Genomic DNA, 57,671 nt, shown 5'->3' on the forward strand with positions numbered 1-57,671 from the left:
CACCACAGCACGGAAAGAGCTTATCTATCACTAAAACGTTTGGTGCTTACTACTTGCTAACACACCCAGAAGCAAGAGTTATGGAGACAGCTTACGCTTTCGGCTTATCTGGTCAATTTGCTACAGATAATCGGCGTAAGTATATCAAATGGGCTCATGTTTTTGGATTAGATATAGGCAAGAATACTGCCAATGAGTTTACGGTAAAAGATCATCGTGGGAGTTTTGTGGCTACATCTATGTTAGGTGGTGCATCAGGTATGTCAGCAGACTTGCTAATTATTGATGATCCTGTAAAAAACTCGGAAGAAGCAAGCTCACAGACCATCAAAGATAAAATATGGAACGAATGGAACTTAACCTTCTATCCACGGCTCCAAAAAGGCGGGTCTGTTATAGTCATCATGACTAGATGGCAGCAAGATGACCTAGCAGGACGATTATTAAAAAAGATGTCTTTACCATGGGAAGAGATTAAATTACCTGCTATCGCAGAATTAGCTCCAGGTGAAGTAGATATTATAGGACGACATAATGGTGAAGCCTTGTGCCCTGAATTACACAGCTTAAAAGAGCTGAAAATCCACAAGCACGACATGGGGACACAAAAATTTACAGCCCTATATCAACAAAGCCCCACTATTCAAGGTGGTAATATCTTTAAGCGCGAGTGGACTAAGTTTTATGTCCCTGATAAAGAAACAATGTACAAGCTTGGTCTGACTGAAAAAGAAGTAAAAATATTACCGCGTCACTTAGATGGATGGTGTCAAAGTTGGGATGCTACTTTTAAGAGTGGCGAAAATGATGACTTCGTAGCAGGTCAAGTATGGACTAGAAAGGATGCAGACTACTTTTTTATGCCTAATTCGGTGCACGAAAGATTATCTTTCACTGAAACACTAGATAAAATTAGGTATTTAACGAGACTTTATCCACAAGCAAGAAGCAAATACATTGAAGACAAGGCTAATGGTTCTGCCATTATAGATACTTTAAAAAGTGAAATTGGTGGAATTATACCTATTGAACCTGATGGAGGTAAAATTGTCCGTGCTAGTGCAGTATCACCTTTATGGGAGTCTGGCAACGTCTATGTACCGCACCCACTTTGGAAACCTGAAATTGAAGATTGGCTAGAAGAAGTATATTCCTTCCCTAATGCACCACATGATGACCGTGTGGACGCAATGACACAGGCTTTAAACAACATGAAAATTAGAAAATATCATGGTCCACGGTTTATTTAAAGGAGGTGAAACATGGGACTATTTGATGTATTCAAGCCTAAAAAAGAGTTCAAGGTTGACTTTATGGACTATGACAGTCGAGGGCGTACGTTTGCTAAGTTTGGTAGCATTCGACCGCAGCCGTTTCATGGTCAAGAAATGGATTATGATACGCTAGATAATCTGTATAAGCGTAATGGTATAGCTCACACCATAGTAGCTAAGCCAGCTCAAGATGCGACTAGAAACGGCTGGCGCTTAATCATTCCTGATAATCCTACTAAGCAGGCAGAATATCAAAAAGCATTAGATGCACTTGATTTAAAAAAAGTACTTGCACAAGAGGTTATATATCAGAGAAAACATGGTGATGGTTATATTACTTTTGGCGTTAAGGAAAATATACCAACATCGTTAAATCAGCCGCTAGATCCTCAAAATATACGCAGTATCTCTTTCATTCATGCCTTTGGAGAAAATCATGTAAGGAAAAATCTTACTAATGATGATCCAACAGGAGAAGATTATGGTAAAGAAAGCGCCGTTGTATTAGATCCTCATCAAAGCGGAGATGAGATAGACAATCAAGGTAATGTAATACCGAAAACAACGGTTTTAAAGCCAGTAGTCATCGATAGTAGTCGATACTTCCACTTGTCGCTAGATAAGATGGAGGATGACTGGCACGGCACATCCGTGCTTGAAAAGTGTCTAGATCCACTAAAAACACTAGACACTGCTTTATATTCAACTGGCAAGATTTTGTATGAGTATACATTAAAAGTTTTAAATAGCCGTTCTATGGCAGAAGAAAATGCTGCTGATTTTGAGAGAGACAAAACCAAGCTAGAACAAGGAATGTCTACAGAAAGTGTTGTCGTTTTAAATGATGTTGACAGACTGAGTAAATTATCAACACAAACGTCCGGAATTAGCGAATTGTACAATTTTGCTTGGCAAAACATATGTACTTCAGCCGAAATTCCTAAATCCGTATTGACTGGCGAACAAGCTGGTACCTTGGCGGGGGCTAGTCAAGATGTGGTCAACTACTATGACTCAATTAAGGCTTTTCAAGAAGAATATTTGAGACCACAAATCGAATATATTATTAAATTGCTTATGTGGGCTAGTGATGTTGCCGGAGGTAGTGAAGATCCTGAAAAATTGCATTGGAAGCTTGAATTTAATCCGCTATATAGCCCAGATGATAAGACTCAAAGCGAGACATTAGTTAATTATGCTAATGCTGCAGCGACCTTAGTCAACGCTGGTATTAAAGCCCCAGATGAAGCGGCTAAGCTCATAGATGGTCAAGATAATAACCAGATTAGCGGAATGCAAGCCACTAAAGAAGATAGTCTAGATATAAGTGATAGCGATGTTGAAAGATTTAAATCTGATATCATTAAAAAGATTGAAAAATTTAAAAAATGAATAAAAAACTAAATGATAAAGAAATCAAAAAGATCACTAGAAATGTACCGCCTACCAGGTATCCATTAAAAATAGAACAATGGTACGAAAGGCAATTAAAAAAGCTAGTTAAATCATGGCAAACTATAGCTCAAAGTATTGTAGATGTTTATATTTCTAAGAATATCAAGGGCGGTAATGTATTTCTGAAAGATGATAATTTTACTGGCTACCCTAGTTGGATCGAAAGCCTATCTTTATATTTTGCAATTATGAAGTCGACCATAGAACATAGTCAAAGCGATGTATATTTAGATAATTTAACTAAGCAATTTGTTAAATCTGTTGATAGCTTTAGCTTTAATAATGTAAAAGTACAAGCGAAAATAGCTGGTATTGATCCTATTAAGAGCAATAAAGAAACGGCAGCTTATGTTAAGACTCGTATACAGGAAAATACATCTCTCATCAAATCTATGAGAAATGATTACATTGATAAACTACAAAATGATATATATGAAAGTATTACTAGTGGAGATGGTGTAACTGGTCTGACTAAAAACATTGTTAAGCGTACAAATATGAGTTTAAAGCACGCCTCGCTGATAGCTAATGACCAAACGGGCTCAATTATCAGTGACTTAGACTCGTACAGGGCAAAAACAGCTGGTGCAAAGTCTTATATATGGCAATCCGTAGAAGATCAAAGAGTTAGACCGAAACACCAAGAATTAAATCAAACAGAGCAACAATATGATGATCCTAATGGTGGAGATAATGGTCAAAGACCCGGTCAACCAATTAGGTGTCGTTGTGTTGCACTACCAATCTTTTAGCGCTCAATAGAGTGCTTTTTTGTACACAAAATAGGAGGTTTTACATGGAAGATACTAAAAATGTGGTCAAAACTGACCAAGTAAGTAATGTAGATGAAACAGAAACTAAACCTTTAGATACTCCAATTAAGCCATTGGTTACTCCAAAGGTAACCGCACCAATTGAAGTTAAACCACCATTGAAGGGAGGTGAAGCTGTGGATAACTCAGTGCATAAAGTAGCTAAAGGTGAAACATTGTTAGATATTGCTAACAAGTACCACATTGGTTATGAACAATTGCGGTATTTTAATGGCTTAGATAAGCTCAACCCACGAATTAAAGAAGGGCAAGAACTTAAAATTCCAACTAAGCCCGTTGCAGTTCCAGTAGGCAAATAAAATGCTTACTAGGTACGATTCTGCACCTATCAATAATTTAAGGCTAGACCAACAAACTGGCTACTTACATGCTGATAATGTACCTATTGCTAGGGTTGGTGTCTTCCCTTACATAAATGCTAAAGGGCAGGTAACGATGGAAGCTAAACTTCCGGATGATTTACTTACGGATAGCACCATCGAAACAGCTAATAGCAAGCCTATAACAGAAGATCACCCCAAAGAGGCTGTAAATTCCCGAAATTCTGAAAAGTACATGAAAGGATTTACAGCCGACAATGCACATGCTGAAAATGGGATGATTAAAGTTGATATGACTATTACCAATAAGGACTTAATAGATAGAGTACTTAAAGGTGATAAACAAGAACTATCTATTGGATTTTCTACTAATAATTACCCAGTAAAAGGGAATTATAAAGGGATGACATATGACAGTATTCAAAAAAATATTCAAATTAATCACATTGCCGTAGTAAAGCGGGGGCGTGCAGGGCATTCTGTTCGTTTAACTGGTGATAGTGCAGAAATGCTGATAGAAGATGAAAGCGAGGAACAAAAATTAATGGAAACTACTAAAGTACATGTTAACGGTACTGATATTACCGTTGCATCACAAGACGTAGATAAGCTTATGAAGCTTGACTCTGACAATTCTGACTCTAATAAAAAAATTGCAGAATATGAAGCTAAAATCAAAGAGTATAAGTCTAAAGTTGCTGCTTTACAAGCCAATGCGGATGAAGCGCAAGCTAGCGCAGATAAATCACAAGCTAAGGCTGATTCTCTTGACAAGGAATTAGCAACTTATAAGTCTAAATTTGAAGGCGATGCCTTAGACAAGGCTGTTGAAGAACGAATGAATTTAATTAAGGTCGTTAAGAGCTATGTTGGAGATTCATACGATTTTAAAGGTAAATCCTTAGAAGACATGAAAAAGGCAGCAATTAAGACTGTTAATGATTCGATCGACCTTGATAATAAGTCAAATGAATATGTTAATGCCTACTTTGATTCTATGGTAGCTAACCGTAAGCCTAGCTCAGTAGTTGGCTATACTGGTGCAGAAATTAAGGGCGATTCATTGAGTGACTTAGAATCTAAGGCTATGGAAGCTCGCAACTCTATTTACAATTATTAAGGAGATGATATAAATGGCTATTTTAGATGACCCAGAATTATATTCTGATGGTAATTTGAGTGCTGGTAAGATTGCAACCCTTGAAAATTACAGTATTAACACTGTTACAGCTGGTGCAGATTTAAAGTTTGGTCAAGCAGTTGTTATTAAAGACGGTCTAGCAGTACCAGCTACTAAGGCGCCTATCTTTGGCGTTGTATTGAAGCGTCAATGGACAGAAAGTATCGACTTTGTACCTGAAGAAATGGAAAATGACCACTGGTATAAAGGCAATGCTGTTGATGTGCTGCGTGATGGAACAATTGCAGTACCAATCAGTGAAGATGTTAACGAAAACGAAAATGCCACCGTTGATGCAGATGGTAACTTTAAGGCGGCAAGTGCTGGCGATAAGATCGTAGGTGTCTTTTTAAGCTCTGGTGATAAGGGCAACACAGCTATCTTACAAACTCGTGTTGTCTTTGATTCTGCTAATGCTGACAATAACTCAGGTAACACTAATCTAACCGCACCAGACGTAAAACAAGACCCTTCAAATAAACAAGCTGCACCAAGTGGAACACAAGAAACAGGTAAGTAGAAAGGAAGTAAGTATTAATGCCTTATAATATGAGTTTAATTAGTAAACGTGATTTAATTGCATTAGATACTCATATCTATCAACAAGCAAAAATTCAATTAGCTGGGCGTTCCTTATTTAAGTCATTCCCAGTACCAAGAACCGCATCATCATATGGTTATGATGTAATCAAAACTACTGGTAAGGCACGCCGTGCAAGTGAAACTGGTAGAAATACCGATACGCCAGTAGGTGACGAAACAAGGGTACGACAATATATGCCAATGACCGAATGGGAATACGGAATTGAATATACTGACATAGAATTAGAAGAAGCTAATGCAGCTGGTGATACTCAATTTTTAACTCGTCGTGGTAATCAAGCTATGCGAGCAATGGCTGAATATGAAGATAAAGTTATCTTTAATGGCGTAAAGGATGACAATATTAACGGTATTACCAGTTCAAAGGATAAAACTGGTTTTCAAGAGTTAAAGCCGGAAAAAATTCTTGAAGAAATGAGTGGCGAACAGATGCTAAATTACTTCAAGAAAGCATCTCACTTAATAACTGACCTCGGATATTCTAATGATAAGCCTGTACTTTTAGTTACCGCTGGTATAGAAACATTGCTTGATACTTTTTACAACGAATATAGAGACAACAGTGTTGAAGACTATGTAAAGAAATACTTTAAGGAAGTTAGAGTTATCAAAGAACTTGAAGCTAAGTATACAGGTAGAAAACAAGATATGGCTTTAGCTTATCTTGATGATGCTGACACTGCAGGTATTCCTACAGCTATTCCATTGGAAAGAGTATATCAAGAACACTTTAAGGCACGCACTGAAATCAAATATCACGAAAAATTTGGCGGTGTTGTAGTGCGTTATCCAAAGCATTTTGTACAAATGCCAGGTTTAACTAAAGCCTAGAGGTTAAAAAATGAATCCACTAACAACTTTAGAAGAGGTCAAGGCAACCGCACCAGAGTTAACAAGCGATAAGTCTGATGAAACTTTAACAGCACTTATTAATGATGCAACAATTCAGGTTTTAGCAGATGGATTCCCAGAATATGTTAATCAGGGTCGTGTAAGAGTTCCGATTCAAGAACTAGCTACTAGGTATATGACACTACATCTTGCTTCGATGGACTCAGAAGCGAGTGCTAAAGGTATAGCCAGTGAAAAGGTTAGCGTTATTGAAAGAACTTATAGATCAAAAATTAATGTACAAGGGTGGCTAAATACTTCAACTTGGGGACAAATGTACTTACGCTTGTACAAACAGTTTGCTAATGGCGGACGCGCACATGTGGCGGTGATCCAGCATTGATTAAAAGAGAAGGTTATAACAACTGGGATAAGGTTTTTGAAGAGTTAAAAAAACTTAATGAATATCAAGTAGCTGTTGGTTTCTTTGGAGAAAGAAACAGTCGATTATTAACAATTGTGAGAGCTAATGAATATGGCGCTCATATCGTCCCTAAAAAAGGTAATTGGCTAACTATTCCTACCAGATATGCCAGGGGCGATGATGGGTTACCTAAAAAGCCAAGTGAAATAGAGGGCTTACGTAGATCAAATAAAAAGAATGTACTTTACACTAAAAGTAAAAATGGCAAAATAAAAGTTTATTTTTACTTAGTAAAAGAAGTTACTATACCATCAAGACCTTTTATGAGAACTGCCTTGCTTGAAAATGGGGCAACTTTTAAAAGATTAATTGAAAAAGGTGTTAATAATATTACTTTTGAAGGCGGTACAGCTGATAAATTACTAAATCAGTTAGGTACTACAGCAGTAGCTTTAATGAGGCAGTCTGCGATTAGACTATCTAAGCCAGTTAATGCTCCTGCAACTGTTGACTATAAGCGGTCTAATAATCCTTTAGTAGATACTGGTAACCTACAACGCTCAATCACTTATAAAATTATTCCAATTTAAGGAGGGTAAAATGAGTTTTTACATTGATGTTAAAGGGATGCTTAAAGACTATGGTACTGATATCAAGGTATATAAGCCGAATGATACTAATGACAATCATAATTTTCATTTTGTAGCTGGTATAAGAGATTCATCAGAAAATGAAGATTATGAAGCCCCTGAACTCAGACATGAACCATTTTTACCTAATAGTAATAGTTCGGCCCAGTTAGCCCAACTTTTAAGTGGTGGGGCTAGCATTCAAGGCGATTATATCTGGCTTTCAAGTGACAAATATCCTATTGGAACAATTGTAGAAAGTGAAACACAGGGCGGTAAGTATAGAGTTATTAGCTATTCTAATTATCAAGATTATTCGAACTTAATAGTTTATGAACTGAAAGGGGATAAACAACACCCAGATGGTATATAAACAACCAGAGCTAAAAGACCAGTATCTTTTAGCTTTTATTTTGGGCAAGCTTGTGAATGTGGTTTGTGATTGTGACCTTATTTATCAAAATCAGGTTAATGAAAGAGAGCAATATCCTTATGTAACCTACAATTTTATTTCTCCGATGCAGGAAGTTACATCTGATTGGTTAGGTAAGGTAAGACCCTTTACTTGCTTGTTACAAATAGATTGCCACGCTCACGAACCATTTGAAGCCAATCAAATGGCTACTAAGCTGAATGACGCCTTACACGATGAAATGTATAGGCATTTTTTTAATCAAGCTAAAATTGTCCCTCAGATAGTAACCAATACACAAGATAGAACTTCTTTAGCAGGAATTAACTATGACTGTGACTTTGGCTTTGATTGTTCTTTCGAGGTTTTAGGTGGCATTACATATAAAAAAGAAGAATTAGATTTTAATCCAATTCCTAATACAACAATAAAAACTATAGATACTACAGAAGAAAATTAGGAGGTATATATGTCAGATACAGTAACAGCAGTTTCGCCTTTTAAGCGGAATTCAGACATTGATGTGTTACTTACTATTGTTAAGCCACGTCCATTAATTGGATTGGGCAATATTTTAATTTTGACTCAGACACCAACACCAAGCGCCTCAGCTGGCGAAAATTCCACACCTAATAAGGCAACTAAAGTAGCTGGTTTGTTGATGTCAAAAACTGATGCTGAAAGTGGCGCAGTTTATAAGGAATACGCTAATGCGGACGCAGTTGAAGAAGACTATGAAAAAGATGCTAACGTAGCAAAGAAAGCACATACTTACTTTGCACAAAAAAATGCATCTGATAGAGTAGCAGTTTTAAGCTACCCAGCTGGTAAACTTGATGTCGCATTAAAGAACTTTTGGTATAACAATTGGACGTTTGCGATTTTTGCAGACAATATCTTTAACGATGATGTAACCAATGCATCTAATATTTTCGAAGTTAATAAGGATCACTTCTTGGTACTTCAGTCAAAGAATGTTGCAGACTATGAAAGCATTGTCGGGCAAGATTATACTATTGGTCTTGTACACGATACTAAAGAAGCAATGGACGCAGCTTTTATTGGAGCTATTGCCTCTAAGACTGTTGGTTCAGTAACTTGGAAGTTTGCAGAGCTTGAAGAAATTACACCAGATGATTTAACCGTATCTGAAAGAGCAACCATTGATACAGCTCACGCAATTTCTTACATTTCTATCAATGGTAGAGGACAAACTACAGAGGGCTGGACTTTATCAGGTGAATATATTGATAATCTGCACGGTGATATTTGGATTAAATCCAACATTGAAGCTGAGTTACAAAACTTGCTCCAAACCAACGATAAGATATCATACGACGCAACTGGTATTAGCTTAGTTGCATCTGTCGTAACCAGGGTTCTACAAACAGCATGGGAACATGGAATCATTTTAACTGATGAAACTACTGGTAAAGGTGATTACACAGTTACTACTACTCCACGTTCTGCTCAATCAATTTCTGACATTTCTAAGCGTCATTATGCTGGATTATCATTTAGATACCACAGAGCGGGCGCAATTCACACTGTAACTGTAAACGGTACTATTCAATCAGATACAATTACTGCTTAATAAGGAGGTTTTAAATACATATGGCAAACGCAAATTCCCCACAAACTGGGTTAATGGCAACCTTTAATGGTGCAGATTCTACTATCGTTGTTGATGGTAATGTAATGGTCGGATATGCTGCTAGTGGTGATATTGTACAAGTTACATGGGACAACGATCGTGTTTCTGTAGATACTGATGTTATGGGTACTTCTGTAGCATCACAAAACAATAAGACTAGTGCGACTATGACACTTAACCTTAATCAAATGTCACCATCTAACAAAGTGTTAATTGACTTATATAATCGTGGTGTTAATGGTCAAAACTTCGCAGTGGATGTAAGAAACAGTGCAGAACATGTATATGGTACACACTGTTACATTGCTAAAATGCCAGAAGTAAATAGCGGTGAAAAGGCTGGAACTAGAGCATGGCAAATTCACTTGCTTAACGCAGAAATTGAAAGCATTTTAGATTAAATATTTAGTCAAATTTTAGGAATAATTAAGGGAGATTATATAAATGGCAGTAGCAAAGAAAAATGCAACTCAAAAGTTAGCAGATCAATTAGCAGAACAAAAAAAGAAGGCTGAAGCGGCTGCAATTCCTTCAAAATTGGGTAATACACGTATCATTAAGATTCATAAAGGAAAAGAAGATGAATATGAACTAATGCTTCGTTATCCTGGTACACAGATTGCGATGGAAATTTTAGACGACTGTATGAAGCCCGGCGAACAAGGTTACTTCCGATCAGTATTTATGAATGATGTCATTTCTAATAATGTAATCGTACAACCAGTAATTAAAAGCGTTGCATTTTTCGATGAACACCCTGGATTAATTGAAGCGTGCGATGAGATTATGGATTTTATCGCTCAATTTCTCAACGATTAACTTAGATAGAAATCAGATTAATAAAGTTGCTGATAAAGTTGAAACTCAATTAAGACTAGCTATACATGGAGTACCATGGGAGCTTTTAGAAAATGCAAGCCAAGATCAGTTAGCTGTTATAAGTGAAGTGGTAAGCAGAAACATTACAGACGATGTAAAAGCTAGTGCTAATTCTGTTAGTTACGGCATTGGGCAGCTCTTTAGTCAAAATAATTAACAAAAGAGCATCACTAATCTAAGTGGTGCTCTTTTTTGGTAGAAAGGAGGTTATAAATGGAATCTACAGCACATGAGGGATGGAATTTAAGTGCGCATGTTGATTTTAGCGAAATTGAAAAAGCTAATCGACAAATTGGGGGCTTATTTAAAAAATTAGGTCAAGCGGACAAAATGTTTAGTGGCATGCATGCCCCTACTAAAATACCTACTACAATCCATCAAATGGATACGGCTACCGCATCACTTATTAAGCGCTTAGATGCAGAGGGGAAGACCTATGAAGCTAATAAGCAAAGAGTTTTAGGCTATTCGACTGCAATAGAGCGGCTTAATAAAAAGCAAGAAAATCTAGAAAAAAACCTAGAAAAAATTGCCACCTCATCTGGTGAAGTAAGTGCAGCGTATAAGCGTCAGCAAGTAAGGATTAATGAAAACGCAACAGCTATAGCTAAATATAGAGGTGGAATTAAAGAAGCTCAGTCTGCCATGGATAAGATAAGGCCTACACCTTTTCAAGTCTTGAAATCCAAGCTGGCTGAAACAAATAAAGAAGCGGGAAAAACTCACTCTATTTTTAAATCTGTATTTTCTGCTAATGTTTTGAGTACTGCCGCAACATCATTATTTGGAAAATTAAAAAACGGTATTACGTCAGCTTTCAATGCTGGTAAAGAGTTCAATGAACAACAGCAGACTATGAATGCTACTTGGCTTACATTAACAGGAAATGCAAGTAAAGGGCAAGCCATGGTTAAACAAATCAATGACATGGCTTTAGCTGCTCAAAACTCTACAGAAATGGTTGATGGGCTGTCCCAGAAGTTTTACGCCATCAATAAGAGTGCTAGTCAAACAGGCAGGCTGACCAAAGATGTTTTAACTTTGCAAGATGCGTTCGGCAAATCTGATGATGCTGTAATGAATTTCGGTACTCAGTTTAGTCAGATGTTGGCTAATCAAAAGGTAAGCGCACAGGACATGCTGTCCTTCGTTAACGTATTCCCCGAGTATCGTAGTCAATTATTAAAGACTTATAACCAGCAAAATCATACCAAGCTATCTATGAAGCAATTTAACGATGAAATGTCTAAAGGTAAGGTATCATCTAAAATTGCTGTAACAGCGTTAAATACGCTATCTGATAGCTATAAGAATGCAACGGGTAACTTTACTAAAACTTTACCCGGTATGCGAAGGGTTATCCAAGCTAACGGCAAACGAATTGCAGGCGAACTAACTAAGCCGTTTACAAATATGAAAAGCCCGTTTGCCTCTGCAGTATCAAAGTGGGTCTCTGATAAATCCACAATGAAACGCTTTAGCACATTAGGTAACACATGGGCTACTGGACTTAATAACTCAATATCTAAGGCACTAGGTGGACATAATGTTGCCACTAATACTACAAAGTTCCTTAATAAAACTTTAGATGCTTTAAACAGCAAATCAAAAAAGTTTTTTGGCTGGCTTGGTAAACACGCAAAAGACATTGGAACTTTGACAAGTAGCTTAATTACCATAACTGGTGAAGTTGGCAAAGCAGCTTGGAAAGATTTCAGTACTATTATTGTATCTATTGGTAAAGCTACAGGTTTAATAAGCAAAAATTCTAAAGGCGATACGCTGCACCAACTAGCAGAAGGGGCTAAATCTTTATCTAAGAATAAGACAGCTATTAAATTAATTGCTGATTCTATTGTCACAATTGCTACTGTAAAAGGAATTAAGGCGGCTACTAATCCGTTAATTAGTCTTGGTTCTGGTGCTCTAAAAGGTTATAAGAACATCATAAAACTTAAAGATGCAATTCTTGGAGTAGGTAAAGCAATTAAAGCTGTTAAAAACGGGGAATCTATTCTTAGTGTCCTTGGCGAAGGATTGAGTAAAAAAGGTGGGTTGACTGGCTCTATTGGCAACTATATGTCAGATATCGCCAGTGGTGCAAAACTTAGTCCATTAGCTAAATTCAAGAGCATGAAAGCTAGCGGCAAAGTTTTAGGCGGCACTGCCGGTAAGGCATTTGGGATAGCAGGTACAGCCCTAGAAGCTGGAACATCTATTTATCAAGCCTTTAAAGATAGACACTCTGCAACAAAAAGAAGTCGTGATATTGGTGGTGGAGTAGGTTCAATCGCTGTCGGTGCTTTAACGAGTTTAATTCCCGTTGTTGGTCCTATGCTAGCCCCAGTAGGTGCATTTGTTGGCAAAAAGGCTGGCGAAATTGGTGGTAGCTGGGTAAATAGCTTTACTAAAGGTATTCAACGAAAGAAGCCACCCAAAAAATTCTGGTCAATGGAAAACTTTGGGTATTCTACAAAGACATTCTTTGCTGATTTTGCTTCTGATTGGAATTCATTTTGGGGCAAACGTGGCGATGATATGAAAGCCTTTGGTAAGTCATCAAAGAAATGGTTTAGCAATGTTGGAACCAGCTTTAACACTGGTGTAAAGGACATTAAAAAGTGGTTTAATGACCTTCCATCAAATATAGGTAAAACTAACAGTTCCATAAAAGAATGGGCTAAGCAAACTGGTGACAATATCCATAAGGGCTGGAATAAGGGTATTAAGGCTAGTCATAACTTTTTTAAAAATCTTCCATCTAACACTCGTAAAACCTTAGCAAAAATGAAATCTAGCTGGAGTGGTTTCTGGAACTCAATGCCAAGAAAATGGAACTCTTTTAAGAGTAAGTTTGGTAAAGGCTGGAATTCATTCTGGAATAAATCCAATAGGCAGGCTAAGAGCTCATGGAATAGGACTAAACGCAATTGGAATAGTTTTTGGGGCTCGATGCCTAAAAAATGGAATACCTTTAAGTCAAGTTTTGGTAAAAGTTGGAATTCATTTTGGAAGAATACTAAAAAATGGGCGTCTGATTCCTGGAATGGAACTAAGAGAAACTGGAATAATTTTTGGAATACTTTACCTAAAAAATGGAATACCTTTAAAAAGGATTTTGGCAAAGGTTGGAACTCATTTTGGGGCGGCGTTAAGGTCGGCTTCGATGATACTTTTGGCAAAATTTCTAGCGCTTGGAATAATTTTTGGAATGGTGCAGGTAAACATTTAGGAGATTTTGCTAAATGGGTAGGTAACTCTTGGACTGGCACTAAAAACAACGTTAAAGCATTTTTGAATGATGTTAACTACGCACGTGGTGGTAGTCAACACAAGTACAAGTACGATAAAATGCCATCTCACGCCAAGGGTGGCAAAATACTTGCCACACATGGGGCGCTTGTCGGCGAAGAAGGTCCAGAACTTGCGTATAGACCAATGGGCAACGCTCGCTTACTCGGTGTTAATGGTCCAGAGATTGCAAAAGTACATTCTGGTGAACGCATTCTCAACGCGCGTGACACTTTAAAAGTTATGAACGGCGGTTTGGGTAGAGGATTAATCTTAAAGGGCTATGCTAAAGGAACTGATAAGCCTGCGCAAGCTGTAAATGCAGACTATAAGACCTTATCTAATAAATCTTCTCAAACGCTGGTTAAATTGGCACGTAAGAGCTTAAATGTTTGGCAAGGTATAACCAAGCACACTAAGGGGCAATCTTCTAAGACTCGTCAAGAAGCCGTGTCTAACTTTAGTAAGATGACACGTTCAATTGACAAGCAGACAAATAAAACTAATAAGAATACAGTTTCAGACTTTACTTCAATGCGTAAGGGCGTTAACTCACAAATGAATAAACTTCATGATGGAGTTATAAGCCTTGGCAATTCCACTTCAAAAGGTTTTGGTAAAGCCTTAAACAAGATGCACGACTATGCTAGAAGTGCAATGAGTGACACTATCGACCAGATAAATAAGGGTATATCTGGGATTGATAAAGTTTTAGGTCAATTCGGTGGTAATACTTCAGTTATTAAACCTGTAAAGTTTGCTACTGGTACTGATGCCAATGGGCGCTTAACTGAAAATACCCTAGCTATGCTTAATGATGCAGAAACTGGTCCGCGTCAAGAAGCTGTAGTTACCGAAAAGAATGAAATTTTCTTGCCACAAGGTAGAAATACAGTAATGCCTTTGAAAAAAGGCTGGGGTGTCTTAAATGGTACTCAAACTCAGCAATTAGGATTAAAACATTTTGCTAAAGGCTCTGGCGTAAGTCATGAAGAGCTGAAGAAAATTGCAGCTAAAAATGGCGAAAATCCAGCTAAAAGCTTTAAGCAGATGTTTAGCTCATTGCTTACACCCGGCAAGACTGTACTATCAAAAGGAACAAACAACTTAGTACAAAGCTCATCCGCTCAGTATGGTGTTCCTTGGAATAATGCAATGTGGACAGTAATTAATAATGCTATTGGTGGTGCTACTGGCAAGGGTGGCACTAGAGAAGCATTTTTAAAGTATGCTGAAAGTACTTTTGCTGGTGTGCCTTATGTAATGGGAGCTATGAGTAAAGTTGCATCTGACTGTTCTGGTATGGTTGCACAAGCGTTAAGCCATTTTGGTATTAATGCCGGTCGATCAACTGTTGATATGCAAAACTCCAGTGCTTTAGAGTATCTTGGTAAAAATATCAGTAAGACTATACCAGGTGACTTAGTAATTTTTGGTCATGGTACAGGCGCAGCAGGACACGTAGGAATTATCAAAAATCCTGAAACAGGTACTATGTTCAATGAAACTCCGCCAAGGGCTAGAGTAACTAATGTTTCTGACGATATGAGTATGGGTTATGGCTTTTACAGAGTAAGAGGGTTGCACAATGCAACTTCTAAGTCTAAGACTATGAAGGCTGATAACCACTTGATTACTTTAGCTAAAAATCAACTTGGTAGGTCTGCTATTAGTTGGATCAAGAAAAATCTGGGTGATGAAGGCTCACTAGGCGGCAATATTAACGGTGATGGTGTACAGCGTTGGGCAGGAACTGTTAAAAAGATTCTTGGCATGCTGCATCTGTCAACGTCTAATGACATGGTTAATAGGGTCTTACGTCAAATTCAGACTGAATCTGGTGGTAACCCTTATGCAAGACAGCCAGGAGCAGACCCGGACGGTGATGGTTCTGGTCCAGCACTTGGATTAATGCAAACTAAGAGAGCTACTTACGAGGCTTTTAAGCGTAAAGGTGATACAAGCGGTATATTTAATGGCCCGTCTAATATTTATGCCGGTTTAAACTATGCTAAGCATAGGTATGGCAGTAGCCTTAGTTATTTAGGACAAGGGCACGGCTATGCAAAGGGAGGTAACCCACCACTTCATCAAAAAGTATTAGTTGGTGAAAAAGGCCCAGAAATTGCTGAATTTAAGCAACCCGTACACATTTATGATTCTAATGAATCTAAAAAGCAGCTTGGAATTGATAATTTAGCTAGGCAAGTACCTAAAGTTATTAAATCTAAGCCGCAACAGCCAGTCGTTAATATAAACATTAATGGCAATATTTCATCTGAAAGCGACGCTAATAATGTTGCTCAAATTATAGCAGACAAGATTACTGATTTATTCACTCGGATTGGAGACGAATTTGGTACAGATCCATCAATTATTTAAGCTAGGAGGTAAAAATGTCAGGCGTACAAGTAGGGGTCCCTAAAAATGGACCTCATGACAGCACTATCTTTGGATATCGTTTAGAAAATCCTAAACCTTCTAAGGCTGTAAGGGATGCACAAAAAAAGTACGATAAGGTAAAGCAACAATACGATAAAGCTGTATCTAATAGCAAGAAAAAGCAAAATTTAGTTGATAAGCTTGCTAAACAAAGATCAAAAGCGAAAAGCCCAACAGAAAGAAGTAGAATCCAAAGGAAAATAAACCAAGCGGTTAAGGCAAGAGATGGCTATGATAAACGCTCTAATATTTTGAAAAATGCTAAAAATGCGGCTAAGAAAAAGTTAGATAGGGTTAAGAAAGACGATAATCGTGCGTACACTTTAAAGCAGGTTACTAATAAGGTTAGCGAACATGCTAAATCATTCAGAAATGAAGGTACAGCAGCAATTTATCAGAGTAGTGGTGACGATGATACTGTTATTTACATTGCGCCTACAGAAAATGAATCAGATGATACAGCTTCTAATATCACAAGTTGGCCAGTAGATCAGGGCTCGCCAAGATCAGATCATGCTCGTATAAGTTCAAAAACAATTACAGTTTCAGGACTTATTAAAGGCGAGACTATGAGTGATTCTTTAGCTAAGTTTGATACTTTGAGGACTTGGAACTCACGACACTATGAATTGACTTATAAAGGCAATATTTACTATAAGCATTTAATTATTTCAGACCTACAGCGATCATATAAGAGCTATGAAACAGACATAGCATGTTCCATAACTTTTCAGTTCGTCTATGCAGCTGAAATCACTACATCATCAAAAAAGACTAAAAAGAAATCATCTAAGTCATCTAAGACGGTTAGTGGTAATCGTAATAAGAATTACACCGCAATTACTGTAAAAGGTGGGGATACTCTTTGGGGGTTATCTCAAAAATACGGCAAACCAGTGTCATGGTTGCAGAAAGTAAACAAAATTAAGAATGCTAATTTAATTTATGTTGGTCAAAAGTTACGTGTGAGGTAGGTGGTTACGTGAGAAATTATGTACCAGTAGATGTTAATAATTTACCTGATATTTTTGATATACAGCTAGCAGGTGAAATATATACATTTAGGATTGATTACAACCAGGTGGCAAACTATTACACCGTGACGATATTAAAAGATGATGTTACCTTACTTAGCCAAGAACCGCTTTTGTTAAATCAATTAGTGGGTATTGACTTACAGAATTCAAATCTTCCAAGTATTGATTTAAGAGTAATGGATGAAACGGGAAAAGCACAGGATGCTGGGCTAGGTGAATTAGGTGAAGGTAATGTTCAAATCTATTTAGATGTTATTGATCCTAATGGGTCAGAAACAGACGACCCGACAATTAAGCCTTTAGGCTATGACCCTGATGAAACAAGCGATGAATTAACAGATGAGGAGGTATCATTATGAGTATTATTACTAAAGACCCACATACATGGTTTGTTACCACTAATTCTAAGGGCAAGACTCAAACGGTCTATAACAATGAACGTATGAACCATAATTATCCTATGGGGTTCGAAGTCAACTTTAGTGATACTGCCACACCACCAGTTAACTCAATCACTTTATATAACATGTCAAAAGAACATAGAGATTTTTACCGTAAAAAACAAAAATGCTATGTAGCCTTTAACTGGGGCAAAGAAAAGAAAATAATATCAGAAGGGTATATCACTAAAACAAGTGTAAATCAGTCTGATGGCACTACGGATACGTTTGGGATTACCTTTACAGAAGGTACAGACTATAGCAATATCCAAGCTAGAGCCTTAAAAATCAATAATAAGAAATCTAAAAATACTAAAAAAGTTAAAGATTCTAAAGGTAAGAATAAGAATGTAAAGACTCGATCGACTAAAACTTCACTCGTTAACAAAACTTACAAGGCTGGTACAAGCTATAAAAAGCTTATACAAGGGATTGCAAGCCAATCAGGTATAAAGATAGCTAAAATAGATTTGGCAAAAAATCCAAAATTAAAAAAGGCTTACACCGCAAAAGGTAAGCCTTTAACTTTGCTCAAACAGTTGGTAAAAAAGACTAATTCTAAGATGACATATGTACGTGGAAAACTTGAAATCGTAAATCCTAAAAGCAATAAACGTACTTGGTATGTAATAGATGATAAAGACCTATTACAGCCACCTACATACAGCGAAGCCAGCGATGATGGGGAAAAGGGAACATGGGAGATAACACTGCCTTTAGTGCCCGAAATCACTGTTAATGTGGGTATCAAAATGGAAAGCAAGTACTTAAAGGGTAAGTTTTTTGTTAAAGCTGGCAAACATTCATCTGATGGCGATAATTTTCAGACGCAATGTTCGCTTGAAGCACTTTAGGGGGGGAATAATGGCATCACAGCATGAAATCCAAAGCGGCTGGTATAAAGGTATTGAAAAGCTATTACATGGCATATATGCAGGCATCAAAGTTGCTTATTTAGCTACAGTAGTAAAATACAATCCAAAAAAACATGTAGCGGACATTTTACCGCTGGTAATTGGATCAGATGGACAAAAATCTGCCCAATTTTTAGATATTCCTGTTGCGAAAAGTTGCTATTACCTCGATGAATGGTTTGATAAGGTATCAGGTGAGTTTGCAAAAATAGACGCTAAAACTGGATCAAATTTAAGCAAAAAGATACCACCTGAAAGTCCCAAAAAGCCTATTATGCATAAAGGTGCGGTAGTTGTTGTGGTTGTATTAGACCGTGATAGTGATAACTGGGACGGTGCTAAGCCGTTCAAACTAAACAGCTCACGATTGCACGATAGTAACGACAGCATCATTGTAGGAGTAATGTAATGGTAAAAGATTTAAAAGTAGACGAAAATGGAGACTTAATCATTGATCCATTAACTCACGACTTGGTTATGATTGATGGCGATGATGAAATATTACAGCGAATAAAAGCGACACTTGATATTAGATACGGTGAAATGAAAAATTTAGCGCCTGAAATTGGTGCAGACTATCAAAACTTTTTAGGTAAGAACTTTAACGAAGAGGGTGCGTCTGCAGATATGAGAGCGGCGATTACTGCACAAGTACCAGAAGTAGAAAATGTAACCAGTATCAAGTTTAAGAAGTTGCCTAATCGCCGTTTAGAAGTTGATTTTACAGCAACAATTAAGCATGAAGATAATTCGACTAGTAAAGTAGAAGGAGGGTATGAAGTTGGCACTTAAATTCGGAATCACTGAAAATGGTTTCGTTGCTCCTACTTACGAAGAAATATTAGATAGCGTTGAAGATGATTTTCAATCAAAATTCGGTTCAGATATTGTGTTAACTAGTAATTCTAATCTAGGTATCATTGCTAGACTAATTGCTTGGCGCGAAACTTCAATGATCCAAGAATTGCAGCAAGTTTATTACTCTGCCTTTATTTCTACAGCAACAGAAAGTGCGTTAGATAGGTTGGGTAGTAATGCGGGTATTCCTAGAAAGGTAGCTAGTCCATCGTTTGCTGAAATAGTGATTACTACAGAAGAAGAATACTTAATTCAAGCGGGAGAACAATTCGAAACAGAAGACGGAATCGTATTTAACCTTTTGACTGATGTTTTAACAACTAAACAAAAAGATGGAACGTGGCAAGGAATCGGGCAAGTACAATCTGATGAAACGGGTGACTTTAACAACGTTGAAGCTAACAAGATTACTATCATATCTAATCCAGATGATGAAGTTATCAATGTAACTAATCCTGCACCAGCTACAGGAGGACAAGAAACCGAAACAGACAGTACTTACAGAAATAGGCTAATTCTTGAAAATTCAGCCAAGCCAGGACCTACAGCCAGTGGAATTAAGTCAGCATTGCTCAATTTACCAGGCGTGCGTGAAGTTGGAATCGTTGAAAATTCTGAAAATAAGGTAGATGAGTATGGTAACCCACCATATACGGTGCATATTTACGTATTAGGTGGTAAAGGGCAAGAAATAGCGGACACATTGTCTAAGCATATAGCTGCTGGTGTTACTCTCACAGGATCAAAAAATTACACTGTCGTTGATGACAGTGGCAATAAAAAAGGTATTTCATTTGATTTTGCTCAAAATAAACCAATATATGTTAAAGTTGAGATTTCAGCTAATGCTAAATGGAATACAGACAGTAGCAGCGATGAAATTAAAAAAGCCATTGCTGAAAATATTAACAGTTTAGAAATGGGTCAAACTGTGCATTTAACTAAGCTATATCCTGCAATTTACGGAATTGAAGGCGTTGAAGAAGCATCGGTTACGCTCGGTATTGATAGTAATTCTTTAGGTAGTACGGATATAACTTGCAAGAAGTTTGAAGCGCCTAGTTGTGATGAAGATAACGTTGAGGTGGTGATTAAGTAATGGCTTATGTAACTACTGGTCAGCTTTTAGCCGAAATATCAGATCATTGGCGTAAAGATCCTGATAGTAATATTTATAAATTGCTAGATGGATTTAATGCACCATTTGAAGCGGTCAGTGATAACAGCTCAATTGTTAAAAACTGGCGCGATATATCTCTAGCTAAAGGGACAACTCTAGATTTACTTGGTAAAGATAGAAAGACTTACAGAGTAGGGCAAGACGATGACTTTTACAAATTCCTAATTTATATGAAAAACTTATTAGCTAAGTCACAAGGAACCAATACCAGTATTGCCAATATCTCAAAAACAGCCCTAAACGCTAATGCGAACATAAAAATCTGGCAAACAGGTACTAGGCACATTGCGGTCACTATTCCAATTAGTCAGGCAGGTACAGTAGAGCGTGAGAAAATTATTTTAAACAGCTTACAGCAACTAGTGGCGTTAGGTATATGGCTAGATAAGTTAATTTGGCAAGCAGAAACAAGTTCACAAAATTACTATGCGGCTATTATTACAACGAATGAACATTATGAATTGTCAACTACAGTATAGAAATAGAAAAGGAGGTTTACATGGAAAAATTTAATAAAACAGTCGTCACTAATGTGGGACGACAACAACTTGCAAGTATAGCAGGTGGTCAAGGTAAGTTAACTTATACTAAAGCCGCTCTTTTCACACAAAATGTTAACGATTTAAGCCAGGACGAAATACTAAATCTAACATCATTATCTGGTAATCAGTTAGAAACAAATATTCAAGTCATTAAGGTTAATACTAACAACATTACTGTATCAGCATCTTTTAACAACTCTACTTTGAGTCAAGATATTAATTTTGATTCGATTGGATGGTATGCATCAACTACTGTAGATAGCGACGAAAAGCTGTTTGCTATAACTCCATCATTTACTGCGCAAACATTAGTTGCTGGGTCTAATAGTAAATCAACAGCATCTTTTGACATAAATTTAAACATTGGATTATCTCAAAGTGTAGATGTGGTAATACAACCACAAGAAGCGGGTTTTATTGACCAGTCTAAGTTACAAGCTGCATTAAGCGAATTAAAGAGTAGCGGATTAATAAACAATGGAGATGAAGCAGTTGACAAGGAAGATTTAGCTAAGCGTTTTACAACTTCAATTCTTTATATTAATGGAGAAAATACTTTAAATGTGCCTAGCGGATTTAGTAACCACGGTCAATTATTAAGCATAGGTAGTAATGATACAGCTCATGATGCGGTTCACATTTTATACGACACTCAAAATAATAAAGAATATATTCAAACTTTTGATAGCGCAGCTAATAAATGGAGTAAATGGACTACCAGTACTGACATCTTTTACACTAAAGACGAAATAAATAAAAAGTTTGACAGTATTAATGATATTGTAGGACCACAATTAGACACTACAAAGGCGGAGATAAACAAATCAATTATTAATACTAATCAAAAAATTGATAATCTTGCTAATATAGATATCAAAGCTATTAAAGATAAGTTAAGTAAGCTGGATGGTGATATAGATTACGAAGGTATAAATGCTGACTTAATCACAGATACGGGCGTATATTATGTAAATCCTAAAGGCGCACAACATTATGCCTCAGATTCATCGTCTGTATTGGTGGTGCAAAGCACTAATAATGGTAAAAATGTCGTACAGTGGCAGATTGACGGCGGATTCCATGTAAGATATAAGTCTGATGGTGCTTGGACTGATTGGGCACAGTTTACGACTTATGACCAGTTTGACTATCTAAATAGTGCGATAAGCGGTCTTGAAGATAAGGTACAAGGTAACAAGACCGACATTGAATCAAAATTAGAAAATGCTAAGCAAGCCTTACAAAAGGCAATTGCGTTAAAGCCTGATAGTTCTAACACTTACACCAAGGGTGAGGTTGATAATTTAGTTAATCCTAAAGTTATTGATGCCCCTACTGATATTAATAAGTTCACTACTAATGGTACGTATAAAATGCGTAACCCAAATAACACTAATACTCCGCCGTGGATCCACGATCATAGAGGGCAGCTGATAAATTATAACTATGATGGTAACGCTAAAACACAAATATGGCTTCCAGTGGGTACAGGTGCAACAGGTGGCGACTTAGCCTATAGATATTGGGAAGGTAGTAATGCGCCCGACTGGATAAGACTATCAACTTATCAAGAGTTGCAAACAGTACAAAGAGATTTACAGTCTAAGATTGATATTCGCCGACCTATTTATTACGGGAATAACGGTGAAGATATATTATCATTCAATAGCCCACAGATTAGAATTTATACCAATGCTACAAACATAAAAAATTTACCTCCAATGAATAGATCTAATTACTTTTACGTTGAGTATTTTATAAGTGCTTGGGGACAAGTAGTGCTTCACGATCAAGATAGCTATCTTTGGATAAATTCTAAAAATGGTGATTATTGGACTGGCTGGCGTAAGGTAGTGGTATCGAACGATTTAGGAAATCTTAATGGAGATAACACTTATAACAATCCTAACTTTAACAATCTGACTACTAGTGGAAATTACTATATTTCTAATCCAACGACTGCAAATAATGCACCAACTACTAATTGGGGTAATTTAATTGTAGCTAAAGGGCAATTACAAAGAATCCAGCAGATTTATTTTGAAGATGGTACTAATAATAGTATGTTCATCCGTATGTACTACAATAATAGCCATACAGCGTGGTCACCGTGGCATCGAGTTTTAGCGGATTATGATTTTAATAATCTGCAAAACCAAATTAACGGTAAAGCATCAAATCAGGCCGTAACTAATGCGCAAAATACTGCTAACAATGCCAACGCTAATGCTAATAATAGATTATCCAAAATAGGCACAGATAATATGGCGCCTACTGCCTTTATTAATTGGATTAGCAACATCGCTAATGGTAATCGAGGAAATCTAGGCGGAATAGGTTGGTACGGTGCTACAGATTGGGTAAAAATATATGGTGCACAGACTGGTCCAGATAACCTGGACTTAGTCTTTGAACTTGGCGATGATAACTCGAATAGTATTGTTTATCGTTGGAATGGTGCAGAGAAAGCGCGGATTACCTCATCTGGGCAATTCACTGGAACGATTGACTGGAACCATGTTAATGGGCGACCAGGTAATATTGCTAACACAGGTCAAATTAGTGATTTACAAAATCAAATAAATCAGATTAGGTCCACTATGCCAGTAGTGCAAAAGTTTAGTGATATTAATCAAGCTAAGAACTGGTCTAATGCTGGTGGTAGTCAGCTCAGAATAGCACTTATTAACTAGAGAAAGAAAGGTACTGTTTTATGCTAGATAAAAATATCAAAAAAGTAGCAATAGGTGGGACTATTTTTGATAGGTCTTATGCTGGTTTGAAGTGCAGATTACACTATGTAGATAATACGGTGTATATATATCCTATTATGTTTGATAGTGATTGGCACGATTGGGATATCTCTACTAGCGAAATTTACACTATATTAGGTAGATGTGAATTTAATGGATCAACGTGGTATTTAGTACAAGGTTACTTTTCTTATACTATTAATAACGGTGCTAATACAGCATTCCCTGATGATGCTTTATCTTTAGTTAGAAGCGATTCAGTAAACATAATCTGGGGGGGTAAATTCCTACAGTATCAACCTTTATGTATTACTCTGTGCATGTTATGCATCCCTAAAAAGGTGGTGCTAGCATGAATTGGGGAATAACTATAAATGGTGAACTATATATTAGATATAGCGAAAAAATAAGTAATACCCAACAACTTTATGAAACTGTATTAAAGCTAAATCCTACTCTACTAAAAAATAAAGAATTTGTTTTACCAATGACGTTAACAGATACCAGTTACATTGAAAGTTCATCTACACCGACATTTAACCCAGATGGTAGTGTAACTTGGACAGGTCACAATTATACTTACTATAAAACAATCAATTCAGGCACTAGGATTACACTAGTAGGATATAATAAAAATGATAATAACGGCTTCTGGATTGGTGTCAAAATTCCAGGTGACAACACTGTATACGGTAAAGATATTTCAACGAGTGATTTTTTAAGAATCATCGGAAAATAAATAGCTCATAGGGCGTTCCTATGGGTTATTTTTATGCAGAAAGGAAAAATTAAATGACTGAAATAACACAAGTAACGGACAACCGTCCAGAATGGGAAAAAATCGAAGCAGACGCACAAAAATTAGTTAACGAAAGTAGCTACTACAATCAAGTAGCTTACATATCAGATAACAAACACGACTGTATGCCAGTGGCTGTTGATGTGCTTATGGGTGATGATTATCCATATGTAGTAGATAGACCAACAGGCTTAATTAATCCAAAATTTAACTGGGATACACATGAGTGGATTGAAAATAATGCGGCTGGGCAAGCTAAGCAACTAGCTTCACTTCAAGAAACGATTAAAAACTTAAGTTTAAAAAGTGAAGAAATCGATAAAAAGAATAAAGAAGTTACCTATGCTTTACAAAATGTACAAGAAGTGCAGGTGCTAACTTCCAAGCAAAATGCGGAATTTATGAAACAGTTTATGACGCAAACTCAAAATACCAACGAAATGATGAAAACTGTACAGTCCACTTTAACTACTTTGACTAAGAGCGTCGAAGCATTGCAACCAGCCCAAGATACTAGTACAGATACAAAAACAGAAGCTAATTAGGAGGTAATAAAATGACAAACTTTTTAGAACTTATCCATGAAAATAACGTGGTTTTTTACACATGCGGTTATGCAATCGGCATGTATAGCAAACAAGAAATTGCAGATTTAATTAAGCGAGATATTCTTTATCAAGATGATTATAAAAAGATCGTCGGTGAGGATTACCCAGCAACAGCGTAGGAACTAGGCGGTATATATGAAGCAGGAAGATAGATTGCTATTTGATAAGCTGCTGCACTTATGTGAGGTTTTAATATCTGGAGTGGTCACAGCAACTGGATTAGGTCTTTTGTTTGACCGTAGTTACTTCTTCTATCCGCCAAGTATGAGAGTCATCGAAAATGACATCCGAATTGATGCTTTGATCATCATTATCGGTTTGTCATTTTTTATGTATCTTATATGGGGACAGAAGAAAAAACTGGTTACAAAAGGATTTTTAATTGCTTGTGGTTGTATCTTTATGGCACTGGCATTTGTCCAATTCTGGCACTTGTCGGGTATGCCTATGGTAGATGCAGCAGTTAAGATGTCACACTCAACGATAGGTAATATCGGCTTCTTTTTGCTAGTCAATATTTGTGCTTATTTTGAGTGAGGTGGTTCGGTTGCAGTACATAGGCGCTATTATAGGCGCAATAGGGGGTGTCATTGGTGCTATAGGTACTACATGGCTTGCCTTTGGCAAAAACAAAAGGGACAGTTATGCCCAAATAGCAGATAATTATCAAGACATTATCAAATCTTTACGCAAAGAGATAGCGAGAAAAGATAAAGAGCTGCAAGAGAAATCACGAGAAATTAACAAACTGATAAGAGAAAATCGTAAATTGAAGGAGAAAAAATAATGTCATTAACTTTGATTAAAGAAATTACTGATATAGTTATGATTGTAGTAGGTGTTGCTGTAGCAGGATTAGGCGCTTACTACGTAAAAAACAAAGTATCTATTGATAAAAAGGCACAAGAAGGTGATAACTTCGCTAAGGCTACTAAGTATATTGCTACTCATGCCCAATCACTTGTATATCAAGCAGAGAAGAATGGAGGTAGCGGAGATGAAAAGCTTAGTTTTGTGGTCAATGCGATTACTACAGCCTTGTCACTAGCTCACTTACCTAATCCAGGGGAAGCCTTTATCAAAGGTGAAATCGAAAAGAGTGTAAAGGTCATGAAATCCACCTCTGATACTATTAGCGTAGCGAGTGAAGAAGTACCAGAAGAAGAAAAGAAATTAGCGCCTACTACTGTTGAAGTGGAAAATAACAATCAGGAGGGCAAGTAATGGCTAGGACATATGGTGTAGATGTATCTGTTTATCAGGATGCTAGGCTAAATTATCCAGGCGCACAGTTTGCTATTGTTAAACTCACAGAAGGTACAGGCTATCAAAACCCTGTAGCGTACGATCAAATTACAAGTGCTAAAAAGCAAGGCATTGCTCCAATGGGGTATCATTTTGCTACTTTTGGAGCTAATAGCCTTGCAGCAGTAAGCGAAGCTAACTGTGCTATAGCTAAAGCTAAGAGTGTAGGACTTCCAAAGGGATCAGCACTTGCGTGCGACTGGGAAACTGGCGACGGTAACAAGGTCGATGGCGGTGTTAATGTCAGTGCAAGTGCTGTGTTAGCATTTATGGATACTGTAGCTAAGGCTGGCTATAAACCCTTGCTTTATTCTGGCGCATCTTTACTTAGAAACAACATCAATACTAAGCTAATTTTAGCTAAGTATCCTAACTCACTATGGGTTGCTGCCTATCCGAGTGGTAATGGTACAAAAGTAGATATTCCTAATTTTAATTACTTCCCGTCTATGGACGGTGTAGCAATCTGGCAATTTACCGACAATTGGAAGGGTATGCACGTAGACGGCAATGTTATGTTAATTGACGTCACTAAATCTAATCCAAGTGCTAAAGTAGCAGAGCAGGTTAAGCTACCCGAAAAGATGGAAGTCACCGTTCACCCAGTAGTAAAGTGGGACGTACCAAGAGTATTTGTCGTAACTAATAAGGCTGGTGCTACCTTATATGATGATTATGATTTAAAAAAATCAATTGGTAGCAGACCACAGAACTCCAGCTTTATCGTGCTTGATGAAAAGAATGGCGCTATTAAAGTTGGTAAAAATCAATGGTTTGACGGACGCGCAGGGATTACGAAGTCTAACCCTATAGCTTATGATGATTATAAGAGCGGTACTTTAAAAGTTATGCTAGATAATACACATGCACTTGATGCACCTAAAGCAGATGCAGGCAAGGTGTATAAGCTTGTAAAGGGCGCAAAATATAAGTTTGAAGGACGCAAGGGACGCTTCTTAGCATTAAAAGACAAATACAAAGATAAGACGGTTTACGTAACTGGTAATAGGGCGTTTATCGTGCTATAAACGTATAAAATATTAAAGACCATCAGGGATTAAGTTTGATACAATTTCACTAAAGTGGGATTGCATCAGTTCCTTGATGGTCTTTTTTTGTATATTTCATTAGATTTTTTGCCAATCATATTTACATTTAGTAACTTATATGTTACTATAATAATGAAGATTAACGAAAGGAGGAAAATCCAATGCTTAATACAGTTCTTTCAATTGCAACGCTTGTTGGTTCAATTCTTGGCTCTGTAATCATGGTACAAAAGATTTATATGAACCATTTAAATACCAAAAAGCTGAAAAAAGAACTCAAAAAGATGGACAAAGAAGACTCTTCTTAGAGCCTTTCTTTGGCAACTTGTATTATACAACATTGGAAAGGTTTATCATGTTAACAAAAATTTCAGCTGTATGTGTAATTATCTTCGCTTTACTTTGCGTTATTGCAGCATTTTCTACTTGGAAAACTAGAAAATTAGAAAAGAAAGTAGAACAAAAAAAGGAATTATCAGAAAATGAACGTATTACAAAAATATCTAGACAAAAATAAAATAAGCAAATACAGGGTGTACAAAGAAACAGGTATATCTAAAATGACTCTATCACATGCAACGGCTGAGGGTAAAAAACTTGAGGGTCAAACGGTGAAAGTACTTAGTGCGGTTGCAAAAACTTTAGGTAAAACACCAGGTCAAGTATTAGATGATTTAATTGCGCTAGAAAAAATAATTTAGTTCAAAAAAATTAAAAAAGTTGGCGATATACATATATTCATAAATATAATGTGTATTTATAAAATAATTTATTTGGCCAAGAAATTAAGAAGAGTACTATCCTATATCCTTATAAATATTTGTCAAAAGAAAATTATTTTGCAGTGAAAACTAAGTCTGGCAAAACGGTATATATTAATGGTAAAAAAGTAAAAATTATTCTAGGCTAGATTCAAAAAAGGCTATCTGGGGTGTAATTCCCTGGATAGCCTTTTTTGCGTATTTTTTTTGATTTCTTTACTAGATTCTGTTGACTTTTACAACGATATATCGTATTATAATAAATGTAAGGAATAAGAGAGGAGGTAATTAAATCATGGAATGGAAAAGAGGTGAAAATATTGAAGCTTTGGGCTTGGATAAAATCCAAAATAAAAAAGCCGGTAGAAATAGAGATTCAATTGAACCTGACTCTATTTGTAATACCGACTTTGACAATCCACTTCAAGTGGAAGCTATAGCAAGATGGGGAGGATAACTCCTCTACTTGTTATACCCAATTTTAGCAAGCCCGTTTCAAGAAGTAAATATGAAAAGATACAGATTCACAAAAATGATTAATGGAATCAAATTTAAATTCGATTTAGATTTAAGACCAAGAGTTTTTATTCTTGCAATACTTGAATTAGGCATTTTAGGATGGATAATTTCAAAGATATTTTAATAAGAGAAATAAGAAGAAAATTATGAAAAACGTTTTACAACAGTATTTAGATCAAAATGGTGTGACTAGATACCAGATTCACAAAGCTACAGGAATTGCACAAACTACTTTGCAAAGTGCAGTAGCACCAACCAAGCCTTTGTCAGGGCAAACAGTAAAAGTGATTAGTGCAGTTGCAGATACTTTAGGCAGAACGCCAGGTCAGGTACTAGATGATTTAATTGCATTAGAAAAAATAATAGATTAGCACTTAAGGCAAATGAGTGCTATAGTTTTTTTATACAGTATTTATGGAGCAAAAAAAAGCCTTCTGAAATTCAGTAGGCTTTTAATTTGTTCGAAAAAAGTTCGAAAACTTTAACACAACTATAATCGAATATCTACAAAAAATATTGGTATAAAAGCACATACCACGCTTAAAAACAGTTAAAAACCGGGCTAGCTAACTGGCTAGACTGGGCTGCACCGCATGATTCAATTAACTTGGCTACAACAATTGTCTTAGTTTTGGTTAATGTTGGGTGTGCAATTTCACCAATGGTTATCAACGCAATTACTCCAGATCCTAAACAAGCATTGATCATTTCGATGATTTTCTTCGTTTGCTTTACCATTTATGCCGTTGGCCATTATGTTCATGTACATAAGCAAGCAGCAGTTAAGGCATAGCCTTATGGTATATACAGAGTTAAGTTATATATAATTTTGATTTAGTCGGTTCATTAATTTGAACTGGCTTTTTTTATTTAAAATCAAGTATTATCAATGATTTTCTGATTGCTTAAAGCGTAACCTAGGACTTCAGTTGTTTTTGCTTTTTTGAAAATGATATAATTCAAGTGAAAATACACTTAATATTAGAAAAAGAAGAGCTATGTTTAAAAGAATTAAAAAAATAAAAAAGCTAGCAATGACTATTTCAATGGTCTTTGCAGCAGTAAAAGCGGTAGAATCTTATGGTAAAAAAGTTCAAGATAAAAATAAGCAAAAGCAAGTTGTAGAAAATAGTCGTATCCTGCAAGCCAAGAAATTACGGGAAAAGTTCAATCTAGTTAACGTAGGTGATCTAACAGATGACGGTCATGGTGGCAGCAATGAGTCTGAAATATTAGAATTATTTGGCGAACCTGATGTAATAACTGATTCTAAGATTCAAGATATTGATGTTAAGGTTTATACTTGGCGTCGCAATATGATTATCTTGACTATTCAACTAACTTCAGACCATGTCATTTCTAAAAATATTACTGGCTTTAGGTGGGGTGAGCGTCCTGAGAAGCTGACGTTAGAAGTATTTGATAACTTGGAAACTAATAGTTCATATTCTAGCATTATTGGACTTATTGATGAACCAGATGGTTATAATGAAAGCAGAATTAACGACCATAGCTTAATTACTGCAACATGGAGAACTGGTTTAAATGGTAGGCGTGGAGCTAATGCTATCTTGCTATTTAGGGATGACCAATTAATTGATAAGTCGCAAGTTCATTTAGCATAATAAACTTAAGGGGATGTTTCTTAATTGAAACCCTCTTTTTTGTTTTTGGATAAAGTGCTTAAATAGTGGTAGAATTCTGTAGTTTACATAACATAACGACTAACTTATCTCAAGCTGTGTTAATTTTGTTATACTAAGATTGATAATTTTTAAAAGAAATGGGAATAATTATGGGAAATTTTATAACGACTGACAAAAATTATTTGCCATATGCAAAGTTAGCTGATAGTGCAGAAAGCCTAGTTTATTCTGATCCGCGTAGTAGCTTAACTATCTTTGGAACATTTGCAGAGCAGCTTACTCAAGAAATTTTTCGCTTAGATGGATTGAATGGTCTAACTAATTACAATACCTCTCAAAGAGAACGTATTGATATTATGAGATATTCGAATAATGAATATCCCGATATTGTTTTGCAAGATTTAGACATAATTAGAAAAAAGCGTAATCGAGCAACGCATCAAACTGCAGTTGAATTTCAGCCTGTACAAGCTGATGCTTTAGAAATTGATAAATTGGCATATGTGGTTTGGACTTGGTTTTTACAAATTTTTTCACAAGATAAAATTCAGCCATATCAGTTGCCTGTAGATATGAAGCAAATATTAGCTGATAAAGAAGATGAAGTTGCTAGACTAAAGGCTCAAATAGCTAAATTACAAGCTCAACCTAATGTAAATCCAGAGCCAACCCCAGCGCAAAAAGAAAAGCGACATAAAATTACTATTCAATATGCCAAGTTATATAAAATTACTGAAGAGCAGACCCGCGAATTAATTGATGACCAATTAAAAAATGCTGGCTGGGAAGCGGATACTGAGAAACTCAATAATTTTAAAAATAATACGCTCCCTAAAAAGGGTCATAATATGGCAATTGCTGAGTGGGTTCTTCCTAATAAAAAGCGTGCCGACTACGCCCTTTTCATTGGAAAAGAGCTAGTAGGTGTAATTGAAGCTAAAGCGTGGGGATCTGATATTTCTGGACAACTGCCTCAAGCCAAAGAATACTCACGTTTATTCTCAGAGTCTGATGAGTATCAATTAATTGTACAAAATACGGATCATTATAAAGCACCTTTTATTTATGTTGCTAATGGTCGACCTTATACTAAGCAATATGAAGAAAAATCTGGTATTTGGTTTTGGGATGCTAGAAATGCATTAGATAGCAGCTATGCTCTAGAGGAATTTCATAGTCCAAACGATTTAAAATTAAAACTTACTGCTGTAAAGAAAATTATTGCTAACCAATCACTCACAAAAGATGATGAATTCCCTGAATTTGCTGGTCGCTACTATCAAAAAGAAGCAGTGCAAGCTTTAGAAGATGGAATTAAACATGGTAAAAAGAAACTCCTCTTAGCAATGGCAACTGGTACTGGTAAAACTAGAACTGCTATGGCTTTAATGTATCGCTTATTAAAGCACAAGCGTGCACGTAGAATTCTTTATCTTGTAGATAGAAATTCACTTGGTCATCAAGCCGCTGATGCTATTAAAGATAATAAGGTAGGCAATTATCCACTTGCTTCTATCTATGGAATGAAGGAATTAGCTAATAAATTGCCTGAATCATCAACTAAAATTCAAATTGCGACTGTACAAGGGATGATTAAACGGATATTTTATAATGATAATAAAATGAAAAAACCATCTGTAGGGATGTATGACTTTATTATCGTTGATGAAGCCCACCGTGGGTATGCTGAAGATAGGCAAATGTCTGAAAAAGAATATCATGCATATAATGAGCAAGATTATATTAGTCAGTATCGGCGTGTAATTGACTATTTTGATGCAGTAGTGATCGGCATGACAGCTACACCAGCTTTACAGACAATTAATATTTTTGGTAGACCAATTTATTCATATAGTTATATGCAAGGTGTACTTGATGGAGTATTAGTTGATCATAATGCACCACACATTATCCAAACCAAACTTTCTCAAGAAGGTATTAAGTTAAAGAAGGGTAAAGTTTCCGTTTATGATGAATTAAGTAAGTCTGTAAGTAAGGAAGAATTACCTGATAATATGGATTTTGATCTTAAAGACTTCAATAAGCGGGTCATTACTCGCTCCTTTAATGAAGTAGTCTGCGATTACTTGGCTAGTCAACTTGATCCTAACGATCCTAACATGGGTAAGACACTAATTTTTGCAGCAAATGATGCACATGCAGATATGATTGTAGATTTACTAAAAAAATCTTTCAAAAAAATTGGTAATGGTGTTAACGACGACGCCATTGAGAAGATTACAGGCTATTTACGTCATCCTGATGAAGAAATACGCCGCTATAAAAATGAGGAATTCCCTAATATAGCAGTTACTGTTGATTTGTTAACTACGGGTATTGATGTACCGACTATTTCAAATTTAGTCTTTTTAAGACAAATAAAATCACGTATACTCTATGAGCAAATGCTGGGACGAGCAACTCGCTTGTGTCCAGCAATTAATAAGGATCATTTTGAAATTTATGATGCAGTGGGAATTTATGACGCAATGAGTAAGGTTACTGATATGAAACCGGTAGTTAAGGATCCTAAGCACGATGTCAGCTACTATGTAAGTAAAAAGCATGATTTCTTTGAAGTTGCTGATCATAAGTTAGTTAAACAGTACCAAACAGACATGTCAGCAGCGATTGAACGGAAGATTAAGCGTTTACCAGATTCCTCTAAAAAAGATTTTGAGCGGTTAAATGAATTAAAATCAATTGATCAATGGGCAGCTTCACTTTCTAAAATGAGTGAAGATGAGTTCGTCAGTCAGTGGGATAAATTTGAAAAATTATCATATCTTAAATCTGTAAGACCCAAGCAATATATTTCTAGTGAAAAGGATGAATTGCTAGACGTTAAACGTGGTTATGGCAATGGTAATTTAGAACCTGGTGATTATATAGATAGCTTTAATAATTTTGTAAAACAAAATATTAATGTTATTCCCGCACTTAATATTATTGCTACACGCCCGAAGGACTTAACTTTGAACGAATTGAAGCAGATTAAGCTGCATTTAGAACAAAATGGCTTTAAAGAAAATAGCCTGCAAACCGCTTGGAAGAACGCTAATCATGTGCAAACTACCGCTGACATTATTAGCTTTATTCGTCAGGCTGCAATCGGGTCACCACTAACCGATCATGAAACTAGAATACGTAATGCGATGCAAAAGATCTATGGTATGGCAGATTGGACAGTAATTCAAAAGAAGTGGCTTGCTAGAATTGAAAAGCAATTAAAAGAAACTACAGTTTTGGGACCTGATGCAGAACATGCATTTGATGACAATGAATTGTTTAGAATGCATGGCGGCTACAAGAGCATGAAAAAGGTATTCCCTAAGCAGATTGATAATATTGTAAAGACATTAAATGATAATTTATATGCATAATTAAGGAGAGTGCGCGTGAATAACCAAGAAATTGTTCAAAAATTATGGAATGAATGTAATGTATTGCGTGATGACGGAGTTAGCTATCAAGATTACATTACTGAATTAACTTACTTGTTATTCTTAAAGATGAGTAAAGAACAAGGTCAAGAAGATGATATTCCCCAAGATTTACGCTGGGATGCATTAGTGGCTCATGAGGGAACGGAACTAATGAGCTTTTATCGGCAATTACTATTAGACTTGGGTAATCCGGATAAGGTACACAGCGCTAAAATTAATGTTATTTATAGAAATGCTTCTACTACTATTGATGAGCCAGCCAATTTAGAAAAAATTATCAAAGATATTGATGCTTTAGATTGGTTCACTGCTCGCCAAGAGGGATTAGGTGATATGTATGAAGGCTTAATGCAAAAAAACGCCGAAGAAGTTAAGTCTGGTGCAGGTCAATACTTCACTCCCCGTCCCTTAATTAACATGATGGTTAGGATGACTAGACCAAAAATTGGCGAAAGATTGAATGACCCTGCAGCTGGTACTTTTGGCTTTATGGTGGCAGCAGATGAATATTTGAAAGAAAAGAATGATGATTACTTTGACCTTAGTCCTAAAGAAGCTAAATTCCAAAAAGAAGATGCTTTCTCGGGTATGGAATTAGTTCCGGGTACTCACCGTTTGGCCATGATGAATGAATATCTTCATAAAATGAACGGGCGACTAGAGCAAGGCGATTCCTTGTCTAGTGCAGGTAAGTGGATGAAGGACTTCGACGTGGTCTTGACCAATCCACCATTCGGCACTAAGCGAGGTGGCGAGCGAGTAAGTCGTGATGACTTAACTTATGACACTTCTAACAAGCAGCTTAACTTCTTACAGATTATCTATAATTCATTGAAGAAGAATGGTAAGGCTCGCGCAGCTGTGGTTGTACCTGATAATGTCTTATTTGACTCTGGTAAGGGTGAAGATATTCGCAAGGACTTAATGAATAAGTGCAATCTTCATACTATCTTGAGATTACCAACGGGTATCTTCTATGCCCAAGGTGTGCAGACTAATGTCTTATTCTTCACACGTGGTGAAAGTGACTATGATAATACCAAGGATGTCTGGATCTATGATATGCGTCATCAGATGAGATCATTCGGTAAGAGAAATCCGTTGAATAAGCAGGATTTTGAAGAATTTGAAAAAGTATTCTGTGCTGACGACCGCACAAAGCGTCAAGAAACTTGGGATAAGGAAAAGAATCCTAATGGTCGCTGGCGCAAGTTTTCAATTGATGAGATTATGAAGCGCCCTAATACTAGTCTTGATATTTCATGGATGAGTGATGAAGAAGAGAAGCAGCAGAAGTCACTTAAAGAAATTATGTCTGACATGAATGAAAAGGCGAAAGCTATTAATGAAGCAATTGCGGAATTAAATAAGGCGTTGGAAGGAATTGAAGATGACGATTAATAGTTTAAACTTTGATGCGCAAGCTCTAAGGGAAAAGATCCTTGACTTGGCAATGCGCGGCAAGTTGGTTAAGCAAGATCCTAATGATGAACCAGCCAGTGTCTTACTTGAGAAGATTAAGGCAGAAAAAGACCAGCTTGTTAAGGAAAAAAAGATTAAGAAAACTAAGCCCCTTGCTCCAATTACTGATGAAGAGAAGCCCTTCGATATTCCTGATAGTTGGGAATGGGTTAGGTTTGGTAACATAGTTAACTTTTATTTAGGAAAAACTCCTAAAAGGGCAACTCACACCTATTGGAAAAATGGAGAATATCCTTGGGTAGCAATCTCTGATATGAAAGATGATCGAATAAGTGAAACTAAGGAAAAAATAACTCAAAAAGCATTAGAAGAAACATTTAAAAATCAATTGGTTCCAAAAGGTACACTATTAATGAGTTTTAAACTCACTATTGGTAAAACTGTGATATTGGATAAACCTGCAGTTCATAATGAAGCGATTATTTCAATATATCCGGTTTTGAATATTGATAATGTTACGAGAAATTACTTATTTTATTTGCTACCTATAATTAGTAACATGGGGTATGCAACGCCAGCTATTAAAGGAAAGACTTTAAATAAGACTCTTTTAAATGATTTAATGATACCTCTCCCACCACTTGAAGAGCAAAGTCGAATCGCTGACAAAATAGCGCAGCTATTCGCTTTGCTTCGCAAAGTCGAATCGCTGACAAAATAGCGCAGCTATTCGCTTTGCTTCGCAAAGTCGAATCTTCTAATGACCAATACGTTGAATTAAAGCAGATGCTGCATGATAAGGTGCTGGACTTGGCAATGCGAGGCAAACTGGTTAAGCAAGATCCTGATGATGAGCCGGCGAGCGAGTTGCTTGAGAAGATCAAGGCCGAGAAGGAACAGTTGGTTAAGGAGAAGAAGATTAAGAAGACCAAGCCGCTGCCACCAATCACTGATGAGGAGAAGCCTTTCGATATTCCTGATAGTTGGGAATGGGTGAGATTGGGGGATATATTAAAACCAGAAATTAAGAAAAAGCCTAATCAAAATTTTTATTACATTGATATTGCGAGTGTTAATAATAAAACTAATCTAGTTGATAAAGAGAATTATGTAAATATTTCTAAAGATAAAACTGCTTCACGAGCAAGACAACAAGTAGAAAACGGGGATATTTTATTTTCAGTTGTTAGACCATATTTAAAGAATATAGCCGTGGTTCCAGAAAGTGATACTTATAAGGTGGCTAGTACAGGATTTTATGTGTTAAAACCTTTCAGTAAATTAGATACTAAATATATCTTTTATTTGGTTTTATCAAATTATGTAATTAGATCAATGACTAAATTAATGAAGGGAGATAATTCTCCTTCGATTAGAAAAGGCGATTTAGAAGCTTTGCCTATCCCACTTCCCCCATATAAGGAACAAAAACAAATCAGTAGCAGAATATTCAATTTATTTAAGATGATAAGTTAACTTATCATCTTTTTCTTTTAAAAAATTATTTTGAGTAATAATTTGATTTGTTAACTAAATTAGGTTAATATTATTTATATAAAAGGTAAATAAAAAGCAACTGCTGGAACAGTTGCTTCTAAAAGTAGTTAAACTACTAATTCTGACAAACTAAGTTTAACATACTTCTATTTATCTTACATTCAATTAATAATATATTTTTATAGAATCGAGGTAGGATTTAAGCGTGTTAAGCTTAAAAGATGCTTATTTTATAGGTAAAGATGAATATCCTGTATTAAAGCCACAAAATAAAGATATGGCTATACCATTCCAAATGGTTAGATTTAGTGATCGCAAAGATGCGTCGTTAAATGACACAATAGTCTTTTATGAATGGGATAAAAAATTTGAATCTAACTTACAAGAATCTAAACTTGAGAGAATAATTCCATCGTTAAAGAAAGCTGGATCAGTTGTGCAACCTGATTTTTCAATTTATGCTGATGCGCCACTGCATTTACAAAAGCATGCAGTATTTGAAAAAAATAGAGTTGCGGTAGAACTTCAGTCACAAGGAATAGAGGTAATCCCTAATTTAAGTTGGGGAGATGAACGATCTTATGAATTTGCATTTTTAGGTATTCCTAAAGATCAGATTTGTGCTATGGGTACATATGGACAAATTCATGATCCAGAAAAGAGAAAGTTATTCAAGGACGGCTTAGGGATTGCTTTAGATATTGTGCAACCTAGACTGGTCTTAGTATATGGCGGTATACCAGATGATATCTTTGGTCAGTATAAAGATAAAGTAGAATTTATATCTTATCCCACTTGGCGAGAACTTTATGCAAAGAAGGCGTGCTAATGGGACGTGGTTATGGAAATTATGCTCATACTGAAGGAGCCAAGAAACGATTAGTGCCTGATGATTTGATGGAGGAACTTGAAAATAGTGGTAATAAGTTTACTAAGTCAGACGTCTTGATGATTACTAGAAATTATGATGGAAAATTAATGTGGTTAGAAAAGGGTAATGAGCGAGCTGGATTGAAGCATATAGAACTTAGACATTCGAAAGATTTTCTACCAAATCAAAATATTTTAATTTTATTAAGAGAAGTCTTGCAACTGAAGCCGATTTTACATGAAAAAAGACATGAAAAAAATGGTGATGAGTTATCGGATGTTTATCTATATGAGAAAGATGGATTTACATATAAGGTGGCATATGGAAGTAATGGATTTATAGTAACTTTCTATCCATTTACACAATAATTGTTGAAGGGATAAGTATGTATAAGTTAGAAGACATAATTAATTATGAGTTTACACGTGATTTAATTTTAAAAAATCAAAAAAATCAGCAAGTGTTAACGGTATTCGATGATACCGATTTAACAAGCGACAAGTTCAAATTTATGAAGGTTGGTAAAACATATGATTGTAAAATTTTACTTTTTGCCAGAATACAAAAATATGAAAAAGCATATCAAAGAAAAGCAGAAAAGTTTAAATTTATAGGTAAAGAACAAATTGGTAAGTATGAAAGATTAAAAATACAAGATAGCCAGGGAAATATCTTATATGTCAATCGAGATTTTGAAAACGAGATAAAAAATAGAAAAATATATTTAATACCTTTGAGATATGACATTTTAGAAGTAAATAATATAGTAAGGTAATATATAAAAGATAGATTTATCGGTAGGAGAATATATAGCGGGGTAGTATTATGGCAGTTACAGCACTAGGAAAGTTTTTAAGAAAGCTGAGGATAGATAGAGAAGAGAGATTATATGATATGGCTAAGAAAGTGGGTGTTAGTTCAGCCTTTTTGTCTGGTGTTGAGAATGGTCACAAGAAAGTACCAGCTTCTTTAGTTAATGATATTGCGTCAATTTATAATTTAGATGCTATTCAAATTCAAGAATTAAATGATGCAGTAGAATTAAGTAAAGGTAGTTTAGATTTAACAGGTTTTTCTCCTGAAAAGCAAGAAACTATGTTAAAGTTGGCAAGAAAATTTGATGATTTAACTGATAAGGATAAATCAATCATAACTACAATTTTAATGAAAGGCGATGACAAAAATAGTTAATTATGATACTCCTTATATAGCTCATCCAGTATCACGAACAAGCTTGAGATTAGTAGCTGAAGAATTAAAGAAAAAACTAAACATTTCAGTAACTAAGCCTTATGTTGATGTCGTAATGATACTTGATCGGCTTAGCGAAATTGATTCTAGTTTTAATTATGAAATAGTAGAGGATTGGCAGCTGGATGAACATGTTCAAGCAATGACTAATGTTGAAGCCAAGACAATTTATATTAAGTCTTCAGTATATGAAGATGCTTGCCAAGGAATTGGTAAAGACAGAATGTCAATTGCCCATGAAATTGGTCATATATTGTTACATAGAGATGTGATACAAATGCCAGTTTTATATAGATATGATGGGTCATTAAAACTTTATCAAAAGCCTGAATGGCAAGCAGAATGTTTTGCTGCTGAATTATTAATGCCCTATGAACAAATTAAAAATATGTCTGTAGAAGAGATAATGATAAGTTGTGGAGTATCAAGACCAGCTGCTATATATCAAAAAAGTCATATTTAATTATTATCGTCATGTAGAAGCTATGTCTTGATTAAGGATGTAGCTTTTTTCTTATCAAAAAATAAAATTTTCTCCTCATGTATATAATAAGCTGGTGTATCATTATATTAGATCTACATGAGATGGGAGAATAAGAATGGTTAAAACCAAAATTAATTACAAAGAATTGCGCGAAGTTAAGTCCCCGTCTGATAGAGATAATAAAAATTAGTTAATGGCAAAGCGATTATGTACAAACTTCTAAAAATTAAAGACTACGAAATGACTAGAGATTTAATTTTGGAAAATCTCGATAATCATCAATTTTTAACTGTCTTTGATAATACTGATTTGGAAAGTAGCAAATTTGAATTTCTACAGGTTGGTAAAATATATAGTTGTAAGATTTTACTTTTTGCTATAAGTAAGACCACTGCAAAGTTATATAAAAAGTCTTCGGCAGAATTTGCTTTCTTATGTAAAGAAATAATTGGACAAAAAGAAAGATTAAAAGTACAGGTACGCTATGATATTCTTGCAGTTAATGGCATTGAGTGTATTTATGATTTGGAAGATGTCTAGGACTTGAATAAAATTCAAAAAAATGTAAAACAAAACTCCATCTATTTTGCGTATTTATTAACAGGAGAATGTAGAATTCTTCAATTTTTTGAAAAGGAGAATATAGAACTTGTTAATAAACTACGAAGAAAGCATGGCTCACCCAACTTTGAGCACGGATCCAGTCTTTGGTCATGTAATGACAAAGAAAGAGAACTGTTTGCAGATGTTGCAGTTGGCTTTGCCAGAATTGCACTTAACTAAAATCATTAAGATTAGCGAGCAAAAGAAGGTTAGTCTTAAATATTTTGAAAAGTCTGATCGTTATGATGTTTGGGCAGTTGATGAGCAAGGTCGCAAGTATGATATTGAATGTCAGACAACGCGTCAGAGCAATATTATTGAAAGGCTATATCGTTATCTGCTAAAATTACAATCAACAGTAGAGCCATTATTACCGGGCGAGAAGGTGCCTAAAGGACATGCATCTTATGCAATTTGCTTTGGAACCTATAGTCCAGGGCAGGATCAGCGAGCACGTTATAGCATTAGTATGCATGACGATGAAAAGTTAGGTCGAATCTATGATAACTTAGGTCACATTGTCATGTTTAATACTAAGGCGAAGGATCGAAGCATGATTTCGGCAGAGATGGCAGAATTTTTAGATTTGCTTGACGGACGAGTAAATGGACAACCCAATAAATTCACGATTAAGTTGCAAGACGACATACATGAATTCATTAGTAGTGAGGAATGGAGTGATATTATGACTGACTTAGAATTGTATCGAGAAGAGTTGATTAGAGAAACTAGAGAAGAAACTAAAAGGGAAGACGAAGAAAACGCAATTTTTAAAATGATTAAAGCTTTACGTACATTTAGTCTTCCTGATTCTCAAATTCTTAAAACTCTGAGTGATAGTTATGGTTCTTCATTTAGTAATAGCGAACTAGAAAGAATGCTAAAGTCAGTTAAATAACTGACTTAGTTGACTTATAAGAAGAGGCTACCTCTCATGATTAATATCATTTCTTAACTTAATGGCATTGATCTAATGATGTGGCTTTTTTGCTATACTTAGTGTATAGAGAACAGATTATAATTTCATGAATTCACTAGTAGTGAGGAATGGAGTGATATTATGACTGACTTAGAATTATATCGAGAAGAGTTGATTAGAGAAACTAAAAGGGAAGACGAAGAAAACGCAATTTTTAAAATGATTAGAGCTTTACGTACATTTAGTGTTCCTGATTCTCAAATTCTTAAAATTTTGAGTGATAGTTATGGTTCTTCGTTTAGTAATGATGAATTGAAAAATATGTTGAAGTTAGCTGAATAATGTTCAGGTCGCTAATTTTTTAAAATATGTATACCAAAATAGGGCACCGAAAGTTATGCGTTTTTGGTGCCCTATTTTTATACATTATTTCAAGAAAGAGGTTACTTTTCTACCTTAAATTGATAAAAGCCAAAGCTCATCTCTTTTAAAGTTTTGATGAAACCTTTTTTATTAAGGCGCTTACCAGTAGTCATAACTGAAAAGCTACCATCTTGGTCTTTTAGCTTTTGATTAGTTAAGTGAAAGCCATTACGATTATAAAACTTAAGTCGGTTAACTCTTTGACGGTAGTTTTTGGCAGATTTAGTAATAGGTTCAATATCTATTACCAATTGCTTACCTGGATATTTATCTTCAAGTAAAGATAAGATACGACTACCATAGCCATGACCGCGTAGATCCTTATTTACAGCTAAATAAGTTAAATAGACCGTGTCGTCACTTTCAACGTAATATGCAATTCCACAGAATTGTCCTTGATCGTACAGTGAATGGAACTTTACATTAGATTTCAACGACATTAATAGTAGTGAAATCATTGAGAAGCGTTCCCACTTAGGGAATGCACTTAAATATAACTTCTTTGCATCATAATATGCTTGAGTGCCCCATCGGGCAGGTTTAGATTCTAAAATAATATCCTTCTTTTCTATAAAAATTGATTATAGTTTTTATCTTATACCAAATACACAGAATGTCTAATGTTTTTTCTCAAAATGGGGCAACTTGACAGAAAAGATAATTAAGTATTAACATTGAAAAAGTTACTAAAACTATTCGAATCATAATTTTGTATAGTTTTGTTTAAGGAGATTTAGATGAATATAAAGGATATAACACGTGATGCATTAATGCTTGCTCTGTTAATAATATGCTCGCAAATTAGCATCCCTTTGCTAGGAGTGCCGTTAACGATGCAGACATTTGCAGTAGGAATTGTAGCCACTAGCTTGTCGCTTCAAGATTCATTATTGGTTATTAGTGTTTATTTAGTTATGGGAGGAATAGGATTGCCAGTATTTAGCAATTTCGCTGGCGGGATTTCTATCTTCTTAAGCCCTCTTGGCGGTTATTTAATTGGATTTATAATATATGTAATCTTAACTGGAATTTGGCTAAAGTTTAGCAGTAATACTAGATTAGAGATAAGTTTAGCTAATTTATTAGGCGCCAGTGTCCAATTAATATTTGGAACAATATGGTTAAAGTACTGGAACAATTTGTCTTGGAGTACATCCTTAATGACTGGATTAGCTCCGTTTATAATTCCTGGAATCATTAAGATTTATTTAGTAGCAGTAGTTTCACAAAAAATGCAAAAAGTTTTGAAGTTCGAATAATTAGGATTAAAGATTAGAGGTTAGGCGATAGTATGATTTCTAATCTTTATTTTTTTACCATTTGTTATTTTTAATTTATCATGTTAAAATTTTACTTACAAAAAATAAGCTAATTAGAAAGAGGAAAGTAACATGACGATTGAATTAGGAATTTCTACTTTTGGTGAAACAACTCCACTTGAAAAAACCGGTAAAGCTATTAGTCATGATGAAAGAATCAGAGAACTTTTAGAAGAGATAACTTTGGCAGATAAATTAGGTATAGATGGCTATGCAATTGGTGAACATCACAGAAAAGACTTTGCAGTATCAGCTCCTGAAATAGTACTCGCGATGGCAGCATCAAAAACAAAGAGGATTCACCTGTCTAGTGCAACTACCAACTTACCAACTATTGATCCAATTAGAGTCTATGAGCAGTATGCGACTATTGATGCTGTCGCTCAAGGCCGAGTGGAGATTATGGCTGGAAGAGGTTCATTTACTGAAGCATTTGATATATTTGGTTATGATTTAGATGATTACGATGAGCTTTTTAAAGAAAAACTTGACCTACTATTAAGAATTAATCAAGGAGAGATCTTAAACTGGCCAGGTGGCAAGTTTACAAACAAGGTAGATCATCAAGGTATTTATCCGAGAACTAAGAATCCTTTGCCAATTTCTTTAGCAACTGGTGGTAGTCCATATTCAACAATTAGGGCTGCAAGTTTAGGCTTACCAATTGTTTATGCAATTATCGGTGGCGAAATTGGTCACTTTTTGCCATTAGTCAAGTTATATCGTAAGGTTGCTCAAAAGTCGGGTAAAGATCTGTCAACCATGCCGATTGCTGCACATTCTTGGGGCTGGCTTGACCATGATAATGAAAAGGCAATAAAAGATTATTTCTACCCTACTAAGTTATTAGTTGATCAAATTAGCTCTGAACGACCACATTGGAATGGGTTAACATATGAACAATATCTTCAAAGTGTAAGCGATAATGGTGTTATTTTTGCTGGAGATAGTGAAACTGTAGCTAATAAAATAATTAAGATGATGGAGATATTAGGACTTTCTCGCTTTTATTTACACTTACCAGTTGGTTCAATGCCACATGAATCTGTTTTAAATGCAATTGAAATCTATGGTAAAGAAGTTGTTCCTAAGGTGAAAGAGTATTTCAAAGATAAGGCATAAAGATTATTTTTAGTCAGTTCATTAATTTGGATTGGCTTTTTATTTGTTGTACTAAATTTCTTCTGAAATATTACTATAATAATTGGGCTTTATAACTTGAATATATCTAAAAATACTTAAACTACAAGCATTATGGTACAATAAAAAAATAATTTTTATTTTGGAGGAATGACTATGCTAGCGCGGGCACATTGCATATGTAGTATTGCTATTGCTGAGGCGGGCTTATTTGCGACGAATCATTTAATTGAGAATAAGCCGATTCCGCTTCTAATAATGCTAGCAGCCACAGGAGTAGGCGCCTTATTGCCAGATGTTGATCAACATAATAGTACGGCTAGTCGTAATTCACCTGTAAATTTCAGTTTTTTCTTTCGTCATCGTGGCATTACTCATACTATTGTGGGCTGGTTAATCTTTAGTAGTGCACTATATTACTTTATGAATTACTTCCGCAAGGTTCCACTGACTCTTACTATTTTTAGAAATGACTGGGGCTGTCTTTGGTTAGGGCTAGTGGTAGGTTATATTTTACATTTGGTTGAAGATGGATTTAGTCGTGGTGGAATTAATTGGTTATGGCCGCTAACCAGTAAACCACTGAAATTATGGCCTTTTTATAAAGTAGGAGGCAAGTTTGAGAAGTTTTTAACCTTTTTGGCTAAGTTGGCCATCTTAATAGTAAGTTTTTATTGGATTTATTTATTTTTAGCTGGTAATTATCAACTTTTTTAGGTATACTATATAAGTCGGTACGGCGGAATTGGTGAAGGGGTTAACACATCGGTTTGTGGATCCGACATGCATGGGTTCGAATCCCATATTCCGCCCTATATTTTAAGAGGTAACATCTTTAGTTGATGTTGCCTTTTTGTATGCATTGATAAATTTTTATTGATTTATAGCTAAAAGGTATTGCAAAATTTAAGATTATCATTATACTTATTAAATGTAGTAAGCTTATATTTTGTAAGTGGAGGGCGAGATATGAAGTACAAGAAGATTTGGGGAACTGGTATTATTGCAGCATCGATGTTGCTCTTAGCAGCATGCTCTAATTCAAATTCTAGTTCATCTAATTCTAAAGACGTAATGGAAACAGCAACTCCTAATGAAATCTCTACACTTGATTCAAGTAAGTATGGTGATACTACAAGTTCCGAAGTTTTACAAAACTCAATGGAAGGATTATATCGATTCAATAAGAAGAATCAACCTGAACTTGCTGGAGCAACGCATGTAACACGTTCTGCAGACCAGAAGGTATATACATTTGACTTGCGTAAGGATTCTAAGTGGTCAAATGGCGACCCAGTTACTGCCCAAGACTATGTAACTGCTTGGCGCCGGACTGTTGATCCTAAGAATTCATCACTTGATAGTGATAGCTTTGCTATTATTAAGAATGGTGATAAGATCCCTCAAGGTAAGGCACCAGTTAATTCATTGGGTGTCAAAGCATTAGGTAAGTATAAGTTGCAAGTAACCTTAGAGAATCCAATCCCATACTTGCCTCAGATTCTTGAGGGAGCACAATTCTATCCTCAAGATACCAAGTTAGTAAAAAAGTTAGGTTCTAAATATGGTACTAGCAGCAAGAATTTAGTTTATAATGGTCCATTTATTGTTAAAGGCTGGACCGGTTCTAATCTTAAATGGAGCTTAGTTAAGAATAAAACTTACTGGAATAAAAAGATTGTTAAGATCAATCAAGTAAATGAGCAAGTAGTAAAAGAAACTTCTACCGGTGTTAACCTATTTAGAAGTAACTCATTAGATTACACGCCACTATCTTCTGAATATGTGAAGGAATATCAGAGCAATAAGGATTACCATTCTCAAGTAACGCCAACTAATGGTTACATGACATTTAACCTAAAGCGTAAAGTTACAGGTAACGTTCATGTTCGCCGCGCAATTAGTCAAGCGATTAATAAGGAATCACTTGTTAAGACGGTCCTTCATGCAGGTAAGGTATCTAACGGAATAGTAGCAGCTGACTTTATTAAAGACGCTGCAACTGGTAAGGATTATCGTCAAGATGCAGGAGATTTAGTAACATATAATGTTAAACAAGCTCAAAAAGAGTGGAAACTTGCTCAAAAGCAACTTGGCAAAAAGAAAATCACCATTGAGCTCTTAACTTCTGATATTGATGATTCTAAGCGTGTTGGTGAATTTATCCAAAGTGATCTAATGAAGAACTTGCCAGGATTAAATCTTAAGGTTCGTTCTATTCCATTAAAATCACGTCTAGCAAGTACTACTAATCATGATTACGATGTAGTCTATGGTACTTGGCAACCAAGTTATGAAGATCCAATTGACTTCTTAACTGTTGGTGGACTATTTAATTTGGCTCCTGATTATCACAATGATAATTTCTGGAATCAAATTAAATTAGCTCAATCAACTTATGCTACTAATCCTAAGAAGCGCTTAGCTGCATTGATTAATGCTGAAACGCAATTAGTTAAAAAAGACGCCTTTGCAGTGCCGCTATATCAAGCTGGAGCTTCTTACTTACTTAAGTCTGATATTAAAGGCTTCCAATTATCACCATATGGTAATGTGGCTTACTATTGGAATGTAGAGAAGAGTTAATTAGAATAATTTTATAATGTCGATGATTACATATAAAAGATATGGTTGTCGGCATTTTTTTATGCTTTTAACATTGAGTGTAACGTAAGATTATAGGGTAGACTATAGGTAGCAAGGAGGTAAGCTTTATGAAGCAGGAGTCTATTTTTGAAGATCAGGTAGCTGTTCCACTTGCTAGTCGAGTAAGGCCAGAGTCATTGGCTGAATTTGTTGGACAGCGACACCTTTTAGGTAAAGGAAAAATTTTAAGAGAAATTATTGAAAAAGATCAAATTTCGTCAATGATTTTTTGGGGACCTCCGGGCGTAGGCAAGACAACACTAGCAAGAATTATTGCTAAGGAAAGTAAAGCTGAATTTTTAAGTTTTAGTGCAGTTGATGGTACTATTAGCAAGATTAAAAAAGCTATGAAAGAAGCAGAAGCTGCTAAAGAGCTTGGTCAAAGGACTATTGTTTTTGTAGATGAAATACACCGCTTTAATAAGGCACAACAAGATGCCTTCCTACCTTATGTAGAGAATGGTAGTATTATTTTAATTGGGGCAACAACAGAGAATCCATCATTTGAAGTGAATTCGGCCTTGTTATCTAGATGTAAGGTTTTTGTTTTAAAAGATTTATCCAAAGATGATATTGTTGATCTATTAAAGAATGCTATTAGTAATCCAGTTGGCTTTGGTAAGGAAAAGATAAATATCAGTGATGACAATTTAGCTGCGATAGCTACTTTTGCTGATGGTGATGCTAGAAAAAGCCTGAATACTCTAGAGATGGCAATTTTAAATGGCAAGCGGGATAACAATACTACAACTGTGACGACAGCTGACTTAGCTCAATTAATCAATAAGAAGTTTATCTTATACGATAAGAAGGGTGAAGAGCATTATAACATTATCTCTGCCTTACATAAGTCGATGAGGAACAGTGATGCTAATGCTGCAGTATATTGGCTATCAAGAATGCTTGATGGTGGTGAAGACCCACTATATATTGCACGAAGATTAGTTAGGTTTGCTAGTGAGGATGTTGGGTTGGCCGATATTAATGCCCTGAATATTACGATTAACTGCTTTCAAGCTTGTCAATTCTTAGGGATGCCTGAATGTGATGTTCACTTAACCGAGGCTGTTATATACTTATCTCTAGCACCTAAGTCTAACGCTGTCTATAAAGCCCGTATTGCTGCTAAAAAAGATGTTAAACAGACAATGAACGAGCCTGTTCCTCTACAACTTAGGAATGCACCAACTAAATTGATGAAAGAATTAGGCTATGGAAAAGGCTACAAACTAGCCCATGATTATAAAGATAAGCTTACTTCTATGAAGACCTTACCCACATCACTTATGGGGCATGAGTATTATTTACCAACTGAGCAAGGAAATGAAGGTCGATTTAAGAAGCGACTTGAGCAGATCGAACGGTGGCATCAAGAAAATGACAAGTGAGAAAAATATTTTTAGCAAAAAACCAATTAATAAAGATAAATTACTGAAGTATGGATTCATCAAAAAGGATGGATGTTACTTTTATCAAGCAGATATTATGTCTGGACAATTTCGTGTGGAAGTAATAGTTGATAATGATAAAGTTTCAAGCAAGGTATATGATAGCGAAACTAATGAAGAGTATGTCTTAGTTCATACAGATAAGCAATATGGTAAATTTGTTGGGCGTGTGAAAGAGGAGTTTTACCAAATATTGCAAAACATTGCTGATAATTGCTGTGAAATACAACCATTTTTAACTCCACAAGCTAATCGAATCACTAAAGCTATTGCAAAAAAATTTGCTGAAAAACCAGACTTTCCTTTTAAAAAGTTTCCAGATTATGGTTCTTTTAGAAATAAAGCAAATAATAAGTGGTATGGCCTGATTATGAACATTGATAAAAGCAAGCTTACTAAACTTAAAAAAGATAAGGATAAAAAAATTGAAATTTTAGATCTAAAAGTTAATCCTAGTAATTATAATAAATTACAGGAACAAGTGGTTTTTTATCCAGGATATCATATGCATAAAGGAAATTGGATTACAATTATTCTTGATGAATCTGTTAGTGATAACCAGATTATGACTTTACTTGAAAATAGTCGGACATTGACGCTTAATAAGCAAGTTTTGAATTCTTACTGGTTAATACCCGCTAATCCTAAATATTATGACATTGGAGCTCATTTTAAGGTGGGACAGACTACTATTTGGAAGCAAAGTACAAATATTAAGCCAGGAGATACAATTTTCTTATATGTTACATCACCAGTGAAAGCTATTCGATATCAATGTCAAGTAGAAAAAGTAAATATACCGTATTCTCATCGTGATAAAAATGTCAATATTGAAAAAATAATGGAAATTAAGGTGCTAAAAGAATACGATAAAAATTTTTGTTCATTTGATAGGCTCAAAAACTTTGGCATCAAAGCTATCCGTGGACCTAGAAGAGTTTCTAGAGAATTAGTAAATTATTTAAATAAAAATAATAGCTAGTAATTTCTAGCTGCAAGTAAATTAGTTTAGTTATTTTAGACACAGTAGGCTAGTTTTTAACTAACAAAGTCGTTAAAATATACGAAAAGTTAGTAGTAATTTTAGGAGGTAAATATGATTAGTCCAACTGCAAAGATATATTTAGGTTCACCATTTTATACAGATGCCGAACGTGAACGTGTTCCAAAGGCTAAGGAATTATTAGCTAAGAATCCAACAGTATTAAGGGTTCATTTCCCATTTGACCAGGATTTTACGGATCCAGAAGAAGTTAATCCACAAGTAGGTGGCATTCGCTCAATGACTTGGCGGGTAGGAACTTATCAAAATGACTTAACTGGAATGGTTAATGCGACTTGTGGTGTATTTTTATATGACATGGATCGAATAGATGATGGTTCAGCGTTTGAGATAGGATTTATGCGTGCACTACACAAGCCAGTCGTATTAGTTCCATTTACTGAAAAGAAGGAACCAGAGAAGGTAATGAACTTAATGCTAGCTCAAGGTGTAACTACAATTATTGATGGCAATAGTGAATTTGATCAATTAGCTAATTTTGATTTTAACGCTGTGCCCGCTAAGCCAGTTACGGGTTATAAGATAATTTAATATAATCAATTAAAAAGTAAAATACCAAGCTATTAAATATACTTTGAGATCCAATTTTGGAATTGGAAGGATCAGTATAATATAGCTTGGTATTTTTTTAATATTTTTCTTGGTATTTACTTGGCGATATAAGATATTTTTTCTTAAAAAAGCGGAAGAAACTCTGATAACTTGAAAATCCACAAGATAATGCAACATATTCAACGCTGTTGGCAGGATCTTTAAGCATTTCACAGGCCTTATCTAATTGATAATCAGTAATGAAGTCCTGGGGACTTTTTTGAGCATATTTTTTAAAAATTCGATATGCATAAGACCGGTCAATGTTTAAATAATCAACAATATCTTGGACACTTACATGCTCTTCATAATGATTAGTTATGTATCTAGTAGCAGATTGAAATAAATCATTAGTAGAAGGGAAGTTGAGTTTTTGATTTCGGTTAGGAAAATGAATTTGTAAAATATTTAGCGCTTCAAATAATTTAGATTGATAAAAAAAGTCATGGTTGCCTGGTGTAAATGAAGTTGTAACAATCTTTTTGATGCATTCATAAACACCAGGAGCTTGAGTTCTAGAAATTAAGGGATTCTTATGAGATAGGGAGATTCTCTTCATATAAGTAGGGATGATATTACCGATAAAACGAATCCAATAAAAACTCCACGGATCTGCACTATCTGCCTCCATATAAGTTGTTTTGTAAGGTTCAATATAAAAAATATCTCCTTGTTTTAAGTGATAAGTTTTTCCATTGCTAATGAAAGTTCCCTTACCAGAAGTTACGCAATGAATCATGTAACCACTTCGGCCCATGGGACCATAACTGTGATTAGGTTCTAATTTTTCAAAACCACCAGAAGAAATATAGCAAGCAGAATTATATTCTTCATTGTTAAAAACTTTACGATAATAATTCAATTTAGATCACCTATGCAACATTTTAACATATCGATACAACAATATAATATTTAGTAATCGCTTACAAACAAGTATCATAATAATTGTCAAAGGGAAAATAATAAATCATGATTTTTTAAGTACCGCTAATAATATTTGATTTGTGAGGGAAAACAATTATGAATAAGGAAGAAAAATCCTTTGCTGAAATTACTAAAGCCGTTGTTCCAGCTATTGGAGGTAAGGAAAACGCAGTTGAAGCATTTCACTGCGCGACAAGATTACGCATCAATTTAAAAGATTTGTCTAAAGTAAAAACCGAAGACTTGGCAGATTTACCCTTAGTAAAGGGAGTTAATCTAAATACCGCTAGCAAGCAACTGCAACTAATTATTGGGCCAGGATTAGTCGATAGGGCTACAGAATATTTCATTGATCATTCTGGTATTCCTGGGCAAGCTAGTGCTGCTACAGAAGCCTCAGGTCGTAGTGAGGGAGCAAAAGAAGCTCAAAAGCGTAATTTATTTCAAGGTTTTTTGGATGATTTAACTGGTGTATTTACCGAAGTTTTACCAGCTATCTTAGCAGGTGGTATTTTAATTGGGTTAAATAATTTATTGACTCAAAGAATATTTGGACCAGAATCTTTAACAAAGATGTTCCCTGGTATTTCTGGTATTAGTCAAATAATTAGTATTGGTGCTGGAGGCATCTTTGCCATGTTACCACTGATTATTGCTTATTCTGCTACTAAGCGTTATGGTGGACGTCCAGTACTTGGCTTAGCAATCGGTACAGTAATGATGTCACAATCTTTGCCATCGATGTCGGATGTTGCTACTAAGGCTGCTAAACCACTAATTGCAAATGTATTTGGCTGGCATGTTTCCATGAATAGTTTTGGCGGACAAATTATTGTTGCCTTAATTATGGGCTGGTTAGTGGCTAAGCTTGATAATTATTTACAAAAACATTTACCTGGTGTCATTCAATTTGTATTGGCACCAATGTTAACTATTTTAATTTCATCATTTGCATTATTTTTGGTTGTAGGACCAATTGGAGTCACACTTTCTAACTGGATCACTACTGGATTATTGTGGGTAGCTAATACTTTGGGTATCTTTGGATATGCTGCCTTCTCTGGGGTACAACAATTAATTGTTATTACTGGTTTACATAATATGTTTGGAGCTGTTGAAACACAATTAATTGCGACGACTAAATACGATTTCCTGAATCCATTAATGTCAGTAGCTTTAATGGGACAAGGTGGGGGCGTTATTGCGTACTTTATTTTAAATCGCAAAAATAAAAAGGCTAAAGAGATATCCATATCTGCTTTCTTCTCCATTTTGTTTGGAATTTCTGAACCAGCCATTTTTGGTATTAATTTAGTTAAAAAATATCCGTTAATTGGTGGTTGTATTGGTGGGGCAATTGCCGGAGCTTATGTATATTTGACTAAGTTAACAGCAGTTGCATTTGGTACTACTGGATTAACAGGAATTGCAATTGCTGCTCCACAAAATAATGGTTATATAAATTACTTTATTGCTAATTTAATTGGATTAGTGTTTGGTTGTGTATTTTCACTAGTGATGGCAAAATTTATTAACCCTGATAAAAAGTAGGAAAATTTAATGACAAATCGTAGAGCAAATTATATTAATATGGTGGATCACCTAACTGATATACCACTAACTAATATAGAAAAAGAAACCAATTTAACTAGAGAAAGTCCATATCGACAAAATTTTCACATTGAAAGTGAAAGTGGAAGTTTAGGTGATCCTAATGGATTTTCATATTTTAACAAGAATTATCATCTTTTTTACCAATGGTCACCATTAGAATTTAGTCAAAATCCTCATTATACTCATCATGGCTGGAAACATTTATGTTCGCCAGACTTAATTCATTGGCAAGACTTAGGTGCAGGAATGGAAAGTGACACTCGCTACGATAAGTATGGTACTTATTCTGGGAGTGCTTTTCCAGTAGATGATAAGTTATTTATCATGTATACAGGAAATACCTGGGTAAATACTGAAAGTGATGACGATTGGCAAAGAATTCCTTATCAGATTGGGGCTTGGATGGAAGCCAATAATAAAATAAAAAAAGTATGTACCCCTTTTATTACTGGCACTTTGAAAGGTTATACTGGACATTTTCGCGACCCTAAAGTATTTAAAAAGCATGATAAATATTATGCAGTGTTAGGAATACAGCGAAATAATCAAACTGGTAGTGCGGTTTTAGCAGAGAGTGATGATTTACATAATTGGCAAATTTTAGGTGAGATTAAAACTAATCACAATAAGTTTGGCTATATGTGGGAATGCCCTGACTACTATGAATTAGATGACAAAGGTATCTTAGCTTTTTGTCCTCAAGGGTTAGAGTCTGAAGACAATAAGTTTTGTAATATTTATCAAAGTGGCTATTTAATTGGTAAGCCATTGAATATGTCAGACAGAAATTTTGTTTGTGGTAAATTTCATGAATTAGACAAAGGATTTGACTTTTATGCCATGCAAACTACTAAAGACAAAAAAGGTCGACGAATCTTAATGGCTTGGATGGGTTTACCAGAAATCGTGTATCCAACTGTTAAGTATCACTATACAGGCTGTATGATTTTTCCTAGAGAATTAAAATTAGAAAATAATGTGATTGTTCAGCAGCCAGTTGCTGAAATTAAAGATTTATATTCTAAAAAATATCAGATTACAGCATCCCTTAATAATAAAAGAATTGAGATTAAAGCCGGTAAGCAAAATAGCCGTGATATCGAATTAGCAATTGTTGGTCACAATGATGCTACTATCTTAGATTTATTTGCAAACAAAAATAATAGCCGTCATTTACGACTAATTTTTAATCGTAAAAAGCAAAAATTTATCGTAGATCGTAGTTGTAGTGGCCTTGAAATTGCTAGTAGCTATGGAACTAGCCGCAGTTGTTATTTAGACCAGAGCAAGCTAATTAAGGTAAGAATTTTACAAGATGTATCTTCAGCAGAGATTTTCTTAAACAACGGCAAGGAAGTTTTTTCAATGAGGATATTTCCAGACGATATGCAAAATTTTATTTATCTAACTAGTGAAAATGGTGAAGCTAAAATTAAAGCAACTATTAATCAGTTAAAAGTAAGTAAGGTGGGCATGAGTCTAAAAGATAATTAGAATAATAAGGATTAACAATGATTGATGTTATAGATAATAAATATTTTAATATTTACAATGATAAGATTAGTTATATTTTTTATATAATGCCTAATAATCAGTTAGGGCATTTATATTATGGTGCAAGCTTAGGAAAGTTGGGTATAGCTGACTTAAAATATTTATCTGATCATTCTAATCGTAGTGCAGAAATTACAGAGTACGATTCAGAATTAAAGGATTTTTCTTTGGGTGATCGAATGCAGGAATATCCTGTCTTTGGAACCTCAGATTACCGTGAAGGCATGTTGGATTTAAAGTTAGGTCAAGAAATTATCTATACTGATTTTAAATTTAATCATTATAAAGTTACTCACGGAAAAGCTAGAAAGAATTACCCTGTAAGTTATGGGGACAATAGTGATAATCTTGTTATTGATCTAATAGATGAAGATCATAAGTTAGAATTACAACTATTATATACAATATATTCTGATTCCAGCGCTATTGTACGTTCTAATAAGATACATAACTTAAGTTTGAAAGTTTATCAAATAGAAAATATTCAAAGCCTAGCCTTAGATATTCCAAAATCAGACTTTGATTTTTTACAACTTTCTGGTGCTTGGATTAAAGAAAGACATATTAAAAAACGAAATCTTGAACAAGGCATTACTAAGATAGAGTCACTTCGAGGCGGTTCTGGTCATCAGAATAACCCGTTTATTGCTTTAGTAGCTAAGAATGTAGATTTAAGCAATGGAGAAATTTATGCAAGCAATTTAATTTATTCAGGTAATTTTGTCAGTCAGGTTCAAGTTGATGCATGGAACACCAGTAGATTGATGACGGGGATAAATCCAAGTTATTTTGAATGGAAGTTAGAGCCAGGACAAACATTTACTAGTCCTGAAGCGGTTTTATTTTATACTAAAGATGGCTACAATGGTTTGATGAATGAAACTCATCTATTTGTAAAAGAACATATAATCTCTAAAAAATGGCATAATAAAGCGCGACCTATTGTGATCAATAATTGGGAAGCAACCTATTTTGATTTTAGTGAAGATAAGTTACTAAGCTTGGCCACTAAAACAAAGAGTTTAGGGATTGAGTGCTTTGTTTTAGACGATGGCTGGTTTGGACAAAGAAATAATGATACTAGTTCTTTAGGTAATTGGACGGTTAATAAACAGAAGTTTCCTCATGGATTAAAGCATTTTGGCGATAAGATTCATGATCTAGGAATGCAATTTGGGCTATGGTTTGAGCCAGAAATGGTATCACCAGATGCGCCTATTTATCAAAAACATCCCAATTGGATAGTTCACCACCCGTATTCTCGCTATTCAATCGGCCGCAATCAATATGTGTTAGACTTTTCTAATCCTCAAGTGGTGGACAATATTTTTAATCAAATGTGTAAAATCTTAGACACAGTTAAGATTGATTATATTAAGTGGGACATGAACCGTCACATAAGTGAAGCGTATTCCCCTTATTTAAAGAAAAAATCTCTTCCACAGGGCGAATTTTACTATCGGTATATTCAAGGCGTTTATCACCTTTATCATAAATTGTTAACGCGATATCCTAATTTGCTAATTGAGGGATGTGCAAGTGGTGGAGGTAGATTTGATTTAGGAATTATGTATTACAGTCCTCAGGTTTGGCCAAGTGATGATAGTGATGCTGGTGAAAGATTAGATATTTTAACTGGAACAATGCTAGCTTATCCGTTGTCTGTATTTAGCAATCATGTATCAGCCGTTCCTAATGAACAAACAGGGCGAATAACTAACTTAAAATTTAGACAAGAGTTTAATTCATTTGGGTTACTAGGCTATGAATTAGATCTTAATAAGCTTTCAACAAATGAACAAGAAGAGATTAAACAGCACATTGCTTGGTATAAACAATATCGTAATCTATTAACAAATGGAAATTTTTCCCAACTTATTCCCCTTAATAATAAAAATGAATATGCCTGGAGTTGTTCAAACGAAAAAGAAATACTTATTGGATTTTATCGCAAATTAGTAACTGCCAATGAAAGTTTAAAATCATATATACCGCTTAAAAATATAAATGACCAAGCTTTGTATAGAATTAATGGTCAAAATATTATAAGTGGAAAAATTTTATCTAAAATTGGTTTACAATTGCCTTATCAATTAAATGGTTGGAATAAAGAAACAGCACAATTGAGTGGTGACTTTCAATCTCATATATTCGTAATTAAACAAGTAGATTAACTGCAAGTTTAGATCAGTAAGTCGCTCTGGAGACATTCTCTAGAGTGGCTTATTTTTGCTTATATGAGGTCAAATTATAATCAAGCGAATCTTTTTTATTATTTAGAAGATGATGCTAAAATAAAAAATTAAGAAAGGGAGAGAGAGGATGGAAATTATTTATCGTCCCGTACAAGCTAAGGACCTAAAAGAAATTGTTGAATTGGAAGCTGATGCATTTCATATGAGTAGAGAAATGGTCCAAAATGATATGGTCGGAAGAATTACGAATTATCCAGATACATTTTGGGTGGCTGAAGATAAAGAAACCAATAGAGTTGTTGGACATATTTTTGGCCCTGCATTTGCTAAAAAGTATATTGAAGACGAAATATACTTTAAAAATCATCCTAATAGGGTAGAAGATGATTATCAAATGATTCTAAGTTTAGCAGTTTTACCAGAATATCGCCTTAATGGAATCGCCAGTCATTTATTAGCTAAATTAGAAGCTGTTGCTTCAAGTCAGGAAAGAAAAGCTTTATCTTTGACTTGCAGAGATGAGCTAATAAACTTTTATGAAAAGTTTGGCTATCAAAATGAAGGCACAGCACAAAACTTACCAGGTGAAACCTTATACAATATGGTTAAGCAAATAAAGAAAAAGAAATAAGATGTTCAAAAAGTGAACATCTTATTTTAATGCAAGTTGTTAATTATATTGTCAAAAATTGCTGCAATTAGGCACAGTAGACCAATTAAGCTGACCATTGTAATTTGTAAACGTTTAGTAATTACTATATAAGCGATGAATTCCCTAATAAAGGCATTTAGCGTGAAGTACCACTTAGTTTTAGCTCCGTAGCCAATACATTTTAAGCCTTGCTTTTTAGCTAAAACTAAGGCTCGATAAACGTGATAAGAGTTAGTAACTAAACAAAATTTAGCGTCAGCAGGCATTAATTGGTGAGAAAATTTGATATTTTCATTTGTGGTTCTGGATTTCTTTTCTAAAATCATTTCTTTGTCGCTTATTCCTAAAGTTTGCTTAGCGTAAGTTGCCATCGCAGCTGCTTCAGGAATAAGTTCATTTTTTCCTTGACCGCCAGATAAAATTATCTTAGAGCCTGGATTTTTCTTCATAATTTCGACACCGCGCTTGATACGATTAGCCAGTAGCGGTGAAACCTGATCACCATTAATCAACCCAGCGCCGAGAACAACGACATAATTAAGGTGCGGGTGCCTACGATTGATTAAATTGACCCAGGCAGTAAAAATATACATTACCATAATATATAGAATGTATAACGTTGACAGGATAATAAAGGCATAGATGTACGTTACCCAATCATTAATGTATATTCGTCCGACAATATTTGGATAACCAAAAATAAAGAAAATCAGAAATATCCCAAATCCTAAGGATAGATAATTAGTCCAATGGTTGCCTTCTTTAAAAATTATCTTAATTCCATTATAAACAAACATTACTATAATAATGAAAATGAATAGAGCTATTGACAGCAAAATTGCCAATAAACCAAAAATAAAAATGTTTAAAACCCATTGGTTCTGCTTATAATATAAATCGGTAATATCAGTTAATAAGACAAGGATCCAAATCATTAACATCATCAAAGTAGCCGTAAATGTCATCCCTGA

At 35.2% G+C, this 57,671-nt stretch carries 64 protein-coding genes, 1 tRNA gene and 1 pseudogene (1 of these 66 running past the window's edge); 63 read left to right on the top strand and 3 right to left on the bottom strand.

Annotated features, from left to right (window positions below):
• The 51 genes and pseudogenes from terL to J2Z60_RS05470 form a co-directional block, all read left to right on the top strand.
• Positions 1 to 1,250 (top strand): phage terminase large subunit (terL, locus tag J2Z60_RS05225; RefSeq protein ID WP_209686630.1); only part of this gene is annotated, 1,250 nt, incomplete at its 5' end.
• 12 nt (positions 1,251 to 1,262) lie between these two features.
• Positions 1,263 to 2,666, top strand: coding sequence for an anti-CBASS protein Acb1 family protein (locus tag J2Z60_RS05230; RefSeq protein WP_209686631.1), 1,404 nt, complete (start codon positions 1,263 to 1,265; stop codon positions 2,664 to 2,666).
• A complete protein-coding gene (locus tag J2Z60_RS05235; RefSeq protein ID WP_245328728.1) occupies positions 2,663 to 3,481 on the top strand; it encodes a phage minor head protein in 819 nt (272 codons plus the stop codon). Before J2Z60_RS05230 ends, J2Z60_RS05235 begins: the two co-directional genes overlap by 4 nt.
• Positions 3,482 to 3,525: 44 nt before the next feature.
• The gene (locus J2Z60_RS05240; protein ID WP_209686632.1) at positions 3,526 to 3,861 is read left to right on the top strand and encodes a LysM peptidoglycan-binding domain-containing protein; all 336 of its coding nucleotides are present in this window, start codon (positions 3,526 to 3,528) and stop codon (positions 3,859 to 3,861) included.
• Between the two features lies 1 nt (position 3,862).
• Positions 3,863 to 5,002 (top strand): DUF2213 domain-containing protein, encoded by a 1,140-nt coding sequence (locus tag J2Z60_RS05245; RefSeq protein ID WP_209686633.1) that lies wholly within the window; start codon positions 3,863 to 3,865, stop codon positions 5,000 to 5,002.
• A gap of 13 nt (positions 5,003 to 5,015) precedes the next feature.
• Complete coding sequence (locus J2Z60_RS05250; protein WP_209686634.1) at positions 5,016 to 5,582, top strand: structural cement protein Gp24; 567 nt, start codon at positions 5,016 to 5,018, stop codon at positions 5,580 to 5,582.
• A 17-nt stretch (positions 5,583 to 5,599) separates the two neighbouring features.
• Positions 5,600 to 6,496 carry an encapsulin gene (locus J2Z60_RS05255; RefSeq protein WP_209686635.1) on the top strand — a complete coding sequence of 299 codons (897 nt, stop codon included), beginning with the start codon at positions 5,600 to 5,602 and terminating at the stop codon, positions 6,494 to 6,496.
• A 10-nt stretch (positions 6,497 to 6,506) separates the two neighbouring features.
• A complete protein-coding gene (locus tag J2Z60_RS05260; RefSeq protein WP_209686636.1) occupies positions 6,507 to 6,899 on the top strand; it encodes a DUF4054 domain-containing protein in 393 nt (130 codons plus the stop codon).
• Positions 6,896 to 7,510 (top strand): hypothetical protein, encoded by a 615-nt coding sequence (locus J2Z60_RS05265; protein WP_209686637.1) that lies wholly within the window; start codon positions 6,896 to 6,898, stop codon positions 7,508 to 7,510. Before J2Z60_RS05260 ends, J2Z60_RS05265 begins: the two co-directional genes overlap by 4 nt.
• A 10-nt stretch (positions 7,511 to 7,520) precedes the next feature.
• Complete coding sequence (locus tag J2Z60_RS05270; RefSeq protein ID WP_209686638.1) at positions 7,521 to 7,922, top strand: hypothetical protein; 402 nt, start codon at positions 7,521 to 7,523, stop codon at positions 7,920 to 7,922.
• Positions 7,912 to 8,421 carry a phage neck terminator protein gene (locus J2Z60_RS05275; RefSeq protein ID WP_209686639.1) on the top strand — a complete coding sequence of 170 codons (510 nt, stop codon included), beginning with the start codon at positions 7,912 to 7,914 and terminating at the stop codon, positions 8,419 to 8,421. Before J2Z60_RS05270 ends, J2Z60_RS05275 begins: the two co-directional genes overlap by 11 nt.
• Positions 8,422 to 8,430: 9 nt before the next feature.
• Positions 8,431 to 9,555 carry a DUF3383 family protein gene (locus J2Z60_RS05280; protein WP_209686640.1) on the top strand — a complete coding sequence of 375 codons (1,125 nt, stop codon included), beginning with the start codon at positions 8,431 to 8,433 and terminating at the stop codon, positions 9,553 to 9,555.
• A gap of 20 nt (positions 9,556 to 9,575) precedes the next feature.
• Complete coding sequence (locus J2Z60_RS05285; RefSeq protein WP_209686641.1) at positions 9,576 to 10,016, top strand: phage structural protein; 441 nt, start codon at positions 9,576 to 9,578, stop codon at positions 10,014 to 10,016.
• A 43-nt stretch (positions 10,017 to 10,059) separates the two neighbouring features.
• The gene (locus J2Z60_RS05290) at positions 10,060 to 10,434 is read left to right on the top strand and encodes a hypothetical protein (RefSeq protein WP_209686642.1); all 375 of its coding nucleotides are present in this window, start codon (positions 10,060 to 10,062) and stop codon (positions 10,432 to 10,434) included.
• Entirely contained in the window at positions 10,394 to 10,651 is a 258-nt protein-coding gene (locus tag J2Z60_RS05295; RefSeq protein WP_209686643.1) for a hypothetical protein, read from the top strand. The genes J2Z60_RS05290 and J2Z60_RS05295 overlap by 41 nt, the downstream gene beginning before the upstream one ends.
• A gap of 56 nt (positions 10,652 to 10,707) precedes the next feature.
• Positions 10,708 to 16,167, top strand: coding sequence for a tape measure protein (locus J2Z60_RS05300; protein WP_209686644.1), 5,460 nt, complete (start codon positions 10,708 to 10,710; stop codon positions 16,165 to 16,167).
• A gap of 14 nt (positions 16,168 to 16,181) precedes the next feature.
• Complete coding sequence (locus tag J2Z60_RS05305; protein ID WP_209686645.1) at positions 16,182 to 17,201, top strand: LysM peptidoglycan-binding domain-containing protein; 1,020 nt, start codon at positions 16,182 to 16,184, stop codon at positions 17,199 to 17,201.
• An 8-nt stretch (positions 17,202 to 17,209) separates the two neighbouring features.
• Entirely contained in the window at positions 17,210 to 17,623 is a 414-nt protein-coding gene (locus J2Z60_RS05310) for a phage baseplate plug family protein (RefSeq protein WP_209686646.1), read from the top strand.
• Complete coding sequence (locus J2Z60_RS05315) at positions 17,620 to 18,558, top strand: hypothetical protein (protein ID WP_209686647.1); 939 nt, start codon at positions 17,620 to 17,622, stop codon at positions 18,556 to 18,558. Before J2Z60_RS05310 ends, J2Z60_RS05315 begins: the two co-directional genes overlap by 4 nt.
• Before the next feature lie 10 nt (positions 18,559 to 18,568).
• A complete protein-coding gene (locus J2Z60_RS05320) occupies positions 18,569 to 19,027 on the top strand; it encodes a hypothetical protein (RefSeq protein WP_209686648.1) in 459 nt (152 codons plus the stop codon).
• Positions 19,027 to 19,410, top strand: a complete 384-nt coding sequence (locus J2Z60_RS05325; protein WP_209686649.1) for a contractile injection system sheath initiator — start codon at positions 19,027 to 19,029, stop codon at positions 19,408 to 19,410. The genes J2Z60_RS05320 and J2Z60_RS05325 overlap by 1 nt, the downstream gene beginning before the upstream one ends.
• Positions 19,394 to 20,575, top strand: coding sequence for a baseplate J/gp47 family protein (locus J2Z60_RS05330; protein ID WP_209686650.1), 1,182 nt, complete (start codon positions 19,394 to 19,396; stop codon positions 20,573 to 20,575). The genes J2Z60_RS05325 and J2Z60_RS05330 overlap by 17 nt, the downstream gene beginning before the upstream one ends.
• Positions 20,575 to 21,135 carry a hypothetical protein gene (locus J2Z60_RS05335; protein WP_209686651.1) on the top strand — a complete coding sequence of 187 codons (561 nt, stop codon included), beginning with the start codon at positions 20,575 to 20,577 and terminating at the stop codon, positions 21,133 to 21,135. Before J2Z60_RS05330 ends, J2Z60_RS05335 begins: the two co-directional genes overlap by 1 nt.
• 20 nt (positions 21,136 to 21,155) lie before the next feature.
• A complete protein-coding gene (locus tag J2Z60_RS05340; protein WP_209686652.1) occupies positions 21,156 to 23,891 on the top strand; it encodes a pyocin knob domain-containing protein in 2,736 nt (911 codons plus the stop codon).
• Positions 23,892 to 23,911: 20 nt separating this feature from the next.
• Entirely contained in the window at positions 23,912 to 24,307 is a 396-nt protein-coding gene (locus J2Z60_RS05345) for a hypothetical protein (RefSeq protein ID WP_209686653.1), read from the top strand.
• The gene (locus tag J2Z60_RS05350) at positions 24,304 to 24,690 is read left to right on the top strand and encodes a hypothetical protein (RefSeq protein ID WP_209686654.1); all 387 of its coding nucleotides are present in this window, start codon (positions 24,304 to 24,306) and stop codon (positions 24,688 to 24,690) included. The genes J2Z60_RS05345 and J2Z60_RS05350 overlap by 4 nt, the downstream gene beginning before the upstream one ends.
• 53 nt (positions 24,691 to 24,743) lie before the next feature.
• Complete coding sequence (locus J2Z60_RS05355; protein WP_209686655.1) at positions 24,744 to 25,295, top strand: hypothetical protein; 552 nt, start codon at positions 24,744 to 24,746, stop codon at positions 25,293 to 25,295.
• Between the two features lie 11 nt (positions 25,296 to 25,306).
• Complete coding sequence (locus J2Z60_RS05360; RefSeq protein ID WP_209686656.1) at positions 25,307 to 25,477, top strand: XkdX family protein; 171 nt, start codon at positions 25,307 to 25,309, stop codon at positions 25,475 to 25,477.
• A gap of 16 nt (positions 25,478 to 25,493) precedes the next feature.
• Positions 25,494 to 25,895 (top strand): hypothetical protein, encoded by a 402-nt coding sequence (locus tag J2Z60_RS05365; RefSeq protein WP_209686657.1) that lies wholly within the window; start codon positions 25,494 to 25,496, stop codon positions 25,893 to 25,895.
• Positions 25,896 to 25,905: 10 nt separating this feature from the next.
• Complete coding sequence (locus tag J2Z60_RS05370; protein WP_209686658.1) at positions 25,906 to 26,145, top strand: restriction endonuclease subunit S domain-containing protein; 240 nt, start codon at positions 25,906 to 25,908, stop codon at positions 26,143 to 26,145.
• Positions 26,145 to 26,582, top strand: coding sequence for a phage holin (locus J2Z60_RS05375; protein WP_209686659.1), 438 nt, complete (start codon positions 26,145 to 26,147; stop codon positions 26,580 to 26,582). The genes J2Z60_RS05370 and J2Z60_RS05375 overlap by 1 nt, the downstream gene beginning before the upstream one ends.
• On the top strand, positions 26,582 to 27,691 hold the full coding sequence (locus tag J2Z60_RS05380; RefSeq protein ID WP_209686660.1) for a GH25 family lysozyme: 1,110 nt from the start codon (positions 26,582 to 26,584) through the stop codon (positions 27,689 to 27,691). The genes J2Z60_RS05375 and J2Z60_RS05380 overlap by 1 nt, the downstream gene beginning before the upstream one ends.
• A 182-nt stretch (positions 27,692 to 27,873) precedes the next feature.
• The gene (locus tag J2Z60_RS05385; RefSeq protein WP_209686661.1) at positions 27,874 to 28,020 is read left to right on the top strand and encodes a hypothetical protein; all 147 of its coding nucleotides are present in this window, start codon (positions 27,874 to 27,876) and stop codon (positions 28,018 to 28,020) included.
• A 47-nt stretch (positions 28,021 to 28,067) separates the two neighbouring features.
• Positions 28,068 to 28,229 carry a hypothetical protein gene (locus J2Z60_RS05390; RefSeq protein WP_209686662.1) on the top strand — a complete coding sequence of 54 codons (162 nt, stop codon included), beginning with the start codon at positions 28,068 to 28,070 and terminating at the stop codon, positions 28,227 to 28,229.
• Positions 28,195 to 28,413, top strand: coding sequence for a helix-turn-helix domain-containing protein (locus tag J2Z60_RS05395; RefSeq protein WP_209686663.1), 219 nt, complete (start codon positions 28,195 to 28,197; stop codon positions 28,411 to 28,413). The genes J2Z60_RS05390 and J2Z60_RS05395 overlap by 35 nt, the downstream gene beginning before the upstream one ends.
• 355 nt (positions 28,414 to 28,768) lie before the next feature.
• Complete coding sequence (locus tag J2Z60_RS05400) at positions 28,769 to 28,930, top strand: hypothetical protein (protein ID WP_209686664.1); 162 nt, start codon at positions 28,769 to 28,771, stop codon at positions 28,928 to 28,930.
• Between the two features lie 208 nt (positions 28,931 to 29,138).
• Complete coding sequence (locus J2Z60_RS05405) at positions 29,139 to 29,363, top strand: hypothetical protein (protein WP_209686665.1); 225 nt, start codon at positions 29,139 to 29,141, stop codon at positions 29,361 to 29,363.
• A 197-nt stretch (positions 29,364 to 29,560) separates the two neighbouring features.
• Positions 29,561 to 29,785 (top strand): annotated as a pseudogene (locus J2Z60_RS05410) (MFS transporter); the annotation flags it as partial.
• Between the two features lie 205 nt (positions 29,786 to 29,990).
• Positions 29,991 to 30,617, top strand: a complete 627-nt coding sequence (locus J2Z60_RS05415) for a DUF3862 domain-containing protein (protein ID WP_209686667.1) — start codon at positions 29,991 to 29,993, stop codon at positions 30,615 to 30,617.
• 170 nt (positions 30,618 to 30,787) lie between these two features.
• On the top strand, positions 30,788 to 34,021 hold the full coding sequence (gene hsdR / locus J2Z60_RS05420; RefSeq protein WP_209686668.1) for a type I restriction-modification system endonuclease: 3,234 nt from the start codon (positions 30,788 to 30,790) through the stop codon (positions 34,019 to 34,021).
• Positions 34,022 to 34,036: 15 nt separating this feature from the next.
• On the top strand, positions 34,037 to 35,485 hold the full coding sequence (locus J2Z60_RS05425; RefSeq protein WP_209686669.1) for a class I SAM-dependent DNA methyltransferase: 1,449 nt from the start codon (positions 34,037 to 34,039) through the stop codon (positions 35,483 to 35,485).
• On the top strand, positions 35,475 to 36,227 hold the full coding sequence (locus J2Z60_RS10900; RefSeq protein ID WP_245328729.1) for a restriction endonuclease subunit S: 753 nt from the start codon (positions 35,475 to 35,477) through the stop codon (positions 36,225 to 36,227). The genes J2Z60_RS05425 and J2Z60_RS10900 overlap by 11 nt, the downstream gene beginning before the upstream one ends.
• Positions 36,228 to 36,241: 14 nt before the next feature.
• Positions 36,242 to 36,982, top strand: coding sequence for a restriction endonuclease subunit S (locus tag J2Z60_RS10905; RefSeq protein ID WP_245328730.1), 741 nt, complete (start codon positions 36,242 to 36,244; stop codon positions 36,980 to 36,982).
• 226 nt (positions 36,983 to 37,208) lie between these two features.
• On the top strand, positions 37,209 to 37,832 hold the full coding sequence (locus J2Z60_RS05435) for a DUF4417 domain-containing protein (protein ID WP_342590245.1): 624 nt from the start codon (positions 37,209 to 37,211) through the stop codon (positions 37,830 to 37,832).
• On the top strand, positions 37,832 to 38,242 hold the full coding sequence (locus J2Z60_RS05440) for a hypothetical protein (RefSeq protein WP_209686670.1): 411 nt from the start codon (positions 37,832 to 37,834) through the stop codon (positions 38,240 to 38,242). The genes J2Z60_RS05435 and J2Z60_RS05440 overlap by 1 nt, the downstream gene beginning before the upstream one ends.
• Positions 38,243 to 38,259: 17 nt before the next feature.
• Positions 38,260 to 38,649, top strand: a complete 390-nt coding sequence (locus J2Z60_RS05445; RefSeq protein ID WP_209686671.1) for a hypothetical protein — start codon at positions 38,260 to 38,262, stop codon at positions 38,647 to 38,649.
• Between the two features lie 50 nt (positions 38,650 to 38,699).
• Positions 38,700 to 39,065 carry a helix-turn-helix domain-containing protein gene (locus tag J2Z60_RS05450; RefSeq protein WP_209686672.1) on the top strand — a complete coding sequence of 122 codons (366 nt, stop codon included), beginning with the start codon at positions 38,700 to 38,702 and terminating at the stop codon, positions 39,063 to 39,065.
• Positions 39,049 to 39,588: an ImmA/IrrE family metallo-endopeptidase gene (locus J2Z60_RS05455; RefSeq protein WP_209686673.1), complete on the top strand. Its 540-nt coding sequence runs from the start codon at positions 39,049 to 39,051 to the stop codon at positions 39,586 to 39,588. Before J2Z60_RS05450 ends, J2Z60_RS05455 begins: the two co-directional genes overlap by 17 nt.
• Before the next feature lie 261 nt (positions 39,589 to 39,849).
• Positions 39,850 to 40,149, top strand: a complete 300-nt coding sequence (locus J2Z60_RS05460; RefSeq protein ID WP_209686674.1) for a hypothetical protein — start codon at positions 39,850 to 39,852, stop codon at positions 40,147 to 40,149.
• 109 nt (positions 40,150 to 40,258) lie between these two features.
• On the top strand, positions 40,259 to 41,110 hold the full coding sequence (locus J2Z60_RS05465; protein ID WP_209686675.1) for an Rpn family recombination-promoting nuclease/putative transposase: 852 nt from the start codon (positions 40,259 to 40,261) through the stop codon (positions 41,108 to 41,110).
• Positions 41,111 to 41,272: 162 nt separating this feature from the next.
• A complete protein-coding gene (locus J2Z60_RS05470; protein WP_209686676.1) occupies positions 41,273 to 41,473 on the top strand; it encodes a hypothetical protein in 201 nt (66 codons plus the stop codon).
• A 101-nt stretch (positions 41,474 to 41,574) separates the two neighbouring features.
• Here the strand turns inward: J2Z60_RS05470 and J2Z60_RS05475 are convergent, their stop codons facing one another.
• Entirely contained in the window at positions 41,575 to 42,108 is a 534-nt protein-coding gene (locus J2Z60_RS05475) for a GNAT family N-acetyltransferase (RefSeq protein ID WP_342590246.1), read from the bottom strand.
• Between the two features lie 183 nt (positions 42,109 to 42,291).
• On the opposite strand from J2Z60_RS05475, the gene J2Z60_RS05480 reads away from it, so the two are divergent.
• The 8 genes from J2Z60_RS05480 (at position 42,292) to J2Z60_RS05515 (ending at position 49,701) form a co-directional block, all read left to right on the top strand.
• Positions 42,292 to 42,813, top strand: coding sequence for a biotin transporter BioY (locus J2Z60_RS05480; protein WP_209686677.1), 522 nt, complete (start codon positions 42,292 to 42,294; stop codon positions 42,811 to 42,813).
• Positions 42,814 to 42,945: 132 nt separating this feature from the next.
• Positions 42,946 to 43,995, top strand: a complete 1,050-nt coding sequence (locus tag J2Z60_RS05485) for an LLM class flavin-dependent oxidoreductase (protein ID WP_209686678.1) — start codon at positions 42,946 to 42,948, stop codon at positions 43,993 to 43,995.
• A gap of 174 nt (positions 43,996 to 44,169) precedes the next feature.
• The gene (locus J2Z60_RS05490; RefSeq protein ID WP_209686679.1) at positions 44,170 to 44,730 is read left to right on the top strand and encodes a metal-dependent hydrolase; all 561 of its coding nucleotides are present in this window, start codon (positions 44,170 to 44,172) and stop codon (positions 44,728 to 44,730) included.
• 22 nt (positions 44,731 to 44,752) lie between these two features.
• Positions 44,753 to 44,825: transfer RNA gene (locus J2Z60_RS05495), tRNA-His, on the top strand.
• A 157-nt stretch (positions 44,826 to 44,982) separates the two neighbouring features.
• Complete coding sequence (locus tag J2Z60_RS05500; RefSeq protein WP_209686680.1) at positions 44,983 to 46,599, top strand: peptide ABC transporter substrate-binding protein; 1,617 nt, start codon at positions 44,983 to 44,985, stop codon at positions 46,597 to 46,599.
• Between the two features lie 128 nt (positions 46,600 to 46,727).
• Positions 46,728 to 48,047: a replication-associated recombination protein A gene (locus J2Z60_RS05505; RefSeq protein WP_209686681.1), complete on the top strand. Its 1,320-nt coding sequence runs from the start codon at positions 46,728 to 46,730 to the stop codon at positions 48,045 to 48,047.
• Entirely contained in the window at positions 48,037 to 49,089 is a 1,053-nt protein-coding gene (locus tag J2Z60_RS05510; RefSeq protein WP_209686682.1) for an MmcQ/YjbR family DNA-binding protein, read from the top strand. The genes J2Z60_RS05505 and J2Z60_RS05510 overlap by 11 nt, the downstream gene beginning before the upstream one ends.
• A 114-nt stretch (positions 49,090 to 49,203) precedes the next feature.
• A complete protein-coding gene (locus tag J2Z60_RS05515; protein WP_209686683.1) occupies positions 49,204 to 49,701 on the top strand; it encodes a nucleoside 2-deoxyribosyltransferase in 498 nt (165 codons plus the stop codon).
• Positions 49,702 to 49,798: 97 nt separating this feature from the next.
• Here the strand turns inward: J2Z60_RS05515 and J2Z60_RS05520 are convergent, their stop codons facing one another.
• Positions 49,799 to 50,623: an AraC family transcriptional regulator gene (locus J2Z60_RS05520; protein WP_209686684.1), complete on the bottom strand. Its 825-nt coding sequence runs from the start codon at positions 50,621 to 50,623 to the stop codon at positions 49,799 to 49,801.
• A 158-nt stretch (positions 50,624 to 50,781) separates the two neighbouring features.
• Here J2Z60_RS05520 and J2Z60_RS05525 point away from each other — a divergent pair, with 158 nt between their 5' ends.
• The 4 genes from J2Z60_RS05525 to J2Z60_RS05540 all read left to right on the top strand — a co-directional run bounded on the left by J2Z60_RS05525 (position 50,782) and on the right by J2Z60_RS05540 (position 56,679).
• Entirely contained in the window at positions 50,782 to 52,236 is a 1,455-nt protein-coding gene (locus J2Z60_RS05525) for a PTS transporter subunit EIIC (protein ID WP_209686685.1), read from the top strand.
• Between the two features lie 9 nt (positions 52,237 to 52,245).
• Positions 52,246 to 53,793: a glycoside hydrolase family 32 protein gene (locus J2Z60_RS05530; RefSeq protein WP_209686686.1), complete on the top strand. Its 1,548-nt coding sequence runs from the start codon at positions 52,246 to 52,248 to the stop codon at positions 53,791 to 53,793.
• 17 nt (positions 53,794 to 53,810) lie between these two features.
• Positions 53,811 to 56,027: an alpha-galactosidase gene (locus tag J2Z60_RS05535; RefSeq protein WP_209686687.1), complete on the top strand. Its 2,217-nt coding sequence runs from the start codon at positions 53,811 to 53,813 to the stop codon at positions 56,025 to 56,027.
• Between the two features lie 148 nt (positions 56,028 to 56,175).
• Entirely contained in the window at positions 56,176 to 56,679 is a 504-nt protein-coding gene (locus J2Z60_RS05540; RefSeq protein WP_209686688.1) for a GNAT family N-acetyltransferase, read from the top strand.
• Between the two features lie 26 nt (positions 56,680 to 56,705).
• Here the strand turns inward: J2Z60_RS05540 and J2Z60_RS05545 are convergent, their stop codons facing one another.
• On the bottom strand, positions 56,706 to 57,671 hold the 3' portion of the coding sequence (locus tag J2Z60_RS05545) for a YdcF family protein (RefSeq protein ID WP_209686689.1). 93 nt of this gene lie beyond the right edge of the window; 966 of the gene's 1,059 nt are visible here — the last part of the coding sequence; its start codon lies beyond the right edge, outside the window — the gene reads right to left on this strand; its stop codon occupies positions 56,706 to 56,708.

This window comes from Lactobacillus colini (assembly GCF_017874575.1).
GTDB classification, from domain to species: Bacteria; Bacillota; Bacilli; order Lactobacillales; family Lactobacillaceae; genus Lactobacillus; species Lactobacillus colini.

What these genes read in the sequence shown, in the direction of transcription:
- J2Z60_RS05230 (WP_209686631.1), top strand. Translation starts at nt 1,263, where the DNA reads ATGGGACTATTTGATGTATTCAAGCCTAAAAAAGAGTTCAAGGTTGAC.
- J2Z60_RS05235 (WP_245328728.1), top strand. Translation starts at nt 2,663, where the DNA reads ATGAATAAAAAACTAAATGATAAAGAAATCAAAAAGATCACTAGAAAT.
- J2Z60_RS05240 (WP_209686632.1), top strand. Translation starts at nt 3,526, where the DNA reads ATGGAAGATACTAAAAATGTGGTCAAAACTGACCAAGTAAGTAATGTA.
- J2Z60_RS05245 (WP_209686633.1), top strand. Translation starts at nt 3,863, where the DNA reads ATGCTTACTAGGTACGATTCTGCACCTATCAATAATTTAAGGCTAGAC.
- J2Z60_RS05250 (WP_209686634.1), top strand. Translation starts at nt 5,016, where the DNA reads ATGGCTATTTTAGATGACCCAGAATTATATTCTGATGGTAATTTGAGT.
- J2Z60_RS05255 (WP_209686635.1), top strand. Translation starts at nt 5,600, where the DNA reads ATGCCTTATAATATGAGTTTAATTAGTAAACGTGATTTAATTGCATTA.
- J2Z60_RS05260 (WP_209686636.1), top strand. Translation starts at nt 6,507, where the DNA reads ATGAATCCACTAACAACTTTAGAAGAGGTCAAGGCAACCGCACCAGAG.
- J2Z60_RS05270 (WP_209686638.1), top strand. Translation starts at nt 7,521, where the DNA reads ATGAGTTTTTACATTGATGTTAAAGGGATGCTTAAAGACTATGGTACT.
- J2Z60_RS05275 (WP_209686639.1), top strand. Translation starts at nt 7,912, where the DNA reads ATGGTATATAAACAACCAGAGCTAAAAGACCAGTATCTTTTAGCTTTT.
- J2Z60_RS05280 (WP_209686640.1), top strand. Translation starts at nt 8,431, where the DNA reads ATGTCAGATACAGTAACAGCAGTTTCGCCTTTTAAGCGGAATTCAGAC.
- J2Z60_RS05285 (WP_209686641.1), top strand. Translation starts at nt 9,576, where the DNA reads ATGGCAAACGCAAATTCCCCACAAACTGGGTTAATGGCAACCTTTAAT.
- J2Z60_RS05290 (WP_209686642.1), top strand. Translation starts at nt 10,060, where the DNA reads ATGGCAGTAGCAAAGAAAAATGCAACTCAAAAGTTAGCAGATCAATTA.
- J2Z60_RS05295 (WP_209686643.1), top strand. Translation starts at nt 10,394, where the DNA reads ATGAGATTATGGATTTTATCGCTCAATTTCTCAACGATTAACTTAGAT.
- J2Z60_RS05300 (WP_209686644.1), top strand. Translation starts at nt 10,708, where the DNA reads ATGGAATCTACAGCACATGAGGGATGGAATTTAAGTGCGCATGTTGAT.
- J2Z60_RS05305 (WP_209686645.1), top strand. Translation starts at nt 16,182, where the DNA reads ATGTCAGGCGTACAAGTAGGGGTCCCTAAAAATGGACCTCATGACAGC.
- J2Z60_RS05315 (WP_209686647.1), top strand. Translation starts at nt 17,620, where the DNA reads ATGAGTATTATTACTAAAGACCCACATACATGGTTTGTTACCACTAAT.
- J2Z60_RS05320 (WP_209686648.1), top strand. Translation starts at nt 18,569, where the DNA reads ATGGCATCACAGCATGAAATCCAAAGCGGCTGGTATAAAGGTATTGAA.
- J2Z60_RS05325 (WP_209686649.1), top strand. Translation starts at nt 19,027, where the DNA reads ATGGTAAAAGATTTAAAAGTAGACGAAAATGGAGACTTAATCATTGAT.
- J2Z60_RS05330 (WP_209686650.1), top strand. Translation starts at nt 19,394, where the DNA reads ATGAAGTTGGCACTTAAATTCGGAATCACTGAAAATGGTTTCGTTGCT.
- J2Z60_RS05335 (WP_209686651.1), top strand. Translation starts at nt 20,575, where the DNA reads ATGGCTTATGTAACTACTGGTCAGCTTTTAGCCGAAATATCAGATCAT.
- J2Z60_RS05340 (WP_209686652.1), top strand. Translation starts at nt 21,156, where the DNA reads ATGGAAAAATTTAATAAAACAGTCGTCACTAATGTGGGACGACAACAA.
- J2Z60_RS05345 (WP_209686653.1), top strand. Translation starts at nt 23,912, where the DNA reads ATGCTAGATAAAAATATCAAAAAAGTAGCAATAGGTGGGACTATTTTT.
- J2Z60_RS05350 (WP_209686654.1), top strand. Translation starts at nt 24,304, where the DNA reads ATGAATTGGGGAATAACTATAAATGGTGAACTATATATTAGATATAGC.
- J2Z60_RS05355 (WP_209686655.1), top strand. Translation starts at nt 24,744, where the DNA reads ATGACTGAAATAACACAAGTAACGGACAACCGTCCAGAATGGGAAAAA.
- J2Z60_RS05360 (WP_209686656.1), top strand. Translation starts at nt 25,307, where the DNA reads ATGACAAACTTTTTAGAACTTATCCATGAAAATAACGTGGTTTTTTAC.
- J2Z60_RS05365 (WP_209686657.1), top strand. Translation starts at nt 25,494, where the DNA reads ATGAAGCAGGAAGATAGATTGCTATTTGATAAGCTGCTGCACTTATGT.
- J2Z60_RS05375 (WP_209686659.1), top strand. Translation starts at nt 26,145, where the DNA reads ATGTCATTAACTTTGATTAAAGAAATTACTGATATAGTTATGATTGTA.
- J2Z60_RS05380 (WP_209686660.1), top strand. Translation starts at nt 26,582, where the DNA reads ATGGCTAGGACATATGGTGTAGATGTATCTGTTTATCAGGATGCTAGG.
- J2Z60_RS05385 (WP_209686661.1), top strand. Translation starts at nt 27,874, where the DNA reads ATGCTTAATACAGTTCTTTCAATTGCAACGCTTGTTGGTTCAATTCTT.
- J2Z60_RS05390 (WP_209686662.1), top strand. Translation starts at nt 28,068, where the DNA reads ATGTTAACAAAAATTTCAGCTGTATGTGTAATTATCTTCGCTTTACTT.
- J2Z60_RS05395 (WP_209686663.1), top strand. Translation starts at nt 28,195, where the DNA reads ATGAACGTATTACAAAAATATCTAGACAAAAATAAAATAAGCAAATAC.
- J2Z60_RS05400 (WP_209686664.1), top strand. Translation starts at nt 28,769, where the DNA reads ATGGAATGGAAAAGAGGTGAAAATATTGAAGCTTTGGGCTTGGATAAA.
- J2Z60_RS05405 (WP_209686665.1), top strand. Translation starts at nt 29,139, where the DNA reads ATGAAAAACGTTTTACAACAGTATTTAGATCAAAATGGTGTGACTAGA.
- J2Z60_RS05415 (WP_209686667.1), top strand. Translation starts at nt 29,991, where the DNA reads ATGTTTAAAAGAATTAAAAAAATAAAAAAGCTAGCAATGACTATTTCA.
- hsdR (WP_209686668.1), top strand. Translation starts at nt 30,788, where the DNA reads ATGGGAAATTTTATAACGACTGACAAAAATTATTTGCCATATGCAAAG.
- J2Z60_RS10900 (WP_245328729.1), top strand. Translation starts at nt 35,475, where the DNA reads ATGACGATTAATAGTTTAAACTTTGATGCGCAAGCTCTAAGGGAAAAG.
- J2Z60_RS05440 (WP_209686670.1), top strand. Translation starts at nt 37,832, where the DNA reads ATGGGACGTGGTTATGGAAATTATGCTCATACTGAAGGAGCCAAGAAA.
- J2Z60_RS05445 (WP_209686671.1), top strand. Translation starts at nt 38,260, where the DNA reads ATGTATAAGTTAGAAGACATAATTAATTATGAGTTTACACGTGATTTA.
- J2Z60_RS05450 (WP_209686672.1), top strand. Translation starts at nt 38,700, where the DNA reads ATGGCAGTTACAGCACTAGGAAAGTTTTTAAGAAAGCTGAGGATAGAT.
- J2Z60_RS05455 (WP_209686673.1), top strand. Translation starts at nt 39,049, where the DNA reads ATGACAAAAATAGTTAATTATGATACTCCTTATATAGCTCATCCAGTA.
- J2Z60_RS05460 (WP_209686674.1), top strand. Translation starts at nt 39,850, where the DNA reads ATGACTAGAGATTTAATTTTGGAAAATCTCGATAATCATCAATTTTTA.
- J2Z60_RS05470 (WP_209686676.1), top strand. Translation starts at nt 41,273, where the DNA reads ATGACTGACTTAGAATTATATCGAGAAGAGTTGATTAGAGAAACTAAA.
- J2Z60_RS05480 (WP_209686677.1), top strand. Translation starts at nt 42,292, where the DNA reads ATGAATATAAAGGATATAACACGTGATGCATTAATGCTTGCTCTGTTA.
- J2Z60_RS05485 (WP_209686678.1), top strand. Translation starts at nt 42,946, where the DNA reads ATGACGATTGAATTAGGAATTTCTACTTTTGGTGAAACAACTCCACTT.
- J2Z60_RS05490 (WP_209686679.1), top strand. Translation starts at nt 44,170, where the DNA reads ATGCTAGCGCGGGCACATTGCATATGTAGTATTGCTATTGCTGAGGCG.
- J2Z60_RS05500 (WP_209686680.1), top strand. Translation starts at nt 44,983, where the DNA reads ATGAAGTACAAGAAGATTTGGGGAACTGGTATTATTGCAGCATCGATG.
- J2Z60_RS05505 (WP_209686681.1), top strand. Translation starts at nt 46,728, where the DNA reads ATGAAGCAGGAGTCTATTTTTGAAGATCAGGTAGCTGTTCCACTTGCT.
- J2Z60_RS05510 (WP_209686682.1), top strand. Translation starts at nt 48,037, where the DNA reads ATGACAAGTGAGAAAAATATTTTTAGCAAAAAACCAATTAATAAAGAT.
- J2Z60_RS05515 (WP_209686683.1), top strand. Translation starts at nt 49,204, where the DNA reads ATGATTAGTCCAACTGCAAAGATATATTTAGGTTCACCATTTTATACA.
- J2Z60_RS05525 (WP_209686685.1), top strand. Translation starts at nt 50,782, where the DNA reads ATGAATAAGGAAGAAAAATCCTTTGCTGAAATTACTAAAGCCGTTGTT.
- J2Z60_RS05530 (WP_209686686.1), top strand. Translation starts at nt 52,246, where the DNA reads ATGACAAATCGTAGAGCAAATTATATTAATATGGTGGATCACCTAACT.
- J2Z60_RS05535 (WP_209686687.1), top strand. Translation starts at nt 53,811, where the DNA reads ATGATTGATGTTATAGATAATAAATATTTTAATATTTACAATGATAAG.
- J2Z60_RS05540 (WP_209686688.1), top strand. Translation starts at nt 56,176, where the DNA reads ATGGAAATTATTTATCGTCCCGTACAAGCTAAGGACCTAAAAGAAATT.